Here is a 55401-nt window from a genome sequence, read left to right as displayed (position 1 = left end):
AGATGCCGAATGCCTTCATCACCATGTAGGCGACGACATAGATGGCAATCAGCCGCCAGTTCGCCGCGACCACATGCAGGTCGAGCGACATGCCCACCGCGAGAAAGAACAGACCGAGCAGGATGCCGCGGAACGGTTCGATATCGGCTTCAAGCTGATGGCGGAAGGTCGATTCGGACAAAAGCACACCGGCCAGGAAGGCGCCCATCGCCATCGACAGGCCGCTGAGCTGCATGGCAAGCGCGGATCCGAGAACGACCAGAAGTGCCGCCGCCGTCATCACCTCGCGGGCACGGGCATCCGCCAGGATGCGGAAGAACGGATTGAGCAGATAACGGCCGGCCACAACCAGGCCGACGATCGCGGCGAGGCCGATGCCGACCTCGGTCAGCCGCTCCGATAGGCTGGTGTCGGCACCGCCGGGCGCCAGAAACGCGATCAGGGCCAGCAGCGGCACGATGGCAAGATCCTCGAGCAGCAGGACCGATACGATGCGCTGACCTTTCGGCGCGGCGATTTCGCCGCGTTCCTCGAGAAGCTGCATGACGATCGCTGTCGAGGTCAGCACGAAGCCGGCGCCGGCGACGAAGGATTGCGCGATTGGAAACCCTCCAGCCATGCCGACCCCGGTCAGCAGGAGCGCGCAGACGCCGACCTGCAACGCACCGAGGCCAAAGATCTCGCGGCGCAGGCCCCAGAGCCGCGATGGCTGCATTTCCAGCCCGATGATGAACAGGAACATCACCACGCCGAGTTCGGCGACATGAAGAATGGCTTCCGATTCGGAAAAGACGCCGAGGCCGAACGGGCCGATCACCACGCCGGCAGCCAGATAGCCGAGGATCGAGCCGAGGCCCATGCGCTTGAAGATGGGAACGGCGACGACACCGGCAGCAAGCAGCGCCACCACCTGAACCAGATCACTGCCCGATGCTTCCGCCGCCATGCCTCTTGTCCCTGTGTCTTGCAGCACTCCTTGCATGCAGTTGGAGCGGGAGGCAAGGCGAGAAATCTGCCGGAAAGGGTAGGGTGCCGTTGCAGTGATTGACCTGGTGGAGCAACGGTCCCCGCTTGCCTGCCGGACGTTCGGCATCTATATTGCGTATATGCTTGACCATTCGTCCCGGCCGTCCTCCCCGCCACATATCCCGATGGATGCGCTCAGCGAAGTTCTGCAAGACTTTCGCTTGAGTGGTGTCAACTATGGCCGCTGCGAACTCCGGCACCCATGGAGCATAGACTTTCCGCAACAACAGCTGCTTCGGTTTCACTTTGTCGGCCAGGGCCCATGCTGGATTCATACTGAATCGCAAGGCTGGCAGGAGCTGCGCGATGGCGATCTGGTGCTGCTGCCGCAAGGCATCGCCCATCGGCTGGCGAGCGCGCCGGACGTTGCAGGGGGCTCGCTCGAAGGTTGCCAGGTAATCAAGTTGGGGGGCAACGTCTGCGAAGTGGTACGGCAAGGAACGGGCGCGACGAGCACCCTTTTCTGCGGCTCCATGGCCTTGGACTCCTATGCGCTCAACCCATTGATCACGTTGATGCCGCCTGTCATCAAGGGTTGCGACGTGGCCGGCAATGACCCGGTCGTCGGTCCTTTGCTGGCGGCCATGACGGTGGAGGCCTCGCAGCCGCAGATGGGCAGCGCCACGATTCTGTCGCGTATGGCCGACTTGCTGACGGCCCGGCTCATACGCTGCTGGGTCAATTGCAATGGAGCCTCGACCACCGGTTGGCTCGCAGCCATCCGCGACCCCCATATAGGCCGCGCTTTGGCGGCCATGCACCGCGACCCCGGCCACAACTGGACGCTGGGAAGCCTGGCCGGCGTGGCAGGCCAATCGCGCTCGATTTTCGCCGAGCGTTTCAGTGCGGTATTGGGGGAGGGTGCCGCACACTATCTCGCCCGCCTGCGCATGCAGCTTGCCCGCGAATTGCTGGGCCAAAACGGCTTGTCGGTTGCCGAAGTCGCTACCCGTTTGGGCTATGATTCGGAGGCATCCTTCGCGCGCGCGTTCAAGCGCATCACCAATGTCTCGCCGGGCGTTGTGCGTCGCACAATTCCCGGACGAATGGATATGAATTTCGGATTCTAAGATACATATCATCCGAGCGGACTCGCCTATTTAAGACCTCCAAACTTTGGAGATCTTTCCGTGACTGACACAACATTACAGCTTGAAGACGCCGCGACTGGCCTTGATGCCGATGCACCAGCCGCGTGGAGCGCAGCCACCTGGTTCGCGGTCATTTCATTGGCGGCCACCAGCTTTGCCTTGGTGTCGGCCGAATTCCTGCCCGCAGGTCTGCTGACGCCAATGGCACGCGATCTCGGCATCAGCGAGGGGACGGCCGGACAGGTCGTCACCGCCACCGCTTCCGTCGGCGCCGTGACGGCCATGTTGAGCAATGTTCTCATCGGCCGCTTGAACCGCAAGGCGGTGCTGGTTGGTCTCAGTGCTCTTGCTGTCGGTTCCAATGTCCTGGCGGCGCTGGCGACCGATTTCTGGCTGTTGCTGTTGGGCCGGGCCGGGCTGGGAATCGCTCTCAGTGCTTTCTGGGCACTTTCGGTCGCCGTTGTGGCGAGGCTGGTTGGCGCCAGCGCGACGGGGCGGGGCATGGCGATCGTCACCCTGGGCGTCTCGCTCGCAACCATTGCCGCACCGTCGATGGGCGCGTTGATCAGTGACTGGATAGGGTGGCGCAGTGCCATGGCCATGACGGCGGGGCTGGCCGCGCTTGCCATGCTGCTGCAGTTTCTCAGCCTGCCGACCTTGCCCGCAACGGCAAGCAACAGCCTTGCAGATGTATTTCGGCTGACCCGGCGGCGCGGCATCCAACTCGGCATGCTGGCTATCCTTTTGCTGATGACGGGGCATTTTGCCGGCTCGGTCTATGTGCGTCCCTTCCTCGAACAGGTGACACTCCTTACAACCGGACCGATTGCCTTGGCTCTGCTCGGGTTTGGCGTCGCTGCCGTGATCGGTAATGTTGCCGGCGGCCGCATGGCCGACACCAACATCCACATGGCCCTCGCAGTCACCGCGGCGTTGATGGCGGTTGCGGCACTTACTTTGGTGCTTTGGGGCTCGCATATCGGCGTTGCCTTCGGCTTCGTTACGCTGTGGGGTTTCGCCTTTGGCATGGCGCCGGTGGTGCTGCCGACCAATATGTCGCGCGCGGCGCCTGATGCGCTGGAGGCAGCGGGCAGCCTGATGGTCACCTCTTTCCAAATTGCCATCACCATCGGCGCGGTTGTCGGCGGCTATGTCGTGGACACCTATGGCGCGACTGGGCCTTTGACTCTGACTGCTATCCTTGCCGCATCGACCGCCGTCTTGGCGCTGCTGCAGCCTCGCAGCTGAACTTTGCAGCCGCCGACACAGTAGCCTCAAATCCTGCCGCCAGCGATGTTGCAGGCGCGATACACAAGTTGAGGCCGGGAACACGTTGCATCTTGCCGCAATCGAAGGCTAAGGACGCTCGGCTTCGGCCATTGGAGGGTGATCGACGATCAAGTCGCGCCCTTTTTGAGGAGATGACTGACATGAAGAAGTTTTTGTTTGTTGCCGTCGGCCTGGCGGTGCTTGCCGGTTCGGCTTGCTCGAAGGCGCCTGAGTGCACGGCGGAGATCGCAACCAAGAAGGCGCAGGACATGGCTGCAGCACTTCAGGAGGCGATCACCAAGGACCCGGCCAAGGCGGCTGATCTGACCGCCAAGGTCCAGGCGGTGACAACCAAGTATCAGGGCACCACGACATTGGCCGACGCCTGCAAAGCCTATGACGAAGTGACGGCCGCGATCAAGGGCTGACACCCTGATTTGAGATCAAGGCCTAAGCGCCTGATTCGATGGGCTCAAGTGAGAGGGCGGTGACCGTTGGGTCGCCGCCTTTTTCCTTGGTTTTTCAGTTCGGCGCGATGGAGCCGACTTCGACTGCGTCGACGCGCTTCAGGCTCATGCCGATCACCGGCACCAATTGGTCGTTGACGCGCACGGCAATAGTCACCGTCATCGAATTATCGTCAGGGATGCGAGCCTGCATGACGCCGCGCAGCTGGTTGCGGTTGATGGTGAAGACCACCTTGCGGGGATCGACGACGTTGCCGCCGATGATGTCGAGGCCGGAACCGGTCGCGCCACCCATGAAGCTGCCCTTGTAGCCCTCGCGGCCCTTGCGCTCGATTTTGGCCGACATTGGCTGGGTGAACACACCGACCCGGCAGCCGCCGTCGAGCGACATGCCGACCTTGCCGTCGGGCGTCGAGCCGGTGAAGCTGCAGTTGAACTTGGTGCCCTTGTACTTGCCGGCGACGATTTCGCCGGGACCGATCCACTTGCCTTCGGCGGACTGGAAGAACTGCTTGTCCGGCTCCGCCGCGCAGGCCGCTCCTGCAATACCGACCACTGCCGTGATGACGGCTGCCAAGGGCAGGATGCTGGATAATACTACGCTTTTCATCGACGACACCCGGCAACAAAGATGCTGTTTGGAACCCGTCTGACCATGAACAAGATTGGTTAATGCTTCGTCACCGCGGGGCCGCCGCAGAGCAGTCCGGTAACGATTCCGAATGCCCGGACACTCCAGCCCGGCTCACTTGCCGGAGGGGGTCGTTGCACCGTCTTTCCTGGTTGCGAACGATGTCAGCGCCGAGAGGAAGTCGCCCAATCCGGGACGTTTGGCGGCGCTGAAGGGCAGGGGTCGAGCCGTCTCCATCGCGGCGATGCCGATGCGCGCCGTCATCATGCCGTTGACGACCCCCTCGCCAAGCTTGGCCGAAAGGCGCGCGGCCAGGCCGTGGCCAACGATCTGCTGGACGAAACTGTCGCCGACCGCGATCGAACCGGTGACCGCCAGATGCGCCAGAACGCTGCGCGCCAGGCGGAAGAAACCCAGCGTCCCCGGCCGTCCGCCATAGAGTTCCGACAGGCGCCGAATGAGCCGCCCGGCCTCGAACACGACATAGGCAACATCGACCAGTGCGCGTGGACTGACCGCCGTCACCAGCGAAACGCGTTTGGCGGCTTCGAGAATCATCACTTTCGCCCTGGCATCGAGTGGTCCGAGGATTTCAGCCTCCGCCAGGCGCACGAGATTGCCGCCGTCGATGATTTCGCCGCGCAATTCGGCCAGCGCGCGCCGGCCGGCCGCGGTCTCGGGTTTGGCCGAGACAAAGGCCGACAGTTCGTCGACGACCGATCGTGCCGCCTTGGGATCGTCGCGGGCGATCGCATCGAGCGCCCGCTTCTGCAGCTTTTCGACCTCGGCGAGGCGGGCGATCGCCAGGAATTCGCGAATCAGGATCACCACAAGCGCCAGCACGGCGATGGCGGCCATGCCGGCGGCCAGCCAGCCCAGCCACTCAGCGCGCGCAAAGAGGTCGCGTATGAGCTGGTCGGTCCACAGGCCGACCGCCAGCGAAACCAGCACGCCGAAGGCGCCGAAGAAGATGCTGCCGAGCAGCGAGCGTTTCCTGGGGGCGACGGCTGGTGGCGGCTCCGCGGCAATGATGTCGGGCTCGTCGAAGACATCGACTTCCGCCGGCATGACCATCGCGACATCGGTTTTCATCGCGCGGGGTTTGCGCTGGGTGTCGGTCTGGATGTTGCGCGGCTCAGGGGCCGCTTGTCTCGGTGGGGCTTCCGGTTCGATGCGGAATGCCGCCGGCTTGCGGGGCGCGGTCATGCCAGATGATCTCCGATCAGGAACTGCAAGGCACGGTCGAGCCTGATATGCGGCAGCGACAGCGTGACGCCTTCGGCCGTGCGTTCGAGCTTTGGGGGACGGAAACGGACGAAGCGGATTGCCGGGTCCGCGGAGTCCTGCCTGTGATCGGCTCCCGAAACATCGAACACCGCGTCAATATTCTCCGGTAAGTCACCGGGAAATATGGCTGTTTCAGTTTTTCCATCGAAGGTTTCGCCGTTGATCTTCTCACCGGCTATCGGCGTGCCGATGATGACGGGAAGCGTCTCCCGGCCTTGCCTGACGGTGCCTTCGCGCGTCGCGCGCACCGCCGCCATGGCGACCACATCGACATCGGCGCCGGTGAAATTCGCCCGTGCCACGGCGCGGTCGGCAAGCCGCCGCACGATCGCCTGCAGCCGGTCATGGCTTTCGTGATGCAGATGGTCGGCCTTGGTCGCGGCAACCAGAATGCGGTCGATGCGCCGCGAGAACAGATCGGTGAGGAAGCTGCCCCGGCCGGGGCGAAAACAGCTGAGGATCTCGGTCACCGCGCGTTCCAGGTCGGCCATGGCGCCTGGGCCGGCGTTCAGCGCCTGCATAGCGTCGATCAGCACGATCTGGCGGTCGAGGCGGGTGATGTGTTCCCGGAAAAAGGGTTTGACGACATGCGTCTTGTAGGCCTCATAGCGCCTGTCCATCATGGCGTGCAGCGAGCCTGCGCGCGGACGGTTGTCGCCGATCGCGGCCAGTGGCGCGAAGGTCAGGGCCGGCGAGCCTTCGAGATCGCCCGGCATCAGGAAGCGGCCGGGCGGCAAGGTCGAAAGCGCCCGCTCGTCGAGCTTGCAGGCCTTCAGATAGGCGGCGAAACTCTCGGCCAGGCGCCGCGCCGTCATCTCGTCGGCATCGGCGTTCGGGTCGATCCCGGCCGATAGTGCCCGCCAGGCTTGCGACAGGTCCTCGCGCACCGGCAGAACGGCCATCTCAAAGGCTTCGTGGGAAAAATCGGCGAAGGATTTGCCGAGCAGCGGCAGATCGAGCAGCCATTCGCCGGGATAGTCGACGATATCGACGGACAATCTGCCCGAGGAAAACATGCGGCTCCAGCCGGAAGCCGATTCATATTCGATGGTCAGCCGCAGCTCCGAAATGGCGCGCGTCGAATCGGGCCAGACGCGGTCGTTGACCAAGGCTGCGATGTGGTCCTCGTACTGGAAACGCGGCACCGCGTCGTCGGGCTGCTGCTCGAGGAAGGCGCGCGCGATGCGCCCCGATTTCTGCGCCTCGAACAGCGGCAGGCGCCCGCCATGGATCAAATTGTGGACAAGGGCCGATATGAACACCGTTTTGCCGGCGCGGGACAATCCGGTCACGCCGAGGCGCAGCGATGGGGAAAAAAGCCCGGTGGCGCGGCCCGATAGCGTGTCGAGGGCAATCCTCGCCTCGTCGGTGAAGGTGGTCAGCGATGATGCCAAAATATGCTCTCTCGAACTTCGGTCCGTCCGATATAGGCGCTGCAACAAGGCTTTGAAATGGCTTCAGAGATCGGCCGGCGTCAGGAACACTTCGAGATAGCCGGTGCCTTGGGCGGCGCTGGCAAGATCGCCGTCGAAGCGGACGACCGCCAGGCCCGCGGTCGGGAACCCATGGTTCAGTGTGGCCCGCGCAGCCTCGTCGCCGCCGCCCGAAACTGCCAAGGCAAGGTCTTCCATCATCGGGTTGTGGCCGATGACCAGCAACGAGCCCGATCCGCCATTGTTCTTGATAAGGTTGAGATAACCGGCCGCGTCCGCGCTGTAGAGCCCGTCGAAGAACAGGACCCGGCCGGTGTCGGTCTGGCCGGCCAGGCCTTCCAGCGTCTCTTTGGCGCGTTTGGCGTTGGAGCACAGCGTCCGGTCCGGAACATAGAGGCGGGAGCGCATGGCGGCGCCCATCATTTCGGCATCGGCGCGGCCGGACGCATCGAGCGGACGGTCGAAATCGCGCATGCCGGGCAATGCCCAGCCTGCCTTGGCATGTCGCAACAGATAAAGCCTGCTCACCCAACCTCCGAATGCCGAAGTCTTCCGGGATTAGCCACGAGAACGGCGTCGCGCACAATGGCCCGTGCTCTTCAAACACGGCGAATCAGCCAACGCTGGCTGCTGCAAAAGGCGCTTGCATATCGGCCCCGGGATCACCGCGATCAGGGAAAATATGCGTCACCGGATCCAAAGTGTCGCGGCGGAGTTTGTACCAAAGCGACCGTACGCGGCTGCAAAGACGCGTGCCCAGGTACTTTAACAATTGCGTGAAACAGCGGCCGATTGCGCTTGTGCAGGCGTCGGACGACGAATATATAGGCGCCAAATTTGGGGCAGTTTGGGTGAGTCGAATGAACGACATCGTTACCGCCGATTACGTACCCTCCGAAGACGAGCCGTTCATGAACGAGCGGCAGAAATCCTACTTCCGCTCAAAGCTCGTCACCTGGAAGAATGACATATTGCGCGAAGCGCGCGAAACACTGGAAATCCTGCAGCAAGAAAACGCCAACCACCCCGATCTGGCCGATCGCGCGTCTTCGGAAACCGACCGTGCCATCGAACTCAGGGCCCGCGACCGTCAGCGCAAGCTCATTGCAAAGATCGATTCCGCCCTGCAACGCATCGACGAAGGCACCTACGGCTATTGCGAAGAAACCGGCGAGCCGATCGCGCTGAAGCGGCTCGATGCACGTCCGATCGCGACATTGTCGATCGAAGCGCAGGAGCGGCATGAGCGCCGCGAAAAAGTCTATCGCGACGACTGAAGCTCACGGCCGGCTGTCTCGAACGAACTCGATTCTGAAAATGGCCGGTTTTCCGGCCATTTTCATTGGTGCGGCATCCACCGCTCAGGGCGCGCGAAGATCGAAAACCCTCGGGGCTTCGGACGAGGTGGTTCGGCAGCCGGACCGGCGACGGTGTTTCGCGGGGATAGCGACCCGGCGGTCGCTCATTTCTTCTGGCTGGAGAGTTCACCGAGAAGCTTGGTCATCTCGTCGTCGAGCGACTGCGGCGCCGCCGGCTTGCCCACCTGGCCGCCCGAACGGGGCTGGTCCAGCGATACTTCAAGTTCTCTCATCAGCGTGTCGTCGATGCTGTCCTGCACCGGCTGCGGTGGTGGCGGGGCGTGCCGGGCGGTGTTGGCGTTGGCGGAGCCGTAGGCGGGCAACGGCGTGACATTGGTCGGCTGGTAGCTTTGCGTTGCCGGCTTCGGTGCAGGTGCCGGCGGCGCTGTCGGACGGGGGCGGGCGGGCGGCGTCGTATTCACCGGCTGTGGAGCGGGTGCCTGTCTCAGCGGCGGCGGAGCGGGTTGCGGCGGACGCGGCCTTGTCGGAGCGGCGGCCGGAACCGGCTGCAAGCCGCCATCTCCAGTCAATGCCGGCCGGCGCGGCGCCGAAAGCCGGATATCGCGCTCGACGACGACGTCGGTCGGACCGCCGATCAGAAGCAGATGTTCGATGTCGTCGCGGCGTATCAGCACCAACCTGCGATGGCTGTCGACGGCGGTGGCATCCATGACGGCCAGTCGCGTCTTGCGGTTCCGGCCGCCGGCGACGAAGGTTCCAAATGTCAGGTTGCGCACCAGCTTGACGATGACGAGAACGATGACCAGCAGGACGAGCGCTGCAAACGTCCACAACAATGCTGCGGCATAACCGGGACCTGCCACGCTATCGAGCCATTGCATTGGTTTCCCCTGATCGCCCCTTGGAAGTGATAAGACACTAGACCGTTGCAGCGGGCCACCGCAAGTTGCGTTTCACGCTGTTGAACAGCTTGAAAAACTCCGAAGGCCGGAAGACATCATTTTTATCCGACATTTGCCGCCCAGGCCTTTTCCGGACTAGGAGAATGTGATTCAACCCGGTACGGGGCGGGTGTCGGAACACCGGAATTCACGAGCAGGGGGCACATGGCCAAGGAAGCGCGCGGCGATTTCTATCCGGTACCGATCGTCGACCAGAATACGCGACCGGGCGCGGTTACCCGGCTTATCATTTTCATCGTCGTTCTGACGGGGGCCGCGATCGTCTTCGGTCTTTTCCGCGAGCGCCTCGGCGATCCTTTCCTGCTCGGCATGCTCGGCGTGCTGGCGATGATCGGCGTCGGCTTCCTGTTCGCGACGGCGATCGGCTTCGTGCAGGTCACGCCACGCTCGACAGGCGACGAACTGTCGAAATCCTTCGTCGATTCGATGTCGCAGGGGCTTCTCGTCACCGACACCAAGGGCCGCGTCGTCTACGCCAACCGCGCCTATGCGGATATGACCGGAGCATCGTCCGCTGCCGACCTGAAGACCGTCGAGGGATTGCTCTCGGATGTCCCCGAAGCATCGGTGACGATCTATCGCCTGGCGTCCGGCCTTCGCGACGGCCAGCCGGGCGACGGCGAGTTTAGGCTCGCACAGTCCATTCGGCCCGGTGCCGAGCCGGGCGCCCGCTGGTACCGCGCGCGCGCCCGCGCCTTCAGCGTTCCGGGCCAGCGGCTGCCGATGCTGGCCTGGCAGCTTGCCGACATCTCGCAGGAGCGGGCCGAGCAGGAGCGCTTCTTCCTCGATCTGCAGAAGGCGATCGATCACCTCGACCACGCGCCGGCCGGCTTCTTTTCGGCCGACCAGGAGGGCCGCGTCACCTACATAAACGCCACGCTCGCCGAATGGCTGGGCATCGACCTCACCAGCTTCACGCCCGGCGCCGTGTCTCTGTCGGAGATCGTGGCCGGCGACGGCATGGCGCTGGTCCGCTCGGTCAAGGCCGACCCCGGCACCACACGCAACGCGGTGATCGATCTCGATTTGACGACCATGACGGGCGAAGCGCTGCCGGTGCGCTTCATGCACCGCGTTTCGGCCAGCCGCGAAGGATTGAATGGGCCGACACGCACGATCGTGCTCAACCGCACGCAAGGCGAGGATGCCTCTGCCGATTTGCGGGCTTCGGAAGTGCGCTTCACCCGCTTCTTCAACTCGACACCGATGGCAATCGCCGGCGTCGACCACAACGGACGCATCCTGCGCACCAATGCGCCGTTTTTGTCGTTGTTTTCGTCTGTCGTCGATCGCGACGCCGTCGACCGTCGCGTGCGGCTCGACACGGTGATCCACGAACGCGACCGGCCGGCCTTCGCGGCTGCCTTCGAAAAGGCACAGCAGCGGCAGGCTGATATCGAGCCGATCGACACGCTTCTGCCCGGCAACGACGAACGGCACATCCGCTTCTACGTCAACGCCGTCGCCGACGGCACCGGCGGCGAGGGCGCCGAGGAGTCGGCCATCGTCTACGCCGTCGAGACAACGGAGCAGAAGGCGCTGGAAGGGCAGATGGCGCAAAGCCAGAAGATGCAGGCAGTCGGCCAGCTTGCCGGCGGCATCGCGCATGATTTCAACAATGTGCTGACCGCCATCATCATGGCGTCCGACCTTTTGTTGACCAATCACCGCCCGTCGGACCCGTCCTTCCCCGACATCATGAACATCAAGCAGAATGCCAACCGGGCGGCTTCGCTGGTGCGGCAGTTGCTGGCCTTCTCGCGCAAGCAGACATTGCGGCCGGAAGTGCTCAACCTGACCGACGTGCTCGCCGATCTCAGGATGCTGCTGGCCCGCCTTGTCGGCAACGACATCAAGCTGAAGGTCGACCATGGCCGCGACCTGTGGCCGGTCAAGGTCGATATCGGGCAGTTCGAACAGGTGGTGGTCAACCTTGCGGTCAACGCGCGCGATGCTATGCCGGCGGGCGGCGATCTGACCGTGCGCACCCGCAATGTAACCGCCGAGGAGTGCAAGGCCTTTTCCTACCGCGAACTCGCCCCGGCGGACTATGTCGTGGTCGAAGTCGAGGACACCGGCAGCGGCATCGCGCCCGACGTGCTGAAGAAGATATTCGAGCCCTTCTTCACCACCAAGGAAGTCGGCAAAGGCACCGGCCTTGGCCTGTCGATGGTCTACGGCATCATCAAGCAGACCGGCGGCTTCATCTTCTGCGATTCCGAAGTCGGCAAAGGCTCGACTTTCCGCATTTTCCTGCCGCGTCACATCGCCGAAGCGAAAAAGGCAGGCGAGCCCGGCGATGCGCCGGCGGCGCCGGCAAAGGTCGCCGATCCGGCCAAGGATCTGTCGGGCTCGGCCACGGTGCTGCTCGTCGAGGACGAGGATGCCGTGCGCATGGGCGGCATGCGGGCGCTGACCTCGCGCGGCTACACCGTGCACGAGGCATCGTCGGGCGTCGAGGCGCTGGAAGTGTTCGAGGCGCTGGGCGGCAAGGTCGATATCGTCGTTTCCGACGTGGTGATGCCGGAAATGGACGGGCCGACGCTGCTTGGCGAATTGCGCAAGCGCCAGCCCGACATCAAATTCGTCTTCGTGTCCGGCTATGCCGAGGACGCATTCGCCAGAAACCTGCCGGCAGATGCGCATTTCGGCTTCCTGCCCAAGCCGTTTTCGCTCAAGCAACTGGCCACGATCGTCAAGGACGTGCTGGAGTCCTAGAGCCTTCCCCATGTTCCTCCTTGCGCAACGCCGTGACAACGCCATGATTGAGGGGTGAACGGCAGGAAGGCTTATGGGAGCAACCGGTGACGCCGCACAACGAAGCGGACAAGGACGACTATGCCGACACGGTGTTGTTGCCGGGCGACCCGCAGCGCGCCGAATGGATGGCGCAAACGTTCCTGGAAGCGCCGCGCTGCATCAATCGCCGACGCGGCACGCTTGGCTTCACCGGCTTGTTTCGTGGCAAGTCCATCAGCATTCAGGCGACGGGCATCGGCGTTTCATCGTTTCTGATCTATGCGCATGAACTGCTGGACCATTATGGCGCCCGGACGCTGATCCGTACCGGCACCTGCGGCAGCCTGACCGCAAAGGCAAAGCTGCGCAGCCTTGTCATCTCGCAATCGGCACAGGCGGAAAGCGCCCAGAGCGGCCAGGTTTTCGGCCTTTATGGACCGGCTGGCCCGGACCCGGCGCTCCTCGCATCGTCACGGGCCAAGGCGGTAGAATTTGGCATCGACCATCATGTCGGCCTGACGGTCTGCAGCGACATCTTCTATCACCCGGATGGGCGTGCCCGTTTTGCCGATGCACGGGCGCAAGGAGCCCTGGCCGTGGATATGGAAACCAGCGCGCTCTATGGCATATCGGAGCATTTCGGAGCACGTGCGTTGTCGATGTGTGTCGTGGTGGACAACATCGAGACCGGCGAACAGACCGACTATTCCGAGCGCCAGGCGCTTTTCACCGACATGAGCCGTCTGGCGCTGGCCGTCGCAGCAGAGAGCTAGAGTACGGGTCTACTGGGTCAATCCCTTGCGTACGGCGGCGACATCGCCGGACGAGACTGCAGGAGCCGCGTTGCCCCAACTGGCGCGCACATAGGTCAAGACGTCGGCGACCTCCTGGTCTTTCAGGCGCCAGGCCAGGGAAGGCATGGCGGGCGTCGTCGGTGCATCGGCCGTGTGCACGGCCTGGCTGCCGGCAAGGACGAGCCGGGCCAGTGTTTCGGCACTGCCCTGCGCGACGATCGAATTGTCGGCAAGGGAAGGGAAAAGCGCGCCTGACCCGGCACCATCTCCACCATGGCAGGCCGAGCAATTGTCGCGATAGATTGCCTCGCCCGCGGTCATCCGTGTTGCGTCAGGCTTTGCCGGTTGGGCGCTGTCGACATCCGAGCCCAGGCTCTTGAGGTAGACTGCAACCGCCTTGAGATCGGGATCGGTCATTTTCGACGTGGAGTTCTCGATGGCCTCCGCCATCGGACCGGAGGCAATCGAATGCGCATTGACGCCGGTCTTGAGGTATTTCACCAGATCCTCTTCCGACCATTTGCCCAGGCCCGATTGCGCATTGTTGGTGATGTCGGGGGCAAACCAGCCCTGCAGGGAGGCACCTTGCAGGAACTCGCTGTCCTTATCGGCGCCAAGGAAGGATTTGGGCGAGTGGCAGGTGCCGCAATGGCCCGCGCCCTGGACGATATAAGCGCCGCGATTCCACTCCGCCGACTTGGAGGGATCCGGCTGAAAGCTTGCTTCGGTGAAGTTGAGGGCATTCCAGCCCAGCATCGCCAGCCGGATGTTCAACGGGAACGGCAGCTGATTGGCTTCGACCTTGTTCGATACCGGTTGAACCGTCGTCAGATAGGCCCACAAGTCGGAAATGTCCCGATCGTTCATCCTGGTATAGGCGGGGTAGGGCATTGCGGGGTAGAGCCGCACACCATTGTGGCCGATGCCTGACTTCATCATGCTGCGGAAGTCGGCTTCCGACCAACTGCCGATGCCCGTCTCGCGGTCAGGCGTTATGTTGGGCGGCACAAGCGCGCCGAACGGCGTTTCGAGCGGCAGGCCGCCGGCCAGCGGTTTGCCCTCGGCTCGCGTATGACAGCCTGCACAGTCGCCGAGCACCGCCTGATACTGTCCACGTATGATCTGGTCCGCCTGGTCGGCACTCCATGCCGGGCCGCCAGTGAGGGCCGCAGCACCGATGGCGAGCGTGAGAACGAGCTTGTTCATGCCTGCACCAGGGGTGCACCGGGATTGCGCAGATATTGATTGCGGATGGCATCGGCGGCGCGGAAAGCGAGCGCGCCGACCGTTCCTGTCGGATTTTTGCCGGCATTCTGCGGGAAGGCCGACGCACCGATGACAAAGACGTTGGGGACGTCCCAACTCTGGAGGAAGGTGTTGACCGCGCTCTTCTTCGGGTCCGTTCCCATGATGGCGCCGCCCGTATTGTGGGTGCTCTGGTAGGGGACGCTGTCCCAGCCTTTCTTGCGGCGGCTGACGGCGTACTGCTTGCCGCCGAGCGCCTTGGCGATTTCCTCCATCCGGTCGCAGACATAGTTCGACATGCGGATGTCGTTGTCGGGAAAATCGAACGTCATGCGCATCAGCGGCCGCCCGAAACGGTCCTTGTAGGTCGGGTCGAGGTCGAGGTAGTTGTTGCGCGTCGCGTAGCTGCTTCCCTGGGACGAGTAGCCAAGCGTGCTCTTGTAGCCCTCGACCGTTGCCTTCTTCCAGGCGCTGCCCCATTTCGGCGTGCCGGGCAGGGTCGGCCTGGTTCCGATCGGGCGCCCGTTGGTGGGAATGCAGTTGATACCCGCACCGCCGACGAAGTCCAGCGCGCCGTGGTCGAACGCGTCACCATTGTAATCGTCGATCGTCTGGCCGAGCGCGCCTGCGGCGATGAACGGGTTGAAGTTCTTGTCGTCGAAGAACACCTGCACGCCGGCGTTTGTCTGGTAGCAGTAATTGCGCCCAACCGTTCCTTCGCCGCTGCCGGGGTCGTAGATCTTGCCGATGCCGGACAGCATCATCAGCCGGGCATTGTGCAGGCCGTAGGCGCACAGCAGCACCAGATCGGCCGGCTGGAAGTACTCCTCGCCTGAGGTATCGACGTAGGTCACGCCGCGCGCCGACTTGCCTCCGGGAGCCAGATCGACATGCAGTACCTCGCTGTCGGTGCGGACTTCGAAATTGGACTTCTTCATCAGCACCGGAAGGACGGTGGTCTGGGCGCTCGACTTCGAATAGTTGGCACAGCCGAAGCGTTCGCAGAATCCGCAATAGGTGCATTGACCCATGGCGATGCCGAGCGGGTTGACATAGGCCCGCGACATGTTGGCGGATGGGGTCGGGAAGGGATGCAGGCCGATCGACCGGCCGACCTCGGCGAACAGGGTTGGCGCGTAGGTCATCTGCATCGGCGGGTTCGGATAATCCCGCGACCTTGGATCCTCGAACGGATTGCCGCCTTCCTGCAACTGCCCCTTGATATTGCCGGCCTTGCCCGAGATGCCTGCCAGATACTCGAACTGGTCGTAATAGGGCTCCATCTCCGCGCCGGTCACGCCCCAGTCCTCGACCTGGAGATCGGCGATTCTCGATGCACCATATTTCTTGGTCAGATTGGTCTTTATCTGAAAGTCTGAATCCCAGAACCGCCAGGTGTGGCCGTTCCAGTGGACGCCGGCGCCGCCGACGCCGTTGCCGGGGAGGAAGGAGCCGAAATCGCGCATCGGCAGCGCCTTCTGCGACGGGTCGTTGCGCACCGTCATGGTTTCCACGGCGGGCTGCAGGAAGAGGTCGCGCCGGATGCTGTAGCGCAACTCATCCTGCGCGTAGCCGATGTTGAAATCGGTTGCCGTATCGCGCCAGGGGCCGCGTTCTATAGCCACCACGTCCAGGCCCTGATCGGTCAATTCGTGGGCCAGAATGGATCCCGTCCAGCCGAGGCCGACGATCACGACGTCTTTGCGAGGCAGTATGTTGGTCATGATCAGGCGCCTTTGCCGAGCCATTCGGGGCGCCCGATGATCGAGACAGGCGGCTGCGGATATGGCTGATTGTGTTTGCTGACATGGTCGCGGTAGTCGTAGCGGGCGCCTGGAAAACCAAGCATGCGCCACGAGACCATGTCCTTGTTGCCGCCATAGACGGGGTCGGCAAAGAACCCCTCCATGGTGTTCTGCAGCAGAAGCCCGAAGAAACCCGGCCCCTTGACGCCATTGGGCAGGTCGACCTTCCCGGCCTCCATAGCCGTCAGGAAGGCATCCTGTTCGGCCGGTGCGAGCTCGACGAATGTCTTGCCGTCCCGCTGTTTCAGGAAAGCGTCGATGGCGGCAAGCCCGGTGCGGTAACGCTGCGCCGGATTGGCCTCGCCCTGATAGCCCTGGGTGGGCAGTCCAGGCAGAAACGGGCCTTGCGTGTAAAGCCGGCTCGACGCACCGAACGCCCCCATCAACTGCCTGTCGATATAGACGGCGCAACCGGCTTCCTTGCCGCCCATGCTGAGCTCGTCGGCCGGAATGATGCGGTCGACGATCGCCTCGACTAGAGCTGCTTCCTGGGCCGAGAAAAAGTGCCAGCCGCCTGCCACGACCTGCGTCGGTGGATCGGATGTCATTGGCGTCCAGGGCAAAGTGCCCGAGAACGATCGCGCAAAACCGGCCGATGTCGCGGTTGCCGTAAACATTGCGACCGAGGACAGGAAAAGACGCCGATTCATTCGGACAGGGTTGCGACGGTTCATATTAGGAATCTCAAAAATAAGAGAGCACGCTTGGGAAGTGATTCCCAAGTATTCATGACAACGATAGTTAGGTTAAGCCGCAGATCGAATGCCGATAGACTGCGAGATGAAAATGACCTTGTGCTGTTGGAAGCCGGTTTTCGCCCGGAACTTGGGCTGCAGCGTCGCCTCTTGCAGAGCGTCCTGGCATACGCGGCCGGATACTGGACCGATAGAAACAGCATCGTGCCATCAGGCATGAATCAGGGACAGCCACAGACCGGCTGGCGTTCGAGGTAGTGGTCGACACCAGGGCGCCACCGCGACGTATCACGAGGCGTTCCGGACCCCTTGATCATACCTGCTCAGCTGGCACGCAGCCTAATGAGTTTACGACCTGGACGACGCCTTGTAGACTGAACACATGGCGCTCAAACGATGGACAACATAGGAATCGTCGTCGATGACCTCGAAGAGACGATTGGTTTCTTTGGCGAGCTCGGCCTTGAGCTCGAAGGGCGGGCCACGATCGAAGGAGAATGGGCCGGACGTGTCACTGGACTGGGCGATCAACGCGTCGAGATTGCCATGATGCGGACGCCGGACGGCCACAGCCGGCTCGAACTGTCCCGCTTCCTCACGCCGCCTGTCGTCTCGGATCACCGCAACGCCCCGGTTAACGCCCTCGGCTACCTCCGCGTCATGTTCGCCGTGGACGACATTGAGGGGACGCTTGAAAGGCTCCGCAATCGCGGTGCGCGGCTCGAAGGCGAAGTTGTCCAGTATAGAGACGTGTATCGGCTCTGCTACATTCGAGGGCCCGGAGGGCTTCTCATCGGGCTCGCGCAAGAACTAAGCTGAGCGCAATGCGCTAAGCGGCCTGCCGCTTCGGCACCATCTGCTCATCCATCCCCGGCCGATGGCCGCGCAGATAGAGCGCGCAGGTGGTGCGCAGCATCGACGCAAAGTTCGGGATGGCGCCATTGATCTCTATGGCTTCGTCATAGAGCTTGGAGATGAATTTCGGCGTCGTCAGGTTCTGGTTTTCGGCGATCTCGTCAAGCAACGCCCAGAACGTCGCTTCGAGCTGGATGCTGGTCGAGTGACCGTCGATGCGAATCGAGCGGTTGATCTGGCGATAGCCTTCGGGGTCCTGGCCCGCAAACACCCTGCACATCCGACAAACCTCCCATGATTGTTGGTCTTGGGTGGACGGGCGTCCAGTTTGATACTGCTTGACCTGTCCCCACACGTATTCTCGGGCAAAATTGCCGGTCCGGCAATCGGACTTTCGTCCCGTTCGCGGCTGCGGGCGTGGTAACCGGCTGCCACCACCTTTTGTCCGCGCCGCGCATAATCGCCTCCACACCAGCGCGGAGACTAATTTGGCCAAGGCGATCCACAGTATGATCCGGGTTCTCGACGAGACCCGATCGGTCGATTTCTACAGAAACGCCTTCGGGCTCAATGTCGCCGACAGGCTGGATTTCGAGACGTTCACGCTCCTTTACCTCAGCAATGCCGAGGCAGGGTTCGAGCTCGAACTGACCGTGAACAAGGATCGGCAGGAAGCTTACGGGCTCGGCGACGGCTACGGTCACTTCGCTGTCTCCGTCGCCGACCTCGACAGCGAACATGACCGTCTCGGTGCGCTTGGCCTGAATCCGAAGAAGATCGTCGAGTTCAACCGCGACGGATCGCTGATCGCCCGCTTTTTCTTCATCGAGGACCCCGACGGCTACAAGATCGAGGTTCTGCAGCGCGGAGGTCGCTTCCAATAGGAGACATAGCAGTCGCGCCGGCAGGTGCGGCGCCAGCAAACGCACTCTCAACAGTGCACATAGCAAGCAGGGAGGAATAAAATGGTCACGATCTATGACGCGAAGCCCGGGCTTTCCCGTCGTGAGCTTCTCAAACGCGGCGGCATCGGCGCGCTGCTCGTCATCTCCGGTAGCGCCGTCATCAGTCCTGAACATGCCTGGGCGCTCGAGACATCGGCACTCAAGCCCGAAACCATGGCGACGCTGATCCAGATGGCGCGTGACATCTATCCGCACGATCAGGTGCCGGACAAATACTACGCCATTGCCGTGAAAGGTCATGACGAGCAGGCCGGCAAGGACGCCGCCTACAAGGCGATGCTCGAGGATGGCATCGCCGACCTCGACAAGAAATCCGGTGGCGGCGGCTATCGCGGCCTCGGCTGGGAGGACCAGCGCGTCGGCGTGCTGAAGCAGATCGAGGCGACGCCGTTTTTCCAGGCCATCAGAGGCGGCCTTGTGGTCGGCCTCTACAACCAGAAAGAGGTGTGGCCGATCTTCGGCTACGAGGGCGAGTCCTATTCCAAGGGCGGCTACATCGCGCGCGGTTTCGACGACATCGAGTGGCTCTGAGCCCCGTCGTTCCTGAACCCGCAAACAGAAATCATGGGAGGAAACCATGGCAGCTTCATTTGATCTGAACAACGACGGCGTGGTCGTCATCATCGGTTCGGGCGCCGGCGGCGGCACGCTCGGCAACGAACTTGCCCAGAAGGGTGTCGACGTCGTCATCCTGGAAGCCGGCGCGCGCCACGAATACGAGGATTTCGTCAATGACGAGTGGGGCTCGTTCGCCCAGCTCGCCTGGACCGACAAGCGCACCACGTCCGGCGACTGGCGCGTGGCAAAGGATTTTCCGAACCTGCCGGCCTGGATCGTCAAGTCGGTCGGCGGTTCGACCACGCATTGGGCGGGAGCCTCGCTGCGCTTCCAGGAGCACGAGTTCAAGACGCTCTCGACCTATGGCAAACTGGAAGGCGCCAACCTGCTCGATTGGCCGATCACGCTGGCCGAGATGGAGCCCTACTACGCCAAGGCCGAGGCCAAGATGGGCGTCACCGGCACCAATGACTGGCCGCGGCTGCCGGGCAACAACAATTTCAAGGTGTTGAAGGCCGGCGCCGACAAGCTCGGCTACAAGGAATGCCACACCGGCAACATGGCCATCAACTCGGTCGATCGCGACGATCGTAATTCCTGCCAGCAAACCGGCTTCTGCTTCCAGGGCTGTAAATGGGGCGCCAAATGGTCGACGCTCTACACCGAGATCCCCAAGGGCGAGGCGACAGGCCATCTCGAAGTCAGGCCGAATGCCATGGCGATCAAGATCAACCACGACGCCAGCGGAAAGGTGACCGGCGTCGTCTATGCCGACAAGGACGGCAAGCTGCAGGAGCAGAAGGCGCGCATCGTCGCGGTTGCCGGCAACTCGATCGAGAGCCCAAGGCTGCTGCTCAATTCGGCGTCGGGAAAATTCCCCGATGGGCTTGCCAACTCGTCGGGCCAGGTCGGCAAGAACTACATGCGCCACACCACCGGCTCGGTCTATGCCATCTTCGACAGGCCGGTGCATATGTATCGCGGCACCACCATGGCCGGCATCATCCGCGACGAGGCGCGGCATGATCCGTCGCGTGGGTTCGTGGGCGGCTACGAGTTCGAGACGCTGTCGCTCGGCCTGCCGTTCATGGCGGCATTCCTCGATCCGGGCGCCTGGGGGCGCTCGTTCACCACCGCACTCGATCACTACGACCACATGGCCGGCCTGTGGATCGTCGGTGAGGACATGCCGCGCGCGGAGAACCGCATCACGCTGCATGCAGACGAGAAGGACGCGCACGGCATGCCGATCGCCGACGTGCATTTCGACGACCATCCGAACGACACGGCGATGCGTAACCACGCCTACAAACAGGCTACGGCACTTTACGATGCGGTCGGCGCCACCCGCACCTTCCCGACGCCACCCTATCCGTCGACTCACAATCTCGGCACCAACCGGATGAGCGAGAAAGCGGAAGACGGCGTCGTCAACAAGCACGGCCAGGCGCACGACATCAAGAACCTGTTCGTGTCGGACGGCAGCCAGTTCACCACCGGGGCCGCCGAAAACCCGACCCTGACGATCGTGTCGCTGGCGATCCGCCAGGCCGACTACATCGCCGCGCAGATGTCGGCAAAGACGATCTAGTCACATCCTCCCGACGGACTGCTGGCGCGGAACCCGCAAGGTTCCGCGCCTTTTTCTTGCCGCCTTATTGCTTGGTGCAGGTCGATGCGGTGAAGGCGCCGTCGGGTTGCTTCATGATGATGTCGAAGGAGGGCACGGTTTCGCCGTCAAGCGTCGCCTGGGTCAGCGACAGCGAGTTGCCGCCGGCGGTGTAGCCGCCCAGTGGTCCCAGCCAGGAAATCACGCCGTTCGCATCCATTTGGTAGTTGTACCCTTGCTGAGCGGGGCCGAAGCCGCCGAGGCTGGTGTAGACAGGGCCGCTGTAGACGTTCCCCTTGATGGTGATGTCGCCGAGGCTGAGGAACATGCCAAGCAGGTACACTTCGCAATGATAGGTGCCGTCAGGCATCTTGCCATCGCTGAAATCGGCTCGCGCGGCTCCGGTTGCTGCGGCCAGAAGCAGTATGCCGATGAAAAAGCGTGAAATCCCTGAAATCATGACGTCGCTCGTTTGAAGAGCGAGCTTGCCCTATTTTTGCACCGCGCCGCAACATCGGTCGCCCAAGGCGCCGCTATTGAGATCAAAATCTAGGCAGCCTCAGAGAATGAGCGAAAATTAGGCAAAAACTGTGTAAGCTGCGCAAATTTCCCTCAATCGATTTCTGGCCGGCTCTCTTTGTTTTGGAAGCCGCTATATCCAAGGCGCTGATATCTATGAACTATTTGTACCCTTTCGGGATCGCTGGAGCGGTTGGCATGGGGGTTGCATTGTAGTGTTGCAGTGCAATCAACTAGCTTGGGAGTCCGTAATATGAGGGCTAATTTCTCGACAATAACAAAAATGTTTTCGGCTGGTGCGGTCGCCGCCGGCCTGTTGATGTCGGCTCCGGCCAAGGCCGCCGACGACACGATCAAGGTCGGCATTCTCCATTCGCTCTCGGGGACCATGGCGATTTCGGAGACGACACTGAAGGACGCCATGCTGATGCTCATCGACGAGCAGAACGCCAAGGGCGGCCTGCTCGGCAAGAAGCTCGAGGCGGTCGTCGTCGATCCGGCTTCCAACTGGCCGCTGTTTGCCGAAAAGGCGCGCGAACTGATCTCCAAGGACAAGGTCGCGGCGGTGTTCGGCTGCTGGACCTCGGTGTCGCGCAAATCGGTGCTGCCGGTGTTCTCCGAACTCGACAACATCCTGTTCTATCCGGTCCAGTATGAGGGCGAGGAGAGCGAGCGCAACGTGTTCTACACGGGGGCGGCGCCGAACCAGCAGGCGATCCCGGCGGTCGACTATCTGATGAGCGAGGACGGCGGTTCGGTTAAGCGCTGGGTGCTGGAAGGCACCGACTACGTCTATCCGCGCACCACCAACAAGATCCTCGAGGCCTATCTGAAGGCCAAGGGCGTGGCGGCTGAAGACATCATGGTCAATTACACGCCGTTCGGCTTCTCCGACTGGCAGACCGAGGTTTCGGCGATCAAGAAGTTCGGTTCGGCCGGCAAGAAGACCGCCGTCGTCTCGACCGTCAACGGGGATGCCAACGTGCCGTTCTACAAGGAACTCGGCAACCAGGGCATCAAGGCCGAGGACATTCCGGTCATGGCCTTCTCGGTCGGCGAGGAAGAGCTTGCAGGTCTCGACACCGCGCCGCTGGTCGGCCATCTCGCCGCCTGGAACTATTTCGAGAGCATCGATACGCCCGAGAACAAGAAGTTCATCGCCGACTGGCACAAGTTCATCAAGAACGACAAGCGCACCACCAACGACCCGATGGAGGCCCATTATATCGGCTTCAACATGTGGGTGAAGGCGGTCGAGAAGGCCGGCACCACCGATCCGGACAAGGTCATCGACGCCATGATCGGCGTGTCGGTGCCGAACCTGACCGGCGGCTATTCGACGATGATGCCGAACCACCACATCACCAAGCCGGTGCTGATCGGCGAAATCCAGGCCGACGGCCAGTTCGAGACCGTGTCGCGCACGCCGGGCCTGGTGATGGGCGACGAATGGTCCGACTATCTGCCTGATTCCAAGGACCTGATCTCGGATTGGCGCGCGCCTCTGTCCTGCGGCAACTTTAATGTTGCCACCGGCAAGTGCGGCGGCAAGGGCACGAACTGATCCCTCCCAGGGCTGACCCAGTCAGACCGCGCGCGTCCGGACGGCTTCCTCCGCCGTCCGGACGCCCACTTCAACCTTCAGGGGTTACCAGAAACCGATGACCTTAATCCGCACGGGTTTGATGCTGTTGTTCCTGCTGGCGACACTGTCGTCATCGGGCGCTGGCGAAACCGATCTGCGCGGCATCATCGCCAAATTCGCCACGGCCAAGGGCTTTTCCGAGATCGGAGCCGTCGTCCACGAACTGGCAGCCGCTGGCGACCCGGCGGTGGAGCGGCCGCTTGCGGCACTTGCCGACGGCAACCTCTATGTCCGCAAGGCTGATTCCCTGGTGTTTGTCGGCAAGGAAGCGGGCGAAAGCGTCCAGCTTTCCGACCCGTTGAGCGGCGAGGCATCGGGCGAGGCGGCCAAGGGCGACATCACCAAGATCAAGGTCAACAATACGCTGCGTCGCGTCATCCGCGATGCGTTGGGCACGTTGACGCTTGGCGCCAAGGATCCGGCCGTGCGCATTGCCGCCGCCGACACCATGTTCAAGACGCCCGACGCCGCAAACATCGGACCGCTCGATGCGGCAATCACCAGCGAGACCGTGGCCAGCGTCAAGGCTCTGCTCGAACAGGCCCGTGCGGCCTCCGTTCTGGTCTCCGACCGGCCGGATGCCGAGAAGCTCACTGCCATCGCGCTGATCGGCGCGCGCGGCGACCGCGATGCGGTTTCCCTGCTCACCTCGGTCGAGGCGAATTCCACCGACGCGGTCAGGCAAGCGGCGACAGCCGCGATCGCCAACATCAATTCGACGCTGGCCTTCTGGGATGCCGGGCAGAACATCTGGTACGGCATCTCGCTGGGCTCGGTGCTGCTGCTGGCGGCAATCGGCCTCGCCATCACCTTCGGCGTCATGGGCGTCATCAACATGGCGCATGGCGAGATGGTCATGCTCGGCGCCTACACGACCTTCGTCGTCCAGCAGGTGATCCGTACATCCTTCCCTGACCTGTTCGACTGGTCGCTGGTCATCGCACTGCCGCTGGCCTTTCTCGTCGCCGCTCTGGTTGGCCTGATCATCGAGCGCGGCGTCATCCGCTTCCTCTATGGCCGGCCGCTTGAAACACTGCTGGCGACATGGGGCGTCTCGCTGATCCTGCAACAGGCCGTGCGCTCAATCTTCGGGCCGACCAACCAGGAGGTCGGCAACCCATCCTGGATGTCGGGCTCGTTCAATCTCGGGCAACTTGCGATCACCTGGAACCGCCTGTGGATCCTGTTTTTCGCGCTCGCTGTCTTCGGCATCCTGCTCTACGTGATGAAGCGCACACCCTGGGGCCTGCAGATGCGCGCCGTCACCGCCAACCGGCGCATGGCTGCCTCGATGGGCATCAGGACGCCGTGGGTCGACGCGCTGACCTTCGCGCTCGGCTCCGGCATTGCCGGCATTGCCGGCGTCGCGCTGAGCCAGATCGACAACGTCTCGCCCAATCTCGGCCGCGGGTACATCATCGACAGCTTCATGGTCGTTGTCTTCGGCGGCGTCGGTAATCTGTGGGGCACGCTGGTCGGCGCCTTCTCGCTCGGCATCGTCAACAAGTTCCTCGAGCCTTATGCGGGCGCGGTGCTCGGCAAGATCGTCGTGCTGGTGCTGATCATCCTGTTCATCCAGAAACGCCCGCGCGGCCTGTTCGCGCTCAAGGGGAGGGCGGTGGAAGCATGATCACGGGACGCTTCTTTGCCGCCGGCGCGGACCGCCGCATCGCCATTACGATCTCCATCCTGCTGGCGGTGGCCGTCATCGTGCCGTTGCTCAACCTTGCGGTGTCTCCTACCAGCGCCTTCTACATCCCATCCTACATCGTCGCGCTGACCGGCAAATATCTCTGCTATGCGCTGCTTGCCTTGGCGCTCGACCTGGTCTGGGGCTATTGCGGCATCCTTTCGCTCGGCCACGGCGCCTTCTTCGCGCTCGGCGGCTATGCAATGGGCATGTATCTGATGCGCCAGATCGGCTCGCGCGGCGTCTATGGCAATCCCGTCTTGCCCGACTTCATGGTGTTCCTGAACTACAAGGAACTGCCATGGTTCTGGTATGGCTTCGACCATTTCTGGTTCGCCGGCCTCATGGTGCTCGCGGTGCCTGGCCTGCTGGCTTTCGTCTTCGGCTGGTTCGCCTTCCGCAGCCGCGTCACCGGCGTTTATCTCTCCATCATTACCCAGGCGATGACGTATGCGCTGCTGCTTGCCTTTTTCCGCAACGACATGGGTTTCGGCGGCAACAACGGCCTGACCGATTTCAAGGATATTCTGGGCTTCAACGTGCAGGCCGACGCGACGCGCTCGGCGCTGTTTGCCGCCAGCGCGGTGATGCTGGCACTTGCCGTCTTCGTCACCTGGGCGATCGTCGGCTCAAAATACGGCAAGCTCTTGATGGCGGTACGCGATGCCGAGAGCCGCACGCGCTTCCTCGGCTGGCGGGCGGAGAACGTGAAACTGTTCGCCTTCACCGTCTCGGCCGTCATGGCCGGCATAGCCGGCGCGCTCTACGTGCCGCAGGTCGGCATCATCAATCCGGGTGAATTCGAGCCGGCCAATTCGATTGAAGTCGTCGTCTGGGCGGCTGTCGGCGGGCGCGGCACCATTGTCGGGCCGATCATCGGTGCGTTGCTGGTCAATGCCGGAAAATCCTGGTTCACCGGCGTACTGCCGGAGTTCTGGCTGTTTGCACTGGGTGGACTATTCGTCGCCGTCACGCTTTTGCTGCCCAAGGGCATCATCGGCATGTGGGACAGCTGGCGCGGCAACGCCAAGGCGTTGCGAGCTGCTTCGATTGCCGAGGAAGCCGGCACCGATGCCGATGTCTCGCCGCCGGCGAAAATCGTTCGCAGTGAAGCAAGAAAGCCAGGTGACTGGTCCGCCAGCAACCCCGAACCACAGCCGGCGGAGTGAGCGACCATGTCAAAGTCGAACACGATCCTTTATCTCGACGGCGTCTCGGTCTCCTTCGACGGCTTTCGCGCCATCAACAATCTGTCGCTGGTGCTCGACAAGGGCGAGATGCGCGCCATCATCGGCCCCAACGGCGCCGGCAAGACGACGATGATGGACATCGTCACCGGCAAGACGCGGCCCGACGAGGGCGAAGTGTTCTTCGACGGCCAAGTCGATCTGACCAAGCACGACGAGGCCGAGATCGCAATGATGGGCATTGGCCGTAAATTTCAGAAGCCGACCGTCTTCGAAAGCCACACGATCGAGGAAAACCTGATGCTGGCGCTGAAGGGTCCTCGCTCGATCTTCCCGGCGCTGTTTCACCGCCGCTCGGCCGCCGAGACGCGGCAGATCGATGACATCCTCGGCATCATCCGGCTTGGCGACAAGCGTGACGAACTGGCAGCCAATCTCAGCCATGGGCAAAAGCAGTGGCTGGAGATCGGCATGCTCTTGGCGCAGGACCCGAAACTGCTTCTGGTTGACGAGCCGGTCGCCGGCATGACCGATGCCGAGACCGAGGAAACCGCGCGGCTGCTCAAGGATATCGCCCGCGACCATTCGGTCATCGTCGTCGAGCACGACATGCATTTCGTGCGCGAGCTCGGCGTCAAGGTCACCTGCCTGCACGAGGGCTCGGTGCTCTCGGAAGGCACACTCGATTTCGTGTCGGCCGACGAGCGTGTCGTCGAAGTCTATCTGGGGAGATGAGCATGGTCTGGCGGGTTCAGTTCCATCACTTCGATCTGTCGTTTCTCAGGTTCTGGAGACGGCGCTGACATGCTCGAAGTTTCCAATGCCACGCTGCACTACGGCGCCGCCCAGGCGCTGCGCGGCGTATCGCTGAAGGCGGGCGCCGGCAAGATCACCTGCGTGCTCGGCCGCAACGGCGTCGGCAAGACCAGTTTGATGAGATCGATCGTCGGCCACCACCGGCTGACGAGCGGAAGCGTTGCCTTCGAGGGGAAGGCGCTCGACCGGAGCGCGGCGTATGACCGCGCCCGGTCGGGCATCGCATTCGTACCGCAGGGCAGGGAGGTCTTTCCGCTGCTCACCGTGCGGGAGAACCTGGAATCAGGCTTTGCGCCGCTGAGACGAGCCGACCGCAACATTCCGGCGCATGTCTTCGAATTGTTCCCTGTGCTGAAGCAGATGCTCGGCCGTCGCGGCGGCGATCTTTCCGGCGGCCAGCAGCAACAGCTCGCCATCGGGCGGGCGCTGGTGATGCGGCCGAAACTGCTCGTGCTCGATGAACCGACCGAGGGCATACAGCCGTCGATCATTAAGGACATCGGCCGCGCCATCCGCTATCTGCGCGACCAGGCGGGCATCGCCGTGCTTTTGGTCGAACAATATCTCGATTTCTGCCGCGAGCTCGCCGACGAGGTCAACATCATGGACCGGGGCGTGATCGTCCATACCGGCCCGGCTGAAGATTTAGACCGGGCTGATGTGCGGAAGTTCCTTACCGTCTAGCATTGGCGGTGAACTTCAGTTGGCGATCCGAAGTTCTTGCCAAGTCCAATATTTCTCCATCCGATCACCTGCGTCTCTGGCACGCTCAATATCGCGTGCTAGTCTTTTCCATGGCTTTGTGAGTCGGCCGCTTCCGTATCAGTCTGGTTATCGCAGATCGAGGACCACGGCCAATGCCGGGCAAGTTTCACGCAAGCAAGGCTGCCTAGCTTCCCTCCTGCGATCTCTGTCGTTCAAACGCGTTTGGGCACACAGGCTAAAGGACAGCCATGGAACGTTACGTCGAGGATTACCAGAAGCGGCGGCTTACCGAACGCGTCGACATCATCGCTGCCATCAATATCTTGAGATCACAGGGCTGCGACTACGACGATCTGATCGAGGAGATCACCAAGGTCTTCTATGTCGATCTCGATACCTTCAATGAGATTGTCATGGCGGCCTAGGAGCCGCATTCGTCTCCCCACGATCAGAGGCCGGTGTTGCGCGATTAGCTTGCGCGCCTGAACGGAGACGCGGTGACGCGGTTACGGCCTCCGCGCTTGGCGTCGTAGAGCGCCTTGTCGGCGGCGTTGAGCACCTTGTCGAAGCCGAGGCCGTCCTTGGTGCCGAAAGCAAATCCGGCACTGACGGTGCATATCAGCGAGCCTGTCTCGGTTTCGATGCGGTGCGCGGCGAAAGCTGCCCGTATGGCCTCGGCGGTGGCCTCCACCGTTTCGGGCAAGGTCCGCTTCAGCACCAGCGCGAACTCCTCGCCGCCCATGCGCGCGGCGACGTCGGCCGGGCGGCGATTGCTGGCGAGTTCCCGTGCAAACACCCTCAGCACTTCATCACCGGCGGCGTGGCCGAATTCGTCGTTGATGGCCTTGAAGTTGTCGAGATCGAAGACGACCACCGCCGTGAAGGCGCCGACCGGCGCATCGCCGTGCAGGTCGAACAGGGCGCGGCGGTTGAGCAGGCCGGTCAGCGGGTCGGTCAGGGCATTGTGGCGGTGATGCCGGGCCAAGCGTCCCTGATTCAGGGCCAGGGAAAGCGCTCCAATCCCGGTCATGCTGGCGATGACGATGATGAGGCTCAGTTCCTCGGCCCAGTTGCTTGGCGCATGTCCAAGGACCAGCTTTCCATCCAAGGCTAAAACCATGGCGCAGAGAGCGAAGGATGCGGCCGTGGCAGAATAGAGCGCGGTGATACCGATCGTCAGGGCAGGGGCTTCGTCGCGGCCCTTCCAGTATTCGACCGCCGTTGCGAACAGAAGCAAGGCGGCGAAGGCATTTTCGAACATGAAGCCCAGCCCGTCATAGCCTAGAGCCATGGGAGGCAACGTCACGGCCAGCGAAATGGCGCTGCCAAGTACAGTTCGGGGCACTGGCGAGCCGCCGGTTCTGAACTGGTAGGCCGCGCCCAGCATTGTCGAGAAACCGAGCAGGAGGAAAGCCAGCGTGGCGATGCCCAGCAGGCGCCCGGGCATGTCGATATAGGCGTCATAGACAAAAATATCGCCGACCACGAACACCAGGCTGATCGCCCATGTCAGCAGGAATTTCTCCGAGCGAGCGGTCAGCCACATGCCGAACAATGTCAGGCTCAGGCAGGCCGCGGAAAAACCGACAGCCAGGAGAAGTGAAGTGTAGTCGAGCGACATGCCCCTCGTCCTTGCCCGTGGCGGCCCAGATCTGCGACTGGTCTGGCTGGATTCATGCAGCAAGGAGGTATCGATAAGGTTACGACGGTGGCGAAGATGCCATGATTCCGCTGCGTCAGGGCACCGGTTGACCCTGGTCCACTCGCTTCATCAGTGCCATGGCGCCGAACGGCGCGCGCACCTTGCCCTCGGTGATGAAGTAAACGAACACGTCGCGCGGCTTGACCGGCGCATCGGTGGCGGGGTCGGCGCGCCGCAGGTCGGCCGGCTGCTTGCCTTGCGCCCAGGTCTTTACCCGCGCGGCCCATTCATCGAGGCCTTTCGGCGTATAGCAGTCGGGATTGTCATCGCTGCCGGTCTGCAGCCGGGCGTAGACGAAATCGGCGGTGATGTCGGCGATATCAGGATATTTCGCATGGTCGGCGTAGACGATCGCGGCCTTGTATTTTCGGGCAAGTGCTGCGAATTCCGGCACGACAAAACTGTCGTTGCGGACTTCGAGCGCATGGCGCAGCGCAACGCCGTCCTGCTTTTCCGGGAGCAGCTTCAGGAAGGCTTCGAAATCGTCCGGATCGAATTTCTTGGTCGGCGCGAACTGCCACAGGATCGGCCCGAGCTTTTCGCCGAGCGCCGCCACGCCGGAGCCAAGAAAGCGCATCATCGATTCGCCGGCCTCGCCCAGCACGCGCCGGTTGGTGACGAAGCGGTTGCCCTTCAGCGAATAGACAAAGCCGTCCGGCGCCTCGCTGGCCCATTTGACGAAGGTCGGCTCCTTGAAGCTGGAATAGTAAGTGCCGTTGACCTCGATGCTCGGCACCTGGCGAGTGGCGTAGTTCAACTGCTTGGCCTTGGAAAGCTTGTCGGGATAGAAGGACGTATCCCAGGGTTCGAAGGTCCAGCCGCCCATGCCGGCGCGGATTGTTCCCGATGTGGTCATTGTCATCCTCCCAATGCAGAAAAAGATCAGGCCGCGGTGATCTGATCGACGGTTTTGGCCATGTCGACGAGCACCCATCCTGGCCGGTAGGGATTGGGCCGGCGACCCGTTTCGTGGAAACCATAGGCAAGATAGAGCGCAATGTTCCGCTCCATCCTGGCGTTGGTGTAGAGCCGCACTTCTGGCAGACCCCAGAGATGGGTCTGCTCATCCGCGTGTTTCAGCAGCGCAATGCCGAAGCCCTTGCCTTGAAAGTCGGGGGAGACCGCGACGGAGAAGATCATCGCGTGGTCGCCATGTCGCTCCAGCGTGATCAGCCCGGCAAGCTCGCCGCCACTTTCCAGCAACCAGACCTCGCCGCGCACGATGCGCGGTGCATAGTCCTCGGTGACCGGGACCGGCGGCGCGCCGAACAGTGCGATGTAAGGCGCATAGGCCGCTTCCGTCAGCGAGACGACGGTTTGGAGATCACCGGCAAGCGCTCTTCTGATTGTCATTCAAAAGCTCTCCAGAGCTCTCCAGGCGCCAACCGGTCGATCACTCCGCCGCTTCGCGTTTGCCTCCGGGACGTCGCTCCAGAAGCTCCTTGAGGAACTGGCCGGTGTAGCTGCGCTTTTCGCGCACGATGGCTTCCGGCGTGCCGGAGGCGACCAGTTCGCCGCCGCCGTCGCCGCCTTCGGGGCCGAGGTCGAGCACCCAGTCCGCGGTTTTTATCACTTCGAGATTGTGCTCGATGACCACCACCGTGTTGCCCTGGTCTACCAGTTCGTGCAGCACTTCCAGCAGTTTGGCAACGTCGTGGAAATGCAGGCCAGTGGTCGGCTCATCCAGGATGTAGAGCGTCTTGCCGGTCGCCTTGCGCGACAGTTCCTTGGCCAGCTTGATGCGCTGCGCCTCGCCGCCGGACAGCGTTGTCGCCTGCTGGCCGATATGGATGTAGCCGAGGCCGACCTGCTTCAGCGTGTCGAGCTTGTCGCGCACGCCGGGCACCGCGGCGAAGAAATCGACGCCTTCCTCGACCGTCATGTCGAGCACGTCGGCGATCGACTTGCCCTTGAACAGGACATCGAGCGTCTCTCTGTTATAGCGCTTGCCGTGACAGACGTCGCAGGTGACGTAGACGTCGGGCAGGAAGTGCATCTCGATCTTGATGACGCCGTCGCCCTGGCAGGCCTCGCAGCGGCCGCCCTTGACGTTGAACGAGAAGCGTCCCGGCTGATAGCCGCGCGCCTTGGCCTCCGGCAGGCCAGCGAACCAGTCGCGGATCGGCGTGAAGGCGCCGGTATAGGTGGCCGGGTTTGAACGCGGTGTGCGGCCGATCGGCGACTGGTCGATGTCGATGACTTTGTCGAGGAATTCGAGGCCCTCGATGCGGTCGTGGTCGGCCGGATGTTCGCGCGAGCCCATGATGCGTCTCGAGGCGGCCTTGAACAGCGTCTCGATCAGGAAGGTCGACTTGCCGCCGCCGGACACGCCAGTGACGGCGGTGAAGGTGCCGAGCGGGATTTCGGCGGTGACGTTCTTCAGATTGTTGCCGCGCGCGCCGACGATCTTGATGCGGCGGTTCTTCTTCGCTTCACGCCGCACGCCGGGCGTCGCCACTTCGAGCGCGCCCGACAGATATTTGCCGGTGATCGAATTGGGATTGGCCATGACCTGCTGCGGCGTGCCCTGGGCGATGATCTCGCCGCCATGGATGCCGGCGGCCGGGCCCATGTCGACGACATAGTCGGCATGCAGGATGGCGTCCTCGTCATGCTCGACGACGATCACCGTGTTGCCGATGTCGCGCAGGTGCTTCAGCGTATCGAGCAGGCGCGCATTGTCGCGCTGGTGCAGGCCGATCGACGGCTCGTCCAGCACATAGAGCACGCCGGTCAGGCCGGAGCCGATCTGCGATGCCAGCCGGATGCGCTGGCTCTCGCCGCCCGACAGCGTGCCGGAATTGCGCGACAACGTCAGATAGTCGAGCCCGACATCGTTGAGGAAGCGCAGCCGTTCACGGATTTCCTTGAGCACACGCACCGCGATTTCGTTCTGCTTGTCGTTGAGCGACGCGGGCAGGTCGGTGAACCACTGGTCGGCCTTGCGGATGGAAAGCTCGGTGACTTCGCCGATGTGCCTGCCGGCGATCTTCACCGCCAGCGACTCGGGCTTCAGCCGATAGCCCTTGCAGACCGGGCAGGGTGTGGCCGACATGAAGCGCTCGATCTCCTCGCGCATCCAGGCGGATTCGGTCTCTTTCCAGCGCCGCTCGAGATTGGGGATGACGCCTTCGAAAGTCTTCGTCGTCTTGTAGGAGCGCAGGCCGTCATCATACTGGAAGGTGATCTCGCGCTCGCCGGTGCCGCGCAGGATGGCTTCCTTGGCCTCTTCGGTCAGATCCTTGAACTTGTCGCCGAGCTTGAAGCCATAGGCCTTGCCCAATGCCTCCAGCGTCTGCGCGTAATAGGGCGAGGTCGACTTCGCCCACGGGCTGACGGCGCCGTCGCGCAGCGAGATGTTTTCATCCGGCACGATCAGATTGCCGTCGATGGCGCGCTGGCTGCCGAGACCGTCGCAGGTCGGGCAGGCGCCGAACGGGTTGTTGAACGAAAACAGCCGCGGTTCGATTTCCGGAATGGTGAAGCCGGAGACCGGGCAAGCGAACTTTTCCGAGAACAGGATGCGCTCGTGCGTCTCGTTCTTCGACTTGTTGACCGAATCCTCGCCGGTCTGGCTGGAATCGAGCGGCTTGTCGGCGAATTCGGCGACCGCCAGCCCATCGGCCAGTTTCAGCGCCGTTTCGATGGAATCGGCAAGCCGCGTCGCGAGATCGCCGCGCACGACGATGCGGTCGACGACGACATCGAGGTCATGCTTGTACTTCTTGTCCAGCGCCGGCACGTCGGCGATCTCATAGAAGACGCCGTCGACCTTGACGCGCTGAAAGCCCTTCTTCTGCAGTTCCAGCAATTCCTTGCGGTACTCGCCTTTGCGGCCGCGCACCATCGGCGCCAGAATGAACAGGCGCGTGCCTTCCTCGATCGCCAGCACGCGGTCGACCATCTGCGAAACCGTCTGGCTCTCGATCGGCAGGCCGGTGGCCGGCGAATAGGGGATGCCGACGCGCGCAAAAAGCAGGCGCATATAGTCGTAGATCTCGGTGACGGTGCCGACCGTCGAACGCGGGTTCTTCGATGTGGTCTTCTGCTCGATGGAAATGGCAGGCGACAGGCCGTCGATCTGGTCGACGTCAGGCTTCTGCATCATTTCGAGGAACTGCCGCGCGTAGGCCGACAGGCTTTCGACGTAGCGGCGCTGGCCCTCGGCATAGATCGTGTCGAAGGCGAGCGATGACTTGCCGGACCCCGACAGGCCGGTCATGACAATCAGGCTGTCACGCGGCAGGTCGAGATCGACATTCTTCAGATTGTGTTCGCGCGCCCCGCGAATGGAAAGATATTTATGGTCGGCCATAGCCGGTCGCCGCCTCAGAATCTGGAATTTCCTGGAATGGCGGGTTTTCCCGGCCATCCCCTATGTAGGTAGTTTTGCCGCCACGTCGAGAGACGCCACAATTCCCGACAAAAGCGTTTAAGCGTCTTTCGCGTGAACGGGCAAGCGGAAAGAACAAAGGCCGAACACGCTCCTGACAAAGCTGTGCAAAAACTGACTTGTACGTAACCTCCCGGCGATCACGTTTTTCGGTAACCGGCTATTGATGGTTGACGCGGGCAACCCAGGAGCGCAGTCTCCGGAAGTCAACGAAGCCGGCCGTCTTTTGATGGCCTCGCCGCCCAAAGGCGGCCTGCGAGACGCCGCAGGCATTTGCGATTTGTGCTTCGAATTGACAACAATCGCAACGGACAGAGGAGCGGAGCTATGACGCCACCGGATCGTCCCCTAGGGTTCCAGTTGTCACTGGAGCCGCGGCAGGCATAAGTGCCAGGGTTTAGCGTCTGCGCCACCCGGCAAACCGTGACCTGCCATATCTCCTAAAAATCAGAGACTGCTAGTCGGATCGTCGGCCGAACGCCGCGGTGCATCCGAAATCAAACGCCGGCAGTACACTCCCGGCAAAGTTGGATTTGAGATCCAGAAGGCCCCGTCCGTTTGCCCAAGGCACGGCGGGGCCGTTTTATGTGGGGAACGCTCATTTCCGCGCGCACTCAGTGACGCGGCGGCCCGATCGAGCCGGCGCCGACATCGACGGTGATGCTGCCGGAAATCCTGACATCCGTATCGCCGATCTTGAATGTGCCGTTCTCGCCGGCCGGCAGCGCATCGTCCGGCTCGGGAGCCGGCTTGGCGATGCGGTAGTCGCCGGTCACGCCGGGCAGGGCGCTTTTTTGCGTCGACGGCGAACTGTCCTCTGCAAGAGCCGCGCCACTCACGAGACTGGCAAAAGCGAGCACCACGACGGCGATGATGGGGCGCAGTGGTCTGGAAGGATGAGTGTCGGTCATCCCAGGACTATAGTGGCGCGCCGCCGATGGAACCAGACCGGCATCGTCAAATCTTCGGCAGCCGGCCGGACTCCGCTCCGGCCCTGGCTTACGCCGCCTTTTTGCGCGTGTCGAAAACATGGTCGACGATGCCCCATGCCTGCGCCTCGCGGGCGGTCATGAAGTGGTCGCGGTCCAGCGTGCGCTCGACCTCTTCATAGGTACGGCCGCAATGCTGCGCGTAGAGCTCGGCCATGTGCCGTTTCGTCCTGCCGATGCGCTCGGCATGGCGCTGGATGTCGGAGGCCTGGCCCTGGAACCCGCCCAGCGGCTGATGCAGCAGGATGGTGGCGTTCGGCAGGGAAATCCGGCGCCCCGGTGTGCCTGCCATCAGCAGGAACGAGCCCATCGATGCCGCAAAGCCCATGCATACGGTCGACACCGGGCAGCTGATATATTGCATCGTGTCGTAGATGGCGAAACCACTGGTCACTACGCCGCCCGGCGAGTTGATGTAGAGCGAGATCTCCTTGTCGGGATTGTCCGATTCCAGCGACAAAAGCTGCGCGCAGACCAGCGCCGAGATGTCGTCGTTGATCTCGCCGTTGATGAAGATGATGCGCTCGCGCAGCAGCCGCGAAAAGATGTCGAAGGCGCGTTCGCCGCGGCTCGATTGCTCGATGACCATCGGCACCAGACTGGCAACACCGCTCATTTTTCTTCTCCGATTTTCTATTATGCCGCGCGCAGAAGGCGCGGTGCGTTCGCGGCGATGGGCTTTCCAATTGCGCGCAAACCGAGCGAAAGACGGCAGCCGGCGCCTGCCATGGCGATGGCCGGCATGGCCTTGCGGGCAAAACCGTCGTGGACGATGCGCAGATGCGTGCCGCCGGAAGCGGTGCGGGCAAGCGTGAAGGTGACGGTACTGTCGAGCGGATCCTGCCTGGCTGCGTCGCCCGGCTGCTCCCGCCAGGAATAGCGCAGCAACTTCTCGGGTTCGGCGTCGAGGATTTCGCATTCGATCGGCGCGCCCGTCCCGGCGAAGGCAAAACGGTTGCCGATCTCGAGGCTGATGTCGTTCGGCATCATCCAGGCGGCCAGCAATTCCGGTACGGTCAGGGCCCGCCAGACCTTTTCCGGCGGCTCGGCAAGGTCGTACTCGAACTCGAGCGCATCCGCGGCGTCGATTTGGCCCTCGTTGGTCGTTGATCCCGCCTTCTTCATTGATCCATGTCCTTCAAAACCGCCTTCAGCCTTTCGATGCGTTCCGGCCAGAAAGTCCGGTAGCGTTCGATCCAGGAGAGCAAGGGAGCTAGCCCCTGCGGATCGGCGCGGTAATAGGCGTTGCGGCCGGCTCGCCGCTCGACCACCAGGCCTGCGCCACGCAGCACCGCCAGATGCTGCGACACCGCGGGCTGCGACACCGTCATACCGGTGCGCAATTCCGACACGCTCATCTCGCCTGCGGCCAGCCGCTCAAAGACGGCGCGGCGCGTCGGGTCGGCCAGTGCACGAAAAATCTCTGCTTCGATCATGTCAAAAGCATAAGTGAATACTTATTGATTTGGCAAGCACTGTTTTACGAGATTGTCGGAAGCCAGCGTCTCACCATTCCGGCAGGCCCATCGAACGTCGCCTCGAAAATCGGCGACGCAAGGACGGCGTGGATGTGAAGCGTTCCAGTGCCGGCGTTCTTGAACCCGTGTTTCCTGTTCGCGGGGATAACGAGAGACTGGCCCGATGTCACGACTGTATGCTCATCGTCGATCCACATCTCAGCCCTACCGGCGATAACGGTCAGCACTTCCTCCACGGGATGCCAATGCGTTGGGGCGCCGACCGTGGGCTCGACCCATTGCTCGAATATGCAAAGTTGCGATGCACCATTGCTGGCCGACACATGCATGCGTGTTTCCACACCTGCTCGCCATTGCTCGCGCTGCTGGTCCTCATGTGCGACAGACTTCATTTGATCGCCCCCGGTCAGATCCGATTTCATGGAAATTTCCGGCCGGGACACTACATCTTGCTGACAAACATTGACAGAACGTCATCTGCACCATAGAACGAACAGGGAACAAAAACCTTGTGGGTAAAGGCAGCCACGGCAAGCGGCTGACGCCTGCAGCCTGTAAGGTGCTGCGACAAAAAAATTTGTTTCGGATGAGCGCGGAGAAATATCATGGCGGGTAGCGTCAACAAGGTCATTTTGGTCGGCAACCTCGGCGCGGATCCCGAAATCCGTCGCCTCAACTCGGGCGAGCCGGTCGTCAACATTCGCATTGCGACGTCGGAAAGCTGGCGCGACAAGAATTCCGGCGAGCGCAAGGAAAAGACCGAATGGCACAACGTCGTCATCTTCAATGAGGGCATCGCCAAGGTGGCGGAGCAGTATTTGAAGAAGGGCATGAAGGTCTATGTCGAGGGCCAGTTGCAGACGCGCAAATGGCAGGACCAGACCGGCGCCGACAAGTACACGACGGAAGTCGTGCTGCAGAAATTCCGCGGTGAGCTGCAGATGCTCGACGCGCGCGGGCAGGGTGAAGGCGGCCAAGTCGGCGGCTATGCCGGTGGCGGCAGCAGCCGTGGTTCCGATTTCGGCCAGTCCAGCCCGAGCGAAGGCTTCAATCGCGGTGGTGGCGGTGCCAAGAGCGGCGGCGGTGGCGGTTCGTCGCGCGAACTGGACGACGAAATCCCGTTCTGATCGCAACAGCAGATGTTATTTTTGGCTTAAGTCAAACATTGCGCCCCGAGAGTCCCTCATGGACTTCCGGGGTTTTGCATTGTCGAACTGAACGCTGAGATGGCGATCAACGAAATGTGGCGAAGGACGAGTTCGATGAAAGCACGCGTAAAATGGGTCGAGGAACGCACTTTCGTCGGCGAGTCCGGTAGCGGCCACAAACTGGTGCTGGGAACCGCGCCTGGATCGGAAGGCAGGACGCCGGGACCGAGCCCGATGGAGCTGGTGCTGATCGGCACCGGCGGCTGTTCGGCCTATGATGTCGTGCACATCCTCGAAAAGGGGCGCGAGGCGGTCGAGGACTGCGTCGTCGAGCTCGAGGCCGACCGGGCGGAAACCGAACCCAGAGTGTTCACCCGCATTCATATGCATTTCGTCGTCAAGGGCAGGCAACTCTCCAGCGACAAGGTGAAACGCGCGATCGACCTTTCGATCGAAAAATATTGCTCGGCCTCCGCGATGCTTGCCAAGACCGCCACGATTACCCACGATTTCGAGATCGTCGACACGACGGCGAGATAGAGCCGGCTTTGAGATTCTCGCCGCGTCAGCCTGTCAGCCCGCTATCAGCGCCTTGATGCCGTCGGCGACGAATTGCACGGCCAGTGCTGCCAGGATGACGCCGAGCAGGCGGGTCAGGATCGAGCGGCCGGTCTGGCCGAGGATGCGGTCTATGCGTTCCGACAGCACGAACACCAGATAGGTGATGGCAAGGCAGACGAAGATGATGCCGACCAGCGCCGCCTGCGCCGCAAAGCCTTGAAAGGAACCTGAGAGCAGCACAGTTGCCGAAATGGCGCCGGGACCCGCGATCAGCGGGATTGCCAGCGGGAAGGCGGCGATGTTGTGGATCATGTCCTTGGTGATGGCGACGTCGCCGATCTTCTCCTTGCGGTCCTGCCGGCGCTCGAACACCATTTCGAAGGCGATGAAGAACAGCAGGAAGCCGCCGGCGACGCGGAAAGCCGGCAGCGTGATGCCGAACACCGACAGGATCGAGGCGCCTGCAACCGCAAACAGCGCCATCACCAGGAAACCGATGATCGACGCGCGGACGGAAACCTGCTGGCGCTCCTCGCGATTCATGCCGCGCGTCACGGCGAGGAACAGCGGCGCCAGGCCGGGCGGATCGATGGTCACGAGAATGGTGACGAAGGCGTTGAACAGGCTGTCGAAACTCGGCATCTCTGACCCTCCCGCCGGGCCGTGCCCGTACCAGGATAATTGGTAGAGCAAAGCCCGTTCGGTGGGAACTGTTCGTGAGAAAGTGGTTGATGCCGGCGAGACAGCGGAGGGCGCAAAGGGTCGCGACGCTTTTATTCCGGGCTGCTGCATTCTTCGGCGATCAAACCGCTCGGCGCGCCAGGAATTCGACCTCCAGCCGCCATGTCGCGCCATTGTCGTGCGAGCGCTCGCCCAGCCATCGGAAGGCGTTTTCGGTGATACGTGAAAAGCCCCAGCGTACTGAACTGCCGGTGCCGTCGGTGCCCACTTGCACGATCGTGTCGCCCTCGGCGCGGCCGAGCTGGCGGCTGAAATACTGGTTGCGCGGGTCGCTCCAGAAGATGTGCCAGGCATCCGCGCCGGGATCATAGACGCGCAGCGTCGTGCCATAAAAAGTCCATTTGCCGAGCGAAGGCTGGGAACCAGTGTCCCGCGCGGGCAGGATCCAGACGTCCTGGATCGCCCGGCCTTCCAGCACCCAGCCGAAATGCACCTCGCCGCGCCCTGTCAGCACCGTTCCGTCCTCGAGGTGGCGCGAGGCGTCGAAAGTCCAGGCGCCGACGAAGCGGCCGTAAAGGCTCAGTTTTTCGGCAAGGCCTTCGATCGGTCCGGGGCTATGCAGGGCATCGGCAAACGAAGATTGATCGAACATGGTTGTGGCCTCTTCTTGTCAGGAGATTGGGAGGGAATAGGCGGTTACGGGGTTCTGGGCTTGGGAAAAATTGCTATATTTCGACCATGACGACGACCACGCATAGTCTCGCATCCGGAGCCGGCTGGCATGTGACGGATGTGATCTGCACGGCCGGCGCCGGCCGGCCGTTCGAGGAGGCGCATCAGGATTTCTGTGTGGCTGCAGTCACCAGCGGCACGTTCCGCTACCGCGCCCAACAAGGAACGGCGATGCTGGCGCCCGGCGCGCTCCTGCTCGGCAATCCCGGCACATGTTACGAATGCGGGCACGAGCATGGCGGCGGCGATCGTTGCCTCTCGTTCCATTTCAGGCCGTCCTACATGGAGCGGATCGCGGCTGGCGTGCCGGGCGCCAGGAAGCTGGCTTTCGAGGCGGCGCGCCTGCCGCCTTTGCCGGTCCTGGCGCCACTCCTGGCCGAGGCGGAGACCGCGCGCGAGACGGCCGACATCGACGCCTTCGAGGAACTTTCCCTCCGCATGGCCGGTGCTGCCGTGGCCACAGCCTCTGGCGCTACGCATGTCAGGCGCGCGCCGAGCCGCCGCGACCAGAAGCGGGTGGCCGAGGCAGTGCGGTGGATCGAACTCGATGCCGACGGGCCGGTTTCCCTTTCAGCGCTTGCCGATGGGACGGCGACCAGTCCGTATCATTTCCTGCGCATCTTCCGGCAGGTGGCGGGCATGACCCCCTACCAATTCCTGCTCAGGACGCGATTGCACAGGGCCGCGGTGCGGCTACGCATGTCGGACGATACGGTTTCCGCGATCGCTTTCGGCGCTGGCTTCAGCGATCTGTCGACCTTCAATCGTCGTTTTCGGCGGATCATGGGGCAGACGCCAAGCCAGTATCGCAGCCGCCGTGGCGCATAGGTCGTTTCTGCTTGGTGAAGCGACCCGGTGCACCGCAAGGCAGACACGCAGGCTTTTGCGTCAGGGCGGTGAAAACCGCCTTGGCCATATCGTCGCAATCATCGGTATCCATTTGAAATTACCATCAAAAATGACACTGGAAAAGTGCCGTGAAGGTTGGAGTTTCGGGCTTGCTTCCTATATAAGCACCAAGTGATTCCTGATTAGATTGTGATCCGATTTGACCGACCAGAAGACACCGCGCGGCGCCGACGGCGGCCCCACCGGCATCGAGCCGATATCCATCGTCGAGGAGATGCAGCGCTCCTATCTCGATTACGCCATGAGCGTGATCGTCAGCCGTGCGCTGCCGGACGTGCGCGACGGCCTGAAGCCGGTGCATCGCCGCATTCTCTTCGCCGCCCATGAGAGCGGCTACCATTGGAACCGCAAATATGTGAAGTCGGCGCGTCCTGTCGCCGACGTGATGGGTAAATACCATCCGCATGGCGATGCTTCCATCTATGACGCCTTGGTGCGCATGGCGCAGGACTGGTCGTTGCGCGTTCCGTTGATCGACGGGCAGGGCAATTTCGGCTCCATCGACGGCGATCCGCCTGCGGCGATGCGCTACACGGAAGCGCGGCTGACCAAGGTCGCGCACGAGCTCCTGGAGGATATCGACAAGGATACGGTCGATTTCCAGGACACGTATGATGCTTCCGGCAGCGAACCGAAGGTTCTGCCGGCACGTTTTCCCAACCTTCTGGTCAATGGCTCGGGCGGCATCGCCGTCGGCATGGCGACCAACATCCCGCCGCACAATCTCGGTGAAGTCTGCAATGGCGCCATCGCCATCATCGACAATCCGGCGATCGACCTGCCGGCGCTGATGGAGATCATTCCTGGCCCTGATTTTCCGACCGGTGGCATCGTGCTTGGCCGTTCGGGCATTTACAGCGCCTATTCGACCGGCCGCGGCTCCATCGTCATGCGCGGGCGCGTCAACATCGAACAGCGCGGCAACGACCGCGAGTCCATCATCATCACCGAAGTTCCCTACCAGGTGAACAAGTCGTCGATGATCGAGAAGATGGCTGAGCTGGTGCGCGACAAGCGCATCGAGGGCATTTCCGATATCCGCGACGAGAGCGACCGCCAGGGCTACCGGGTCGTCATCGAGCTGAAGCGCGACGCCGTTGCCGACGTCATCCTCAATCAGCTCTACCGCTTCACGCCGCTGCAGACCTCTTTCGGCGCCAATATGGTGGCGCTGAATGGCGGCAAGCCGGAAGTGATGAACCTGACCGATATGCTGAAGGCTTTCGTCGCCTTCCGCGAGGAGGTGATCACAAGGCGGACGAAGTTCCTGCTGCGCAAGGCGCGCGATCGCGCCCATGTGCTGGTCGGTCTCGCTATCGCAGTCGCCAACATCGACGAAGTCATCAAGCTGATCCGCACCGCGCCGGATCCGCAGACGGCGCGTGAGCAGTTGATGGAGCGGCGCTGGCCCTCTGGCGACGTGGAATCTCTGATCCTCCTGATCGATGACCCACGCCACCGGATCAACGAGGACGGTACCTACAATCTGTCCGAGGAGCAGGCGCGCGCCATCCTCGAGCTGCGCCTGCAGCGCCTGACCGCGCTCGGCCGCGACGAGATCGCCGACGAGTTGAACACGATCGGCGCCGAAATCATCGATTATCTGGACATTTTGTCTTCCCGCGCGCGCGTCCAGCAGATCGTCAAGGACGAGCTTGCCGCCGTGCGCGACGAGTTCGGCACGCCGCGCCGCACCGAGCTTACCGACGGCGGTTCGGACATGGAAGACGAGGATCTGATCCAGCGCGAAGACATGGTCGTGACGGTGAGCCATTCCGGCTACATCAAGCGCGTGCCGCTGTCGCTCTACCGGGCGCAGCGCCGCGGCGGCAAAGGCCGCTCCGGCATGTCGACCAAGGAAGAGGATTTCGTCACCCGGCTGTTCGTCGCCAACACCCATACGCCGGTGCTGTTCTTCTCCTCGCGCGGCATCGTCTACAAGGAAAAGGTCTGGCGGCTGCCGATCGGCAATCCGCAGTCACGCGGCAAGGCGCTGATCAACATGCTGCCGCTGGAGCAGGGCGAGCGCATCACCACCATCATGCCGCTGCCCGAGGACGAGGCCAGCTGGGGCGAACTCTACGTCATGTTCGCCACCACGCGTGGCACCGTGCGCCGCAACGATCTATCCGACTTCGTCCAGGTCAACCGCAACGGCAAGATCGCCATGAAGCTGGAGGAAGAAGGCGACGAGATCCTCGGCGTCGAAACCTGCACCGACAAGGACGACGTGCTGCTGACCGCCAGTTCCGGCCAGTGCATACGCTTCTCCGTCGGCGACGTGCGCGTCTTCCAGAGCCGCAATTCGGTCGGTGTGCGCGGCATAACCATGGCCGAGACCGACCGCATCATCTCGATGTCGGTGATAGAGCATGTCGATGCTTCGCCGGCGGAACGCGCCGCTTACCTGAAGCGCGCGGCGGCGGAGCGGCGGCTTGCCACGGAAACGGCCGGAGAAGAGGAAGAGATCGCGCTGACCAATGAGGAGATCGGAGAGGAGACAGAGCTTTCCGACAGCCGATACGAAGAACTCAAGGCGCACGAACAGTACGTGCTGACGGTGACCGAATTCGGCTACGGCAAGCGTTCGTCGTCCTATGATTTCCGGCTGACCGGACGCGGCGGCAAGGGCATTCGCGCCACCGACGTGTCGAAGGCAGCCGAGATTGGCAGGCTGGTGGCGACCTTCCCGGTCGGCAATGACGACCAGATCATGCTGGTGTCGGACGGCGGCACCGTCATCCGGGTGCCGGTCAACGGCATTCGTTTCGCCAGCCGCGCCACCAAGGGCGTGACCATCTTCAACACGGCTGAAGGCGAAAAGGTGGTTTCGGTCGAGCGGATCTCTGAACCGCAAGCGGACGAAGAAAGCGAAGAGACCGTCGAGGGCGGTGCCGATGCCGCTGCGGCGTCTGACGCCGGTCCGGAGGGTGCGGACTAAGTCCGGCACCCAGGTTTTGACATGGCAACGCCGGCCAGCTGGCCGGCGCGGCAGCAAGTTCAGGCTTTATCAGTAGTGGCGATATGGCTTACGCGGGCCGAAGCCTTCGAAGCGCTTGGTGTTTGCCTTGACGCGGATGCGTTGTGCCTCCTGATGCAGCCCAAATACGGTGGCGATCAGCATGGCGACGGTCATTGCGGTGGCGAGCATGTAGATCAGCATGTGCGTGTTCTCCTGCGCCTAACAACGGATAGATGGGATTTTGGTTTCATCTAATTAAGGTGCAACCTAGTGAACGCTGCGTGAAGGCTTCGTGATCAGCGTGTTCATCTGTCGTTCATGTGCCGGAAAAGGTTCACGGCCGGCGCGCCGATCGGGTTTGCCTTTGCGAGAGAGGCTCGCTAGAGCCTGTTCCATCTTGGTGGACGGAAGATGGAACAGGCTCTAGCTTTCATTTGAGCATGATCTCTAGGACAAACGAAAAACCGTTTGTCCGCAAAAACCGGTTTCCACTTTTTGGGATCATGCATTAGAAGCACCTGCCATGACCGAACGCATCGCCCTCTATGCCGGCTCCTTCGACCCGCTGACCAACGGCCATCTCGATGTGCTGAAGGCTTCGCTGGCCGTGGCCGACATCGTCTATGCGGCGATCGGCATCCATCCGGGCAAGCAGCCGCTGTTTTCCTTCGAGGAGCGGGTGAAGCTGATCGAGACCGCGGCGAAGGCGGAATTCGGCAGCGATGGTGCCCGTATCAAGGTCGTCGCCTTCGACGGGCTGGTCATCGACGCCGCCAGGAAGCACGGCGCCTCGATCATGATCCGCGGCCTGCGCGACGGCACCGACCTCGACTATGAGATGCAGATGGCCGGCATGAACGAGACTATGGCACCTGAGTTGCAGACGGTTTTTCTGCCCGCCAGCCCGTCCGTGCGCACCATTACCGCCACACTTGTCCGCCAGATTGCCTCTATGGGAGGCAACATCCGCCCCTTCGTGCCGGCGGCGGTTGCCGGTGCGCTCACCGCCAAATTCGCGAAATAAGATTCCGGAGATAGATATGCAGCTGAAAAAGCTCGCCTCGTTCCTCGTTGTGCTTGCCGGCCTTGTGACCGCATCGGTCTCGGCCTTCGCCGCTGACCCGGAAAACACCATGATCATCACGCTGAAGGACGGAGACGTCACCATTGCGCTTCGGCCCGATCTGGCGCCAAAGCATGTCGAGCAGATCAAGAAGCTGGTGCGCCAAGGCGCCTATGACCACGTCGCCTTCCACCGCGTCATAGACGGCTTCATGGCGCAGACCGGCGACGTCAAGTTCGGCAATATGAAAAAAGGTTTCAGCGCCGAGGCCGTCGGCACTGGCGGTTCCGACCTGCCCGACCTGCCCGCCGAATTCTCGCAGACCGAACATTACAAGCGCGGCGTGGTCGGCATGGCCCGCTCGCAGGACCCCAATTCGGCCAATTCGCAGTTCTTCATCATGTTCGCTCCGGCACCGCCGCTCGACGGCCAGTACACCATCGTCGGCAATGTCGTCAGCGGTATGGAACTGGTGGATCACATCAAGAAGGGCGACCAGGCGGACAACGGCACGGTCTCCGACCCCGACCGGATGATCAAGGTGCGCATCGCCGCAGACAAGTAAAATTGTCAAATAACTCTGTTTTCTCAAAAGGATATCTGACATGGCCGAAATCAAGGACCGCGAGAACGCGCTCATCATGGAAACGACCAAGGGCACGGTCGTCATCGAACTTTTCCCCGACCTGGCGCCGGGCCACGTCTCCCGCATCAAGGAACTGGCTAGGGAAGGCGCCTATGACGGCGTGGTCTTCCACCGCGTCATCGAAGGCTTCATGGCCCAGACCGGCGACGTCAAGTTCGGCAATTCGAGCAAGCCTTCCTTCGCGCCGTCCCGTGCGGGCATGGGCGGCTCTGAGAAGCCGGACCTGAAGGCCGAATTTTCCAACGCCAACCATGGCCGCGGCACCTGCTCGATGGCCCGTTCGCAGAACCCGAACTCGGCCAATTCGCAGTTCTTCATCTGCTTCGACGACGCCGCCTTCCTCAACCGCCAATACACGGTCTGGGGCCAGGTCATCGAAGGCATGGACAATGTCGACAAGATCAAGCGCGGCGAGCCGGTGCAGGATCCCGACAAGATCGTGTCGCTGAAGGTCGCGGCCGACGTCAAGTAAGGGCAAACGACAATGATGGGCGTCGTCTGGTCGCTTCTCGGCATCCTATCCGGCGCCTTCATTGCCATTCAGGCGCCGATCAATTCGCAGCTGGCGCGCGGCCTGGGTCTCCCGGTCGCGGCGGCTGCGTTTTCGTTCCTGTCGGGCGCGATCGTGCTCGGCATTATCTCCGTTACGGTGGTGAAGCTGCAAGGCATCTCGCTCGACTGGAAAGCGCCGGCGCCCTGGCTGTTCGTGGCCGGCGGCATGCTCGGCGGTTTCTATGTCACGCTGTCGACGATCCTGACGCCACGCATAGGTGCTGCCGCGCTGATGGCGTTTCTGGTCGCCGGCCAGTTGCTGGCCGGCATGCTCATCGACCGCGTCGGCTTCCTCGGCGTCGCGGTGCGTGAAATCTCGCTGGGACGCGTTGCCGGCGCGGTGCTGCTCTTGGCCGGAGCGCTGCTCGTCCGGCTCTACTGATGCGCGTCGATCTCTTTGACTTCGAGCTGCCGGAGGAGCGCATCGCGCTCCGCCCGGCGCAGCCGCGTGACAGCGCCAAGATGCTTCTGGTCAAGCCCGGCGAAGGGCTCGAGGACCGGACGGTTGGCGACCTGCCGTCCTTGCTCAGTGCCGGCGACGTGCTGGTGTTCAACGACACCAAGGTCATTCCGGCGCAGCTCAAAGGCATAAGGCGGCGGGGCGAGGCGACGGCGCAGGTCGAAGCCACGCTGCATATGCGCATGGCGCCGGACCGCTGGCTGGCCTTCATGCGGCCGGGCAAGCGCATTGCCGCCGGCGACCGCATCCATTTCGGCCATGACGGCAATTCCTGTTTCCTCGGCCAGCTCGACGCCACGGTGATCGAGAAAGGCGAGGGCGGCGAGGCGCTGCTTGGCTTCGACCTGTCGGGGCCGTTCCTCGACGAGGCGCTGCACGCGGTAGGCCATATTCCGCTGCCACCCTATATCGCCTCGAAACGCGACGATGACGAACGCGACCGGGCCGATTACCAGACCATCTATGCAAGCGAGGAGGGCGCCGTCGCGGCTCCGACAGCGGGCCTGCATTTCACGCCGGAGCTTTTTGCAGCGCTTGACGCCAAAGGCGTCGAACGCCGCTTCGTCACCTTGCATGTCGGCGCCGGTACGTTCCTGCCGGTGAAGGCGGACGACACCGCCGACCACAAGATGCATGCCGAGACCGGGTCGGTCAGCGAAGCCACTGCGGACGCCCTGAATGCCGCAAGAGCAAGGGGCGGGCGCATCGTTGCTGTCGGCACGACCTCGCTGCGTCTGCTGGAGAGTGCGGCGCGTGAGGACGGTACTCTGGCTGCGTGGTCCGGCCCGACCGATATCTTCATCACGCCCGGCTACCGTTTTCGCACCGCCGACATGCTGATGACCAATTTCCATCTGCCGCGCTCGACTCTGTTCATGCTGGTTTCGGCCTTCAGCGGCCTCGACACGATGCGCGCGGCCTATGCCCATGCGATCGAGAACCGTTACAGATTCTATTCCTATGGCGACGCAAGCCTGCTTTTCCGAGCGGAGACGAGCGATGGACGATGATCTGCAAGCCTTTGACCGCGATGCGCTGATCGCGGAAGTGAAAAAACTGCGCGCCGGCATTCGCCAGCACCGCGATTCCACCGGCCATGAATTGTGCTGGCATCACCCCGATCTGTGGGACCTGCTGCCGGAAAAAACCGAACCATCGATCGCCGTGCCGCCCTGGCCAAAATTCATGCGCGGCTGCATCCACTACCGCCAGTCGCTCGACAAGCAGGCGCCGGACGCCCCGGTCCACGACAAGGAATTCAATGGCTAAGCAGTTCAGCTTCAAGGTTCTGGCAATCGACGGCAAGGCGCGGCGCGGCGTGATCGACATGCCGCGCGGCGAAATCCGCACGCCGGCCTTCATGCCGGTCGGCACCGGCGGTACCGTCAAGACGATGTATATGGACCAGGTGCGCGGCGTCGGCGCCGACATCATCCTTGGCAACACCTACCATCTGATGCTGCGGCCAGGCGCCGAGCGTGTGGCGCGGCTCGGCGGCTTGCATGAATTCGCCCGCTGGCCGCATCCGATCCTGACCGACAGTGGCGGTTTCCAGGTAATGTCGCTGTCGAAGCTGAGAAAGCTGACCGAAAAGGGCGTCACCTTCCGCTCGCATATCGATGGCGCCGCCTACGAGATGTCGCCGGAGCGGTCCATCGAGATTCAGGGGCTGCTCGATTCCGATATCCAGATGCAGCTCGACGAATGCACGGCGCTGCCGGCCGAAATGAAGGAGATCGAGCGCGCCATGGAGCTGTCGCTGCGCTGGGCCGAGCGCTGCAAGACGGCGTTCGGCGACCAGCCGGGCAAGGCGATGTTCGGCATCGTGCAAGGCGGCGACAACGCAGCGCTGCGGGTGCGTTCGGCGCAGGCGCTGAGCGCGATGGAGTTGAAGGGCTATGCGGTCGGCGGCCTGGCCGTCGGCGAACCGCAAGCGGTGATGCTCGAGATGCTCGACATCACCTGTCCGGAGCTGCCGGCGGACAAACCGCGCTATCTGATGGGCGTCGGCACGCCTGACGATATCCTGAAATCGGTGGCGCGCGGCATCGACATGTTCGACTGCGTGATGCCGACACGGGCCGGCCGCCACGGCCTCGCCTATACAAGGCGCGGCAAGGTAAATCTGCGCAACGCCCGCCATGCTGACGATCCGCGCCCACTGGACGAGGAAAGCGACTGCCCGGCCGCCCGGGACTACTCACGCGCCTATCTGCATCATCTGGTGCGCTCGCAGGAAGCGCTCGGCGCCATGCTTTTGACGTGGAACAACCTGTCCTACTACCAGAAACTGATGCAGGACATCCGCGCTGCGATCGAAGCTGGCACCTTCGAGGCGCGCGGCGCCGAAATCACCGAGGGCTGGGCGAGGGGCGATATCCCGTTGCTGTAAGGCCTCAAGTGCCGAGCGAATTCGAGGCGCGCAGGCTGCAGCCGGTGATCTGGAACGTGCCGTCGGGCTGCTGCTGCAGCGTATAGACCGCCTCGTAATCCTTGCCATCGGGGCCGACGATCAGCACCTGCTGGACGATCGAACCCGGACCGGTCTCCTCGACCTTGCCGAAGGAATAAGTCTGCGGCTTGCGCACCGGCGGATAGCCGTTGGTCACCATGTTCATGAAGGCATCGACGGTCGGGAAGATCCGCTTCACATTCGGGGCGGCGAAGCTGTAGGCGGTGGCGCCGTCATTGGCGATGAGGGCCTTTAGCTGACCGTCGATGACGGACTGGCCTGCCTTGATCTCGGCATCGCCGGCCAATGCCGACGACACGCAGAGGAATGGAACGACTGCGAATGCGAAAAAGGCGCGGCGCATGGCCTGTCTCCGTGTCCCGCGAAACATCTTTCCTTGAAATGGTGCTGTCCGAAGACGCATCATAACATACGCTTGGCAGCGCATCGCGGTTTCAGCGATCGCGAATAATCGCTGGCGCTCGGCGGCAGGTTGCATGCTGGCGGAGAGCTGCGGCAGGTCGCAGCCCAGGCCTGGGCCGGCAGAGTACGGATTCCAGCGCTTGAAAGCCCGCCTCCAGTCTGCCAGAAGGGCCGCTGGACTTGGACGTTTAGCGGGACGAAGCCATGAAGGCGTTTTTCGTGCAGATCAAATGCGAGCTCGGCAAATCCTATGAGGTTGCCAGCGCGCTTGCCGATGCCGAGATCGCCTCGGAAATCTACTCCACCGCCGGCAACTACGATCTGCTCGCCAAATTCTATGTCGACGACGAGGAAGACGTCGGCCATTTCGTCAACGAAAAGGTGCAGATTCTCCCCGGCATCAAGGACACGTTCACCGTCGTCACGTTCCGTGCTTTCTAGCCGGTAAACGCATTTGCCCGGGCACGAGGCAAAGGCTGATCAAGGTCATATTTCAGCTGCCTCAATTTTAGGCAGGCGCAACATACTGATCGCCCGTATCTCCCAAATCACCGATTGCGCTTGATTTTCTCCGGCGACGCCAGTGAAATGGCGTCACAGGGGAGTATGCGATTGGCAGCGTTCGATGAAATGCTTCCGGAAGTCTCCGGATTGAGAAGACCGTATTCGGCGTATGATCGCTGGCTGAAGGAGCAGGATCCAGCCAGGCTGACCGAGAAGATGCAGGACGCTGAACGCGTCTTCCGCAAGACCGGCATCACCTTCGCCGTCTATGGTGAGCAAGAAGCCTCCGAGCGGCTGATCCCGTTCGACATCGTTCCCCGCATCATTTCAGGCAATGAATGGCGGCGCCTCACGCAGGGCATCGAGCAGCGCGTGCAGGCGCTGAACGCCTTCCTCGACGACATCTACCATCGCCAGGAAATCCTGCGGGCAGGGCGCGTCCCCAGGGAATTGATCGCCAGGAATGAGGCATTCCTGCCGGAGATGATCGGGGTCAGGCCGCCGGCCGGCGTCTATACCCACATCATCGGCGTCGACATCGTCCGCATCTCGGAGGACGAGTTCTACGTGCTGGAGGACAATGCGCGCACGCCGTCGGGCGTCTCCTACATGCTGGAGAACCGCGAGACGATGATGCAGCTGTTCCCCGAGCTGTTCCAGAAGATCAAGGTGCGGCCGGTGGAAAACTACCCGCAGCTTCTGCGCCAGTCGCTGGCGGCGGTGCGGCCGCAAAGCACCAAAGGTGCGCCGACCATTGCGGTGCTGACGCCCGGCAGCTTTAACTCCGCCTATTTCGAACACGCCTTCCTTGCCGACCAGATGGGCGTGCAGTTGGTCGAAGGCCAGGACCTGCGCGTGGTCGACGGCCATGTCGCGATGCGCACGACGGAAGGCTACAAGCAGATCGATGTGCTCTACCGCCGCGTCGACGATTCGTTCCTGGACCCGTTGACGTTCCGTCCGGATTCCGCTCTCGGCATACCCGGCATCATGGATGTCTATCGCGCCGGCAACATCACCATCGCCAATGCGCCGGGCACCGGCATAGCCGACGACAAGGCGATCTATTCCTACATGCCCGAGATCATCGAGTTCTACACCGGTCGCAAGGCAATCCTGGGCAACATTCCGACCTGGCGCTGCTCGGAGCCCGACAGCCTGAAATACGTGCTCGAACACATCGACGAGCTGGTGATCAAGGAAGTGCACGGTTCCGGCGGCTACGGCATGCTGGTCGGGCCTGCGGCAACCAAGAAGGAATGCGAGACCTTCGCCAAGAAGTTGGCGGCCAAGCCATCGAATTATATTGCCCAGCCGACGCTGGCGCTGTCGACATGCCCGATCCTGACGGAAAAAGGGCTGGCGCCGCGCCACGTCGATCTCAGGCCCTATGTGCTGGTCTCCGACCGCATCCAGATCGTGCCTGGGGGCCTCACACGCGTCGCGTTGAAGGAAGGTTCGCTGGTTGTGAACTCGTCGCAGGGCGGCGGGACGAAAGATACTTGGGTGTTGGATGATTGAGACGAGTGAGTAGGGAATAGTCAGTAGTCAGTAGCGGAAATAGAGGGACAGGAAATGCCATATTTCATTGAGATTCAATTGCTTAATATTCACTGCTCACTATTCGCTACTCACTAGCCCGAAGGGCCACTTCATGCTTTTAGGCCGCACCGCAAACGGGCTCTATTGGATGAACCGCTATATCGAGCGGGCGGAAAACATGGCGCGCTTGGTCGATGCCGGCCTGCGCATGGCGCTGACCCGCACCCAAAGCGCCTCGGAAGAGTGGAATTCGGTGCTGCTCAGCGCTGGTTCCGACGTCACCTTCAGCCAGAAATATTCCGACTATACCGCCGCCAATGTCGCCGACTTCCTGTTGCGCGACACGTCGAACCCATCGAGCACGATGTCGTCCATCGAGACAGCCCGCAACAATGCCCGCATGGTGCGCACCGCGCTGACGCGCGAGACCTGGGAAAGCATCAACGAAGCCTGGATGGCGCTGAAGCGGATGCTGGCCAAGCCGATCGACGAGCGCGACCTGCCAAGCGTGCTCGACGCCATCAAGCGCGAGACGGCGCTGATCCGCGGCTCGTTCTACGGCACCATGCTGCGCAACGAGATCTTCGACTTCTCGCAACTCGGCACTTACGTCGAGCGCGCCGACAACACGGCGCGCATCCTCGACGTGAAATATTATGTGCTGCTGCCGTCGATCTCCTGGGTTGGCTCGACGCTCGACAATTATCAGTGGGAATCGATCCTGCGTTCGGTCTCGGCGCATCGCTCCTATCGCTGGGTCTACGATGCTGATTACAAGCCGACCAACATTGCCGACTATCTGATCCTCAATGTCCGCATGCCGCGTTCGCTGATGTTCTGCTATCGCTTCCTGTCGGAGCATCTGAAATTCCTCGGCGACGATTACGGCGAGCGCCATGCCTGCCACGCAACGGCCGAGAAGACGCAGACAATGCTGAGAGCCGGGTCGATCAAGGATATCTTCGATACCGGGCTGCATGAATTCCTGGCCAATTTCATTCGCGACAACACCAAGCTGGGCGACGAAATCGCACAAGATTATCGGTTCAATTGAGCATGGTCCCGAAAGGTGGAGCCGGTTTTCTTAGACAAACGGAAACCGTTTGTCCGGAGATCGCGCTCACAAACGGAATAGAAGCATGCGGCTGAAGATTACCCACCGAACTGAGTACCGTTACGATACGCCGGTGCACTATCTGTTGCAGCGGCTGCGGCTGCTTCCAGTCAGCGGGTCGACGCAGACCGTTCTGTCCTGGGCTCTGGCGATCGAAGGCGCGCGCGAAGAGGTCCGCTTTGTCGACCATTTCGGCAACGACACAAGGCTGTTGAGCGTCGAGGGCGAGCGCGACTTCATCACGGTGGAGGCGTCGGGCGAAGTGGTGACGCGCGACACCGCGGGCGTCTCGGGGCCACACCAGGGCTTCACGCCGCTCTGGCTGTACAGCCATGAGACACCATTGACGGTGATCGGCAGCAGTATCCGCGAACTCGCCGCATCGGTTGGCAAGGGCAGCGACATCGAACGGCTGCACCGGCTGATGGCTGTCATCGGAGAGCGCGTCGCCTACACGCCCGGCACGACAAATGCGACGACGCCGGCGGAGGAAGCCTTGGCGCTCAAGACCGGGGTCTGCCAGGATCATACCCATATCTTTGCCGCCGCCGCCCGTGCCATGGGCTTTCCGGCCCGCTATGTCAGCGGCTATCTGATGCTGGATGCGACGGTCGAGCAGGCGGCCAGCCATGCCTGGGCCGAAGCGCATGTTTCGGGTCTCGGCTGGGTTGCCTTCGATGCCGCCAATGGCATCTCGCCCGACGAGCGCTATGTAAAGGTGGCGACGGGCCGCGATTACCGCGACGCCACGCCGGTGTCGGGAATTCGGCTGGGACAGGCGGAAGAACAGCTTGCGGTCACCGTCACGGTGGAGCAGTAATCCTCCGCAAGATTGCTGCCGAGCGATTCATCGTTTCAAGGAACCCGAACCGCGCTATCCCTTTGTTTTAACGCAATTCCGGACGGAAAACCGCTTCACACTTTTCCTGGAATTGCTCTAGAAGAGATTCCATGACCTATTGCGTTGGCCTGAAGATCGATCGCGGGCTCGTGTTCATGTCCGACACGCGCACCAATGCAGGCATGGATTCCATCTCCACCTTTCGCAAGATGCATGTCTGGGAAGAGCCGGGCGAACGCGTCATCGTTTTGATGTCGGCGGGCAATCTGGCGACGACGCAGGCCGTGGTCAGCCTGCTTGACGAGCGCACCAAGGCAATCTCCGAAAGACATTCCACACTGCTCGAAACGCCGTCGATGTACCAAACGGTCCGCATTGTTGGCGACACGGTCAAGGAGGTTATCGCCAATTCGTCACCCGCTGGCGAGAAGGCGGATTCCTATTTCAATGCGTCCTTCATCCTCGGCGGTCAGATCAAGGACAGCGAGCCGCGCCTGTTCATGATCTATCCCGAAGGCAATTTCATCGAATCGACCGATGACACGCCGTTCTTCCAGATAGGCGAGACCAAATACGGCAAGCCGATCATCATCCGCGCCTACGAAAAGACGATGAGCCTCGCCGAGACGGTGAAGCTGCTTTTGGTGTCTTTCGATTCGACGTTGAAGTCGAACCTGTCTGTCGGCTTGCCGCTCGACCTGCTCTTCCTGGAGAAGGACGCTTTCAAGGTCGGATTGAAGAAGCGGATCGGCCAGGACGACCAGTATTACCGCACGATCTCCGACGGCTGGTCGAATGCGCTGAAGACGGCTTTTGCCAGCCTGCCGGATTTCCCTGGCTGAGGCGTGCGGCATCCGTTGCTGGTTGCATATATTTCACGCGTTAATTAATAAGAGACCAACCGCGACGGATGGTAGCGATGGATCATGTCGGGAGGACAGGATGAACAATGATGATTTCCGGCAATGGTCGCGGCGGGCCGCCGACTGGGGCGCTGACTATCGCAACAATCTGCGCGACCGCCCCGTGCGGCCACTGGTAGAACCCGGCGCCATTTCCAGAAGCATCGAGGTTTCGCCGCCCGAAGACGCCGAACCGATGGACCGGATCTTCGCCGATTTCGAAGAGAAGATCCTGCCGGGAATGACGCATTGGCAGCATCCGCGCTTCTTCGCCTATTTCCCGGCCAATGCGGCGCCGGTTTCGGTGGTGGCGGAATATCTGGTTTCGGCGATGGCCGCGCAATGCATGCTGTGGCAGACGTCGCCGGCGGCGACCGAACTCGAAACGCGCACCGTCGACTGGATGCGCCAGGCGCTCGGTCTGCCGGAAGGCTTCTCGGGCGTAATCCAGGATTCAGCCTCATCGGCGACGTTGGCCGCGGTGCTGACCATGCGCGAACGGGCACTCGACTGGCAAGGCAACAAACAGGGCCTGGCAGGGCAGGCGCGGCTGCGCATCTACTCCTCCGACCAGGTGCACACGTCGATCGACCGGGCGATCTGGGTGTCCGGCATCGGCGAGGACAATCTCGTGCGCATTCCCGTCAGCGGCCGCTTTCGCGCCATGGACACGGCCGCGCTCGAGGCGGCAATCGTCGCCGACCGGGAAGCCGGCATGCTGCCGGCGGGCATCATCGCTTGCGTCGGCGGCACCAGCACTGGCGGCACCGACGACATTGCTGCGGTTGCCGAGGTGGCACGGCGGCATGGGCTTTATCTCCATGTCGATGCCGCCTGGGCGGGATCGGCGATGATCTGTCCGGAATATCGGCATTTCTGGACAGGCGTCGAAGGCGCCGATTCGATCGTTTTCAATCCGCACAAATGGCTGGGCGCTCAGTTCGACTGCTCGATCCAGTTCCTGCGCGACCCTGAAAGCCATGTCAGGACGCTGGCCATCAAGCCGGATTATCTGAAGACGCACGGTCATGACGGCATCATCAACTATTCCGAATGGTCGGTACCGCTCGGCAGGCGATTTCGCGCGTTGAAATTATGGTTCCTGCTGCGCGCCCATGGCCTGGAACGCCTGCGCACGATGATCCGCAATCATGTCGCGTGGAGCGAAGGGCTGGCGGCGCGGCTGGCAAGGGAGCCGGATTTCCAGATCGTCAGCGAACCGATGCTGTCGTTGTTCTCGTTCCGGCACAAGACCGCAACCGACGGGGACGAGCACAATCTGCGCCTTGTCAATGCGATCAACGACGATGGCCGCATCTACCTGACGCAGACGAAGGTTGATGGACGGATCGCAATCCGGTTCCAGGTCGGACAGTTCGAGGCGACCGCCGCCGATGTCGAAACGGCTTTTGTGGTGATTACTGAAATCGCACGTGGCCTGGGTCGCTGATTTCGTTAGCCGGCTTATGCCTTTTCATCGGTTTCGTTTTCGACTATAGACAAGAAAAACGAAAACGGGAGGTTGCCCATGTATCTGTCGCCGCGCCATGCCGAGATTATCCAGATGGCCAAGGATCACGGCCGCGTGCTGGTCGATGATCTGGCCAACCACTTCAATGTGACGCCGCAGACCATACGCAAGGACCTCAACGATTTGTGCGACCAGCGGCTGCTCTCGCGCATCCATGGCGGCGCGCTGTACCCCTCCGGCATCGAGAACATGGAATATGAGGCGAGACGCAAGATTGCCGCCGACGAGAAGGAGGCGATCGGCCGTGCGGCAGCCAGGCTGATCCCCGACAACGCCTCGCTGTTCATCAACATCGGCACCACGACCGAGTCGGTCAGCAAGGCGTTGCTCGATCACAACGGTCTCATGGTCATCACCAATAACATCAATGTTGCCAATAGGATGCGGATATATCCGTCGATCGAAGTGGTGATCGCCGGTGGTGTCGTGCGCGGTTCCGATGGCGGTGTGGTCGGCGAGGCGGCGGTCGATTTCATCAGGCAGTTCAAGGTCGATTACGCGGTG

The 55401-nt window shown here is 62.2% G+C and carries 58 protein-coding genes (2 of these 58 cut by a window edge); 34 read left to right on the top strand and 24 right to left on the bottom strand.

Annotation, left to right across the window (positions count from 1 at the left end; translation table 11 throughout):
- On the bottom strand, nucleotides 1–946 hold the 5' portion of the coding sequence (locus A9K65_RS22765) for a monovalent cation:proton antiporter-2 (CPA2) family protein (protein WP_013531870.1). Its footprint begins 890 nt before the window's first position; only the first 946 of its 1836 coding nucleotides appear in the window; its start codon is at nucleotides 944–946; the stop codon falls past the left edge of the window.
- 160 nt (nucleotides 947–1106) lie between these two features.
- Between A9K65_RS22765 and A9K65_RS22760 the strand changes: the two genes are divergently transcribed.
- The 3 genes from A9K65_RS22760 (at nucleotide 1107) to A9K65_RS22750 (ending at nucleotide 3814) form a co-directional block, all read left to right on the top strand.
- Nucleotides 1107–2096 carry an AraC family transcriptional regulator gene (locus A9K65_RS22760; protein ID WP_064995886.1) on the top strand — a complete coding sequence of 330 codons (990 nt, stop codon included), beginning with the start codon at nucleotides 1107–1109 and terminating at the stop codon, nucleotides 2094–2096.
- Nucleotides 2097–2156: 60 nt separating this feature from the next.
- A complete protein-coding gene (locus A9K65_RS22755) occupies nucleotides 2157–3365 on the top strand; it encodes an MFS transporter (protein WP_063172065.1) in 1209 nt (402 codons plus the stop codon).
- 182 nt (nucleotides 3366–3547) lie between these two features.
- Complete coding sequence (locus tag A9K65_RS22750; protein WP_024503536.1) at nucleotides 3548–3814, top strand: hypothetical protein; 267 nt, start codon at nucleotides 3548–3550, stop codon at nucleotides 3812–3814.
- A gap of 94 nt (nucleotides 3815–3908) precedes the next feature.
- Here the strand turns inward: A9K65_RS22750 and A9K65_RS22745 are convergent, their stop codons facing one another.
- From A9K65_RS22745 to A9K65_RS22730, 4 genes are all read right to left on the bottom strand, one after another.
- Entirely contained in the window at nucleotides 3909–4463 is a 555-nt protein-coding gene (locus A9K65_RS22745) for a hypothetical protein (protein ID WP_064995824.1), read from the bottom strand.
- A gap of 135 nt (nucleotides 4464–4598) precedes the next feature.
- Nucleotides 4599–5690, bottom strand: coding sequence for a YcjF family protein (locus tag A9K65_RS22740; RefSeq protein ID WP_064995825.1), 1092 nt, complete (start codon nucleotides 5688–5690; stop codon nucleotides 4599–4601).
- A complete protein-coding gene (locus tag A9K65_RS22735) occupies nucleotides 5687–7165 on the bottom strand; it encodes a YcjX family protein (protein ID WP_063167922.1) in 1479 nt (492 codons plus the stop codon). Before A9K65_RS22735 ends, A9K65_RS22740 begins: the two co-directional genes overlap by 4 nt.
- A 63-nt stretch (nucleotides 7166–7228) precedes the next feature.
- Nucleotides 7229–7732 (bottom strand): histidine phosphatase family protein, encoded by a 504-nt coding sequence (locus A9K65_RS22730; protein ID WP_024503532.1) that lies wholly within the window; start codon nucleotides 7730–7732, stop codon nucleotides 7229–7231.
- Between the two features lie 332 nt (nucleotides 7733–8064).
- Here A9K65_RS22730 and dksA point away from each other — a divergent pair, with 332 nt between their 5' ends.
- Nucleotides 8065–8481: an RNA polymerase-binding protein DksA gene (gene dksA, locus A9K65_RS22725; RefSeq protein WP_013531862.1), complete on the top strand. Its 417-nt coding sequence runs from the start codon at nucleotides 8065–8067 to the stop codon at nucleotides 8479–8481.
- Nucleotides 8482–8666: 185 nt separating this feature from the next.
- On the opposite strand, the gene A9K65_RS22720 is transcribed toward dksA, so the two are convergent.
- A complete protein-coding gene (locus A9K65_RS22720; RefSeq protein WP_024503531.1) occupies nucleotides 8667–9404 on the bottom strand; it encodes a flagellar biosynthetic protein FliO in 738 nt (245 codons plus the stop codon).
- A gap of 225 nt (nucleotides 9405–9629) precedes the next feature.
- On the opposite strand from A9K65_RS22720, the gene A9K65_RS22715 reads away from it, so the two are divergent.
- Both A9K65_RS22715 and A9K65_RS22710 read left to right on the top strand, forming a co-directional pair.
- Complete coding sequence (locus tag A9K65_RS22715; protein WP_024503530.1) at nucleotides 9630–12203, top strand: ATP-binding protein; 2574 nt, start codon at nucleotides 9630–9632, stop codon at nucleotides 12201–12203.
- 86 nt (nucleotides 12204–12289) lie between these two features.
- On the top strand, nucleotides 12290–12997 hold the full coding sequence (locus A9K65_RS22710) for a DeoD-type purine-nucleoside phosphorylase (RefSeq protein ID WP_013531859.1): 708 nt from the start codon (nucleotides 12290–12292) through the stop codon (nucleotides 12995–12997).
- A gap of 9 nt (nucleotides 12998–13006) precedes the next feature.
- Here A9K65_RS22710 and A9K65_RS22705 read toward each other — a convergent pair whose 3' ends face one another.
- Genes A9K65_RS22705 through A9K65_RS22695 form a run of 3 tightly spaced genes read right to left on the bottom strand, consistent with a single transcriptional unit; the run spans nucleotide 13007 to nucleotide 16616 of the window.
- Nucleotides 13007–14224, bottom strand: coding sequence for a cytochrome c (locus A9K65_RS22705; RefSeq protein WP_064995826.1), 1218 nt, complete (start codon nucleotides 14222–14224; stop codon nucleotides 13007–13009).
- Nucleotides 14221–15987, bottom strand: a complete 1767-nt coding sequence (locus A9K65_RS22700; RefSeq protein WP_063173670.1) for a GMC family oxidoreductase — start codon at nucleotides 15985–15987, stop codon at nucleotides 14221–14223. Before A9K65_RS22700 ends, A9K65_RS22705 begins: the two co-directional genes overlap by 4 nt.
- Before the next feature lie 2 nt (nucleotides 15988–15989).
- The gene (locus A9K65_RS22695) at nucleotides 15990–16616 is read right to left on the bottom strand and encodes a gluconate 2-dehydrogenase subunit 3 family protein (protein WP_244514297.1); all 627 of its coding nucleotides are present in this window, start codon (nucleotides 16614–16616) and stop codon (nucleotides 15990–15992) included.
- A 543-nt stretch (nucleotides 16617–17159) separates the two neighbouring features.
- Between A9K65_RS22695 and A9K65_RS22690 the strand changes: the two genes are divergently transcribed.
- The gene (locus A9K65_RS22690; protein ID WP_064995827.1) at nucleotides 17160–17582 is read left to right on the top strand and encodes a VOC family protein; all 423 of its coding nucleotides are present in this window, start codon (nucleotides 17160–17162) and stop codon (nucleotides 17580–17582) included.
- Between the two features lie 10 nt (nucleotides 17583–17592).
- On the opposite strand, the gene A9K65_RS22685 is transcribed toward A9K65_RS22690, so the two are convergent.
- Nucleotides 17593–17898, bottom strand: a complete 306-nt coding sequence (locus A9K65_RS22685; protein ID WP_063167926.1) for a ribbon-helix-helix domain-containing protein — start codon at nucleotides 17896–17898, stop codon at nucleotides 17593–17595.
- A 208-nt stretch (nucleotides 17899–18106) separates the two neighbouring features.
- Between A9K65_RS22685 and A9K65_RS22680 the strand changes: the two genes are divergently transcribed.
- From A9K65_RS22680 to A9K65_RS22670, 3 genes are all read left to right on the top strand, one after another.
- A complete protein-coding gene (locus A9K65_RS22680; RefSeq protein WP_027161507.1) occupies nucleotides 18107–18502 on the top strand; it encodes a VOC family protein in 396 nt (131 codons plus the stop codon).
- Nucleotides 18503–18583: 81 nt separating this feature from the next.
- Nucleotides 18584–19114 carry a Twin-arginine translocation pathway signal gene (locus A9K65_RS22675; protein WP_064995828.1) on the top strand — a complete coding sequence of 177 codons (531 nt, stop codon included), beginning with the start codon at nucleotides 18584–18586 and terminating at the stop codon, nucleotides 19112–19114.
- A 46-nt stretch (nucleotides 19115–19160) separates the two neighbouring features.
- Nucleotides 19161–20732, top strand: coding sequence for a GMC family oxidoreductase (locus tag A9K65_RS22670; protein WP_013531851.1), 1572 nt, complete (start codon nucleotides 19161–19163; stop codon nucleotides 20730–20732).
- A 64-nt stretch (nucleotides 20733–20796) separates the two neighbouring features.
- Here A9K65_RS22670 and A9K65_RS22665 read toward each other — a convergent pair whose 3' ends face one another.
- Entirely contained in the window at nucleotides 20797–21210 is a 414-nt protein-coding gene (locus tag A9K65_RS22665) for a hypothetical protein (RefSeq protein ID WP_024503521.1), read from the bottom strand.
- Between the two features lie 312 nt (nucleotides 21211–21522).
- On the opposite strand from A9K65_RS22665, the gene urtA reads away from it, so the two are divergent.
- The 6 genes from urtA (at nucleotide 21523) to A9K65_RS22635 (ending at nucleotide 27737) form a co-directional block, all read left to right on the top strand.
- Complete coding sequence (gene urtA, locus A9K65_RS22660) at nucleotides 21523–22833, top strand: urea ABC transporter substrate-binding protein (protein ID WP_064995829.1); 1311 nt, start codon at nucleotides 21523–21525, stop codon at nucleotides 22831–22833.
- A 97-nt stretch (nucleotides 22834–22930) separates the two neighbouring features.
- Nucleotides 22931–24544 (top strand): urea ABC transporter permease subunit UrtB, encoded by a 1614-nt coding sequence (gene urtB / locus A9K65_RS22655; RefSeq protein WP_064995830.1) that lies wholly within the window; start codon nucleotides 22931–22933, stop codon nucleotides 24542–24544.
- Nucleotides 24541–25773, top strand: coding sequence for an urea ABC transporter permease subunit UrtC (gene urtC / locus A9K65_RS22650; RefSeq protein WP_027161511.1), 1233 nt, complete (start codon nucleotides 24541–24543; stop codon nucleotides 25771–25773). Before urtB ends, urtC begins: the two co-directional genes overlap by 4 nt.
- Before the next feature lie 6 nt (nucleotides 25774–25779).
- The gene (gene urtD / locus A9K65_RS22645; protein WP_013531846.1) at nucleotides 25780–26526 is read left to right on the top strand and encodes an urea ABC transporter ATP-binding protein UrtD; all 747 of its coding nucleotides are present in this window, start codon (nucleotides 25780–25782) and stop codon (nucleotides 26524–26526) included.
- Between the two features lie 69 nt (nucleotides 26527–26595).
- Nucleotides 26596–27291, top strand: coding sequence for an urea ABC transporter ATP-binding subunit UrtE (urtE, locus tag A9K65_RS22640; protein ID WP_013531845.1), 696 nt, complete (start codon nucleotides 26596–26598; stop codon nucleotides 27289–27291).
- Between the two features lie 269 nt (nucleotides 27292–27560).
- Nucleotides 27561–27737: a hypothetical protein gene (locus A9K65_RS22635; protein ID WP_013531844.1), complete on the top strand. Its 177-nt coding sequence runs from the start codon at nucleotides 27561–27563 to the stop codon at nucleotides 27735–27737.
- Between the two features lie 44 nt (nucleotides 27738–27781).
- On the opposite strand, the gene A9K65_RS22630 is transcribed toward A9K65_RS22635, so the two are convergent.
- From A9K65_RS22630 to A9K65_RS22590, 9 genes are all read right to left on the bottom strand, one after another.
- Nucleotides 27782–28933 carry a GGDEF domain-containing protein gene (locus tag A9K65_RS22630; protein ID WP_064995831.1) on the bottom strand — a complete coding sequence of 384 codons (1152 nt, stop codon included), beginning with the start codon at nucleotides 28931–28933 and terminating at the stop codon, nucleotides 27782–27784.
- A gap of 115 nt (nucleotides 28934–29048) precedes the next feature.
- Complete coding sequence (locus tag A9K65_RS22625) at nucleotides 29049–29870, bottom strand: DUF72 domain-containing protein (RefSeq protein WP_013531842.1); 822 nt, start codon at nucleotides 29868–29870, stop codon at nucleotides 29049–29051.
- A gap of 26 nt (nucleotides 29871–29896) precedes the next feature.
- A complete protein-coding gene (locus A9K65_RS22620; RefSeq protein ID WP_064995832.1) occupies nucleotides 29897–30367 on the bottom strand; it encodes a GNAT family N-acetyltransferase in 471 nt (156 codons plus the stop codon).
- A 40-nt stretch (nucleotides 30368–30407) separates the two neighbouring features.
- Complete coding sequence (uvrA, locus tag A9K65_RS22615) at nucleotides 30408–33329, bottom strand: excinuclease ABC subunit UvrA (protein ID WP_064995833.1); 2922 nt, start codon at nucleotides 33327–33329, stop codon at nucleotides 30408–30410.
- Between the two features lie 692 nt (nucleotides 33330–34021).
- The gene (locus A9K65_RS22610) at nucleotides 34022–34318 is read right to left on the bottom strand and encodes a hypothetical protein (protein WP_064995834.1); all 297 of its coding nucleotides are present in this window, start codon (nucleotides 34316–34318) and stop codon (nucleotides 34022–34024) included.
- 88 nt (nucleotides 34319–34406) lie between these two features.
- On the bottom strand, nucleotides 34407–35012 hold the full coding sequence (locus tag A9K65_RS22605; protein ID WP_063167934.1) for an ATP-dependent Clp protease proteolytic subunit: 606 nt from the start codon (nucleotides 35010–35012) through the stop codon (nucleotides 34407–34409).
- 20 nt (nucleotides 35013–35032) lie between these two features.
- Entirely contained in the window at nucleotides 35033–35521 is a 489-nt protein-coding gene (locus A9K65_RS22600; RefSeq protein WP_064995835.1) for an SRPBCC domain-containing protein, read from the bottom strand.
- Nucleotides 35518–35832 carry a metalloregulator ArsR/SmtB family transcription factor gene (locus A9K65_RS22595; RefSeq protein ID WP_013531836.1) on the bottom strand — a complete coding sequence of 105 codons (315 nt, stop codon included), beginning with the start codon at nucleotides 35830–35832 and terminating at the stop codon, nucleotides 35518–35520. Before A9K65_RS22595 ends, A9K65_RS22600 begins: the two co-directional genes overlap by 4 nt.
- 44 nt (nucleotides 35833–35876) lie before the next feature.
- On the bottom strand, nucleotides 35877–36296 hold the full coding sequence (locus A9K65_RS22590) for a cupin domain-containing protein (RefSeq protein WP_084016341.1): 420 nt from the start codon (nucleotides 36294–36296) through the stop codon (nucleotides 35877–35879).
- 183 nt (nucleotides 36297–36479) lie between these two features.
- Here A9K65_RS22590 and A9K65_RS22585 point away from each other — a divergent pair, with 183 nt between their 5' ends.
- Both A9K65_RS22585 and A9K65_RS22580 read left to right on the top strand, forming a co-directional pair.
- Complete coding sequence (locus A9K65_RS22585) at nucleotides 36480–37001, top strand: single-stranded DNA-binding protein (RefSeq protein WP_024503512.1); 522 nt, start codon at nucleotides 36480–36482, stop codon at nucleotides 36999–37001.
- A gap of 135 nt (nucleotides 37002–37136) precedes the next feature.
- Nucleotides 37137–37562 (top strand): OsmC family protein, encoded by a 426-nt coding sequence (locus A9K65_RS22580; RefSeq protein WP_063173671.1) that lies wholly within the window; start codon nucleotides 37137–37139, stop codon nucleotides 37560–37562.
- A 33-nt stretch (nucleotides 37563–37595) separates the two neighbouring features.
- Here the strand turns inward: A9K65_RS22580 and A9K65_RS22575 are convergent, their stop codons facing one another.
- Both A9K65_RS22575 and A9K65_RS22570 read right to left on the bottom strand, forming a co-directional pair.
- Nucleotides 37596–38225: a MarC family protein gene (locus tag A9K65_RS22575; protein ID WP_013531832.1), complete on the bottom strand. Its 630-nt coding sequence runs from the start codon at nucleotides 38223–38225 to the stop codon at nucleotides 37596–37598.
- Nucleotides 38226–38385: 160 nt separating this feature from the next.
- Nucleotides 38386–38916 (bottom strand): hypothetical protein, encoded by a 531-nt coding sequence (locus A9K65_RS22570; RefSeq protein ID WP_013531831.1) that lies wholly within the window; start codon nucleotides 38914–38916, stop codon nucleotides 38386–38388.
- Nucleotides 38917–39002: 86 nt separating this feature from the next.
- Between A9K65_RS22570 and A9K65_RS22565 the strand changes: the two genes are divergently transcribed.
- Nucleotides 39003–39824, top strand: a complete 822-nt coding sequence (locus tag A9K65_RS22565; RefSeq protein WP_064995836.1) for an AraC family transcriptional regulator — start codon at nucleotides 39003–39005, stop codon at nucleotides 39822–39824.
- Between the two features lie 220 nt (nucleotides 39825–40044).
- Complete coding sequence (gene gyrA / locus A9K65_RS22560) at nucleotides 40045–42846, top strand: DNA gyrase subunit A (RefSeq protein WP_013531829.1); 2802 nt, start codon at nucleotides 40045–40047, stop codon at nucleotides 42844–42846.
- A gap of 69 nt (nucleotides 42847–42915) precedes the next feature.
- Here gyrA and A9K65_RS22555 read toward each other — a convergent pair whose 3' ends face one another.
- The gene (locus tag A9K65_RS22555; protein WP_081714296.1) at nucleotides 42916–43068 is read right to left on the bottom strand and encodes a hypothetical protein; all 153 of its coding nucleotides are present in this window, start codon (nucleotides 43066–43068) and stop codon (nucleotides 42916–42918) included.
- A 322-nt stretch (nucleotides 43069–43390) separates the two neighbouring features.
- Between A9K65_RS22555 and coaD the strand changes: the two genes are divergently transcribed.
- The 7 genes from coaD (at nucleotide 43391) to tgt (ending at nucleotide 47980) form a co-directional block, all read left to right on the top strand.
- Nucleotides 43391–43891, top strand: a complete 501-nt coding sequence (coaD, locus tag A9K65_RS22550; RefSeq protein ID WP_013531827.1) for a pantetheine-phosphate adenylyltransferase — start codon at nucleotides 43391–43393, stop codon at nucleotides 43889–43891.
- 109 nt (nucleotides 43892–44000) lie between these two features.
- On the top strand, nucleotides 44001–44495 hold the full coding sequence (locus tag A9K65_RS22545) for a peptidylprolyl isomerase (protein ID WP_245322126.1): 495 nt from the start codon (nucleotides 44001–44003) through the stop codon (nucleotides 44493–44495).
- A 40-nt stretch (nucleotides 44496–44535) separates the two neighbouring features.
- Nucleotides 44536–45048 carry a peptidylprolyl isomerase gene (locus A9K65_RS22540; RefSeq protein ID WP_013531825.1) on the top strand — a complete coding sequence of 171 codons (513 nt, stop codon included), beginning with the start codon at nucleotides 44536–44538 and terminating at the stop codon, nucleotides 45046–45048.
- A 12-nt stretch (nucleotides 45049–45060) separates the two neighbouring features.
- Nucleotides 45061–45510, top strand: a complete 450-nt coding sequence (locus A9K65_RS22535; RefSeq protein ID WP_013531824.1) for a DMT family transporter — start codon at nucleotides 45061–45063, stop codon at nucleotides 45508–45510.
- Nucleotides 45510–46598, top strand: coding sequence for a tRNA preQ1(34) S-adenosylmethionine ribosyltransferase-isomerase QueA (gene queA / locus A9K65_RS22530; RefSeq protein ID WP_024503505.1), 1089 nt, complete (start codon nucleotides 45510–45512; stop codon nucleotides 46596–46598). Before A9K65_RS22535 ends, queA begins: the two co-directional genes overlap by 1 nt.
- The gene (locus A9K65_RS22525; protein ID WP_013531822.1) at nucleotides 46588–46857 is read left to right on the top strand and encodes a hypothetical protein; all 270 of its coding nucleotides are present in this window, start codon (nucleotides 46588–46590) and stop codon (nucleotides 46855–46857) included. Before queA ends, A9K65_RS22525 begins: the two co-directional genes overlap by 11 nt.
- Nucleotides 46850–47980, top strand: coding sequence for a tRNA guanosine(34) transglycosylase Tgt (tgt, locus tag A9K65_RS22520; protein ID WP_024503503.1), 1131 nt, complete (start codon nucleotides 46850–46852; stop codon nucleotides 47978–47980). The genes A9K65_RS22525 and tgt overlap by 8 nt, the downstream gene beginning before the upstream one ends.
- A 4-nt stretch (nucleotides 47981–47984) precedes the next feature.
- Here the strand turns inward: tgt and A9K65_RS22515 are convergent, their stop codons facing one another.
- Nucleotides 47985–48404 carry a DUF4864 domain-containing protein gene (locus A9K65_RS22515; RefSeq protein ID WP_064995838.1) on the bottom strand — a complete coding sequence of 140 codons (420 nt, stop codon included), beginning with the start codon at nucleotides 48402–48404 and terminating at the stop codon, nucleotides 47985–47987.
- 263 nt (nucleotides 48405–48667) lie between these two features.
- Here A9K65_RS22515 and A9K65_RS22510 point away from each other — a divergent pair, with 263 nt between their 5' ends.
- From A9K65_RS22510 to A9K65_RS22480, 7 genes are all read left to right on the top strand, one after another.
- A complete protein-coding gene (locus tag A9K65_RS22510; RefSeq protein ID WP_010909609.1) occupies nucleotides 48668–48904 on the top strand; it encodes an Lrp/AsnC family transcriptional regulator in 237 nt (78 codons plus the stop codon).
- Between the two features lie 171 nt (nucleotides 48905–49075).
- Nucleotides 49076–50488 carry a circularly permuted type 2 ATP-grasp protein gene (locus tag A9K65_RS22505; RefSeq protein WP_024503502.1) on the top strand — a complete coding sequence of 471 codons (1413 nt, stop codon included), beginning with the start codon at nucleotides 49076–49078 and terminating at the stop codon, nucleotides 50486–50488.
- A 133-nt stretch (nucleotides 50489–50621) separates the two neighbouring features.
- Entirely contained in the window at nucleotides 50622–51563 is a 942-nt protein-coding gene (locus A9K65_RS22500) for an alpha-E domain-containing protein (RefSeq protein WP_024503501.1), read from the top strand.
- Between the two features lie 85 nt (nucleotides 51564–51648).
- Complete coding sequence (locus A9K65_RS22495; RefSeq protein WP_064995839.1) at nucleotides 51649–52443, top strand: transglutaminase family protein; 795 nt, start codon at nucleotides 51649–51651, stop codon at nucleotides 52441–52443.
- A gap of 131 nt (nucleotides 52444–52574) precedes the next feature.
- The gene (locus A9K65_RS22490; protein WP_064995840.1) at nucleotides 52575–53306 is read left to right on the top strand and encodes a peptidase; all 732 of its coding nucleotides are present in this window, start codon (nucleotides 52575–52577) and stop codon (nucleotides 53304–53306) included.
- 100 nt (nucleotides 53307–53406) lie between these two features.
- Nucleotides 53407–54816 (top strand): aspartate aminotransferase family protein, encoded by a 1410-nt coding sequence (locus A9K65_RS22485; RefSeq protein WP_064995841.1) that lies wholly within the window; start codon nucleotides 53407–53409, stop codon nucleotides 54814–54816.
- A gap of 78 nt (nucleotides 54817–54894) precedes the next feature.
- Nucleotides 54895–55401, top strand: the 5' portion of a protein-coding gene (locus A9K65_RS22480; protein WP_013531814.1) for a DeoR/GlpR family DNA-binding transcription regulator. It continues 261 nt past the right edge of the window; 507 of the gene's 768 nt are visible here — the first part of the coding sequence; its start codon is at nucleotides 54895–54897; its stop codon lies off the right edge, out of view.

The organism is Mesorhizobium sp. WSM1497, assembly GCF_001672455.2.
In the GTDB taxonomy this organism is placed as follows: Bacteria; Pseudomonadota; Alphaproteobacteria; order Rhizobiales; family Rhizobiaceae; genus Mesorhizobium; species Mesorhizobium ciceri.
The sequence above is the reverse complement of the archived record's forward strand: the minus strand, read 5'-3'. Positions and strand labels throughout refer to the sequence as shown.

Bases quoted from the DNA above. Each gene is read 5' to 3' on its own strand.
- uvrA (WP_064995833.1), bottom strand. From the start codon at position 33,329: ATGGCCGACCATAAATATCTTTCCATTCGCGGGGCGCGCGAACACAAT.
- A9K65_RS22515 (WP_064995838.1), bottom strand. From the start codon at position 48,404: ATGCGCCGCGCCTTTTTCGCATTCGCAGTCGTTCCATTCCTCTGCGTG.
- urtE (WP_013531845.1), top strand. From the start codon at position 26,596: ATGCTCGAAGTTTCCAATGCCACGCTGCACTACGGCGCCGCCCAGGCG.
- A9K65_RS22705 (WP_064995826.1), bottom strand. From the start codon at position 14,224: ATGAACAAGCTCGTTCTCACGCTCGCCATCGGTGCTGCGGCCCTCACT.
- A9K65_RS22715 (WP_024503530.1), top strand. From the start codon at position 9,630: ATGGCCAAGGAAGCGCGCGGCGATTTCTATCCGGTACCGATCGTCGAC.
- A9K65_RS22685 (WP_063167926.1), bottom strand. From the start codon at position 17,898: ATGTGCAGGGTGTTTGCGGGCCAGGACCCCGAAGGCTATCGCCAGATC.
- A9K65_RS22720 (WP_024503531.1), bottom strand. From the start codon at position 9,404: ATGCAATGGCTCGATAGCGTGGCAGGTCCCGGTTATGCCGCAGCATTG.
- A9K65_RS22740 (WP_064995825.1), bottom strand. From the start codon at position 5,690: ATGACCGCGCCCCGCAAGCCGGCGGCATTCCGCATCGAACCGGAAGCC.
- A9K65_RS22490 (WP_064995840.1), top strand. From the start codon at position 52,575: ATGACCTATTGCGTTGGCCTGAAGATCGATCGCGGGCTCGTGTTCATG.
- A9K65_RS22485 (WP_064995841.1), top strand. From the start codon at position 53,407: ATGAACAATGATGATTTCCGGCAATGGTCGCGGCGGGCCGCCGACTGG.
- A9K65_RS22700 (WP_063173670.1), bottom strand. From the start codon at position 15,987: ATGACCAACATACTGCCTCGCAAAGACGTCGTGATCGTCGGCCTCGGC.
- A9K65_RS22545 (WP_245322126.1), top strand. From the start codon at position 44,001: ATGATCATCACGCTGAAGGACGGAGACGTCACCATTGCGCTTCGGCCC.
- urtA (WP_064995829.1), top strand. From the start codon at position 21,523: ATGAGGGCTAATTTCTCGACAATAACAAAAATGTTTTCGGCTGGTGCG.
- A9K65_RS22510 (WP_010909609.1), top strand. From the start codon at position 48,668: ATGAAGGCGTTTTTCGTGCAGATCAAATGCGAGCTCGGCAAATCCTAT.
- coaD (WP_013531827.1), top strand. From the start codon at position 43,391: ATGACCGAACGCATCGCCCTCTATGCCGGCTCCTTCGACCCGCTGACC.
- A9K65_RS22570 (WP_013531831.1), bottom strand. From the start codon at position 38,916: ATGTTCGATCAATCTTCGTTTGCCGATGCCCTGCATAGCCCCGGACCG.
- A9K65_RS22590 (WP_084016341.1), bottom strand. From the start codon at position 36,296: ATGAAATCGGATCTGACCGGGGGCGATCAAATGAAGTCTGTCGCACAT.
- A9K65_RS22585 (WP_024503512.1), top strand. From the start codon at position 36,480: ATGGCGGGTAGCGTCAACAAGGTCATTTTGGTCGGCAACCTCGGCGCG.
- A9K65_RS22495 (WP_064995839.1), top strand. From the start codon at position 51,649: ATGCGGCTGAAGATTACCCACCGAACTGAGTACCGTTACGATACGCCG.
- A9K65_RS22745 (WP_064995824.1), bottom strand. From the start codon at position 4,463: ATGAAAAGCGTAGTATTATCCAGCATCCTGCCCTTGGCAGCCGTCATC.
- A9K65_RS22665 (WP_024503521.1), bottom strand. From the start codon at position 21,210: ATGATTTCAGGGATTTCACGCTTTTTCATCGGCATACTGCTTCTGGCC.
- urtC (WP_027161511.1), top strand. From the start codon at position 24,541: ATGATCACGGGACGCTTCTTTGCCGCCGGCGCGGACCGCCGCATCGCC.
- A9K65_RS22540 (WP_013531825.1), top strand. From the start codon at position 44,536: ATGGCCGAAATCAAGGACCGCGAGAACGCGCTCATCATGGAAACGACC.
- A9K65_RS22750 (WP_024503536.1), top strand. From the start codon at position 3,548: ATGAAGAAGTTTTTGTTTGTTGCCGTCGGCCTGGCGGTGCTTGCCGGT.
- A9K65_RS22690 (WP_064995827.1), top strand. From the start codon at position 17,160: ATGGACAACATAGGAATCGTCGTCGATGACCTCGAAGAGACGATTGGT.
- A9K65_RS22630 (WP_064995831.1), bottom strand. From the start codon at position 28,933: ATGTCGCTCGACTACACTTCACTTCTCCTGGCTGTCGGTTTTTCCGCG.
- A9K65_RS22565 (WP_064995836.1), top strand. From the start codon at position 39,003: ATGACGACGACCACGCATAGTCTCGCATCCGGAGCCGGCTGGCATGTG.
- tgt (WP_024503503.1), top strand. From the start codon at position 46,850: ATGGCTAAGCAGTTCAGCTTCAAGGTTCTGGCAATCGACGGCAAGGCG.
- A9K65_RS22575 (WP_013531832.1), bottom strand. From the start codon at position 38,225: ATGCCGAGTTTCGACAGCCTGTTCAACGCCTTCGTCACCATTCTCGTG.
- queA (WP_024503505.1), top strand. From the start codon at position 45,510: ATGCGCGTCGATCTCTTTGACTTCGAGCTGCCGGAGGAGCGCATCGCG.
- A9K65_RS22760 (WP_064995886.1), top strand. From the start codon at position 1,107: ATGCTTGACCATTCGTCCCGGCCGTCCTCCCCGCCACATATCCCGATG.
- A9K65_RS22555 (WP_081714296.1), bottom strand. From the start codon at position 43,068: ATGCTGATCTACATGCTCGCCACCGCAATGACCGTCGCCATGCTGATC.
- A9K65_RS22535 (WP_013531824.1), top strand. From the start codon at position 45,061: ATGATGGGCGTCGTCTGGTCGCTTCTCGGCATCCTATCCGGCGCCTTC.
- A9K65_RS22695 (WP_244514297.1), bottom strand. From the start codon at position 16,616: ATGACATCCGATCCACCGACGCAGGTCGTGGCAGGCGGCTGGCACTTT.
- A9K65_RS22620 (WP_064995832.1), bottom strand. From the start codon at position 30,367: ATGACAATCAGAAGAGCGCTTGCCGGTGATCTCCAAACCGTCGTCTCG.
- urtD (WP_013531846.1), top strand. From the start codon at position 25,780: ATGTCAAAGTCGAACACGATCCTTTATCTCGACGGCGTCTCGGTCTCC.
- A9K65_RS22600 (WP_064995835.1), bottom strand. From the start codon at position 35,521: ATGAAGAAGGCGGGATCAACGACCAACGAGGGCCAAATCGACGCCGCG.
- A9K65_RS22500 (WP_024503501.1), top strand. From the start codon at position 50,622: ATGCTTTTAGGCCGCACCGCAAACGGGCTCTATTGGATGAACCGCTAT.
- A9K65_RS22580 (WP_063173671.1), top strand. From the start codon at position 37,137: ATGAAAGCACGCGTAAAATGGGTCGAGGAACGCACTTTCGTCGGCGAG.
- A9K65_RS22595 (WP_013531836.1), bottom strand. From the start codon at position 35,832: ATGATCGAAGCAGAGATTTTTCGTGCACTGGCCGACCCGACGCGCCGC.
- dksA (WP_013531862.1), top strand. From the start codon at position 8,065: ATGAACGACATCGTTACCGCCGATTACGTACCCTCCGAAGACGAGCCG.
- A9K65_RS22675 (WP_064995828.1), top strand. From the start codon at position 18,584: ATGGTCACGATCTATGACGCGAAGCCCGGGCTTTCCCGTCGTGAGCTT.
- A9K65_RS22635 (WP_013531844.1), top strand. From the start codon at position 27,561: ATGGAACGTTACGTCGAGGATTACCAGAAGCGGCGGCTTACCGAACGC.
- A9K65_RS22525 (WP_013531822.1), top strand. From the start codon at position 46,588: ATGGACGATGATCTGCAAGCCTTTGACCGCGATGCGCTGATCGCGGAA.
- A9K65_RS22605 (WP_063167934.1), bottom strand. From the start codon at position 35,012: ATGAGCGGTGTTGCCAGTCTGGTGCCGATGGTCATCGAGCAATCGAGC.
- A9K65_RS22625 (WP_013531842.1), bottom strand. From the start codon at position 29,870: ATGACCACATCGGGAACAATCCGCGCCGGCATGGGCGGCTGGACCTTC.
- A9K65_RS22610 (WP_064995834.1), bottom strand. From the start codon at position 34,318: ATGACCGACACTCATCCTTCCAGACCACTGCGCCCCATCATCGCCGTC.
- A9K65_RS22670 (WP_013531851.1), top strand. From the start codon at position 19,161: ATGGCAGCTTCATTTGATCTGAACAACGACGGCGTGGTCGTCATCATC.
- urtB (WP_064995830.1), top strand. From the start codon at position 22,931: ATGACCTTAATCCGCACGGGTTTGATGCTGTTGTTCCTGCTGGCGACA.